Here is a 57671-nt window from a genome sequence, read left to right as displayed (position 1 = left end):
CAGGGCGAGTGTTATATCAACAAGTGACTCAGATATTTGCAAAGCTTGGCTTTTCTGTTGTTGCAGAAGGGATTGAAACAGAAGCTGAGTTAGCGTGGGTTAAAAGTTTAGGGATCGAAACGGCACAAGGGTGGTTATACGCCCCCGCATTACCTAAAAATGAGGCTCAGCATTTTGTGCCAAAGCCGATTGAATAGGGCGTGTTTATTTTTGAAGTAGAATTTCAGCTCTGTGTTTGGTTTTTACTTAAGCAACTTGATTGTAAACTTGACGCAGCGATGCAATCGCTCCTAGATTGAAGCAGTTTTAAGAATTAAAGCTCAAAACGCCCCACCTTCTTTATTTATGCCATAAATAAGACACACTAGTTTCATTTTTTCGTAAGATAAACGCCCCTTTTTTGTCATCAAGCATCGCCATACTGTTCCCGCATACACAATAACAATTGCAAATGGGACAATAATGCGCACTCTTACTAAAAAAACATCTCTTAGCTTGGCACTTGCTTTAGCTTTTTCTTCAATGGGTTATGCAAATGAGGCTGAGATTGAAGAGATCACCGTCGTCGCAAAACCGACCAGTTATGCCAATAATGTAATTGAACCTGCTATGCTAGAGCAGCAAAGCTCAGTATCAAGCGTTTTGTCAGTGATTGATAATTTGCCGGGGATCAGCATTAACGAAGGCGATGCATTCGGTGGTGATGATTGGTCAACCACGATCACAATGCGTGGCTTTAGTATTGACGGCAACCAACAACAATTGGGTATGACGATTGATGGTATTCCAAATGGTGGGTCTAATTATGGTGGTGGTGCAAAAGCGAACCGTTACCTTGATAGCGAAAACTTAGCGACAGTAGAAGTCGGCCAAGGGACGTCAGATATTGCCTCGGCGTCATTAGAAGCGCTAGGCGGTACGTTTAATTTTGTGAGTAAAGATCCAACCCTTGAGCGCAATACGACTTTTTCTTATACGCAAGGAGATCACAATGCGACGCGCTTTTATATAAAGCATGACACAGGGACCTTGTTCGATAATACCCAAGCTTACGCTAGTTATTCACAAACAAATACCAGCCGCTGGATAGGTGATGGCAGCAATGGTGGTAAAGATAACCAGCACGGCGAAATAAAGTTTGTATCAAACTTTTCAGCACTGACAGTGACAGGGCGTTTATCTTACGACGATGTAAGTGAAACAAACTATAACAGTGTGAGTTTAAAGCAATTTGCACAGACACCAGATTGGGATCAATTAACGTGGAATTGGACCGGTGTGCCGCATTTTGATCAAATGTTTGCAGAAGGTTGGGGCACATTACGTGAAAACACTTTAGGGTATGTAAAGTTTGAATATGCCATTTCACCGTCGTCATTACTCACAGTTAGCCCGTATTATCATAAAAACTCGGGACGCGGTGATTGGATCCCGCCTTATTTAACATCCCCTGTTGATACTGATGATAAGCCAACAACACAAGGCGGTAAAAATGCTGGGTCATACGGTTTTGCAGACAGTCAAGGTAACCCACTCACACCTGATGCAAACTGCAAAGAGACGCTAAGCTGGCCATGGGATTCAGGCACGGGTTTAAACCCTGCTTGTTATCCAGATACGGCCACACCTGTCATGTCATATCGACACACTCATTACAATAAAGACCGTTTAGGTCTTACTGCTGATTACAAGTTGACTTTGGGTATGCACGATATTGAAGCCGGTATATGGCTTGAGCAAACTGATCGTGATGAATCGCGTGATTGGCATAAAGTGATTGACGCGCGTATTTATCATCATTTTGATAGCACACCTTATTGGACTCAGTATAAAAATACTTTTGAAACAGATACTTTCAAGTGGTACATCCAAGACGCAATGACGGTGGGTGATTTCACATTTAATATTGGTGCCAAACAATATTTAGTCGAACTGCAGAAGTATGATCATTTTGAAGCAGTACGATCAGATAAAATAAACAGCGATTCAGATGTATTATTTAGTGCCGGCGCATTGTATCAACTAAACAATAGCACAGAGTTATTTGCAAGTTTTAGTGAGAATTTCTCGGCAATTAAAGACGGTGTACTTGAACGTGATGGTTCAACGCTAAATGAAATCAAACCAGAGACGGCCGAGAATATTGATTTTGGTGTGCGTTACAACGCGGATCGCTTAAGTTTAACTGCAACGGCTTATTCAATCGCATTTGATAATCGTATTACTTTTATAGCACCTGGTAGCGGTAGTGATGGCATCGATTACACAGTAGGGACGAATGGCTCATACATTAATGTTGGCGGCATTGACTCACAAGGTGTTGAGTTATCTGCAAGCTATATGCTGACAAATGAGTGGAACATTTATACCTCTTACACTAGTAATAGCTCAGAATACGCATCGCATGATCCAAGTGCTTATGATGCAAACGGGGTGATCCTTAAAGATGAAGATGGTAATGATGTGTCGCCAAGCTTTAAAAAAGGGGACGATGTAATTGATTCGCCAAGTGATATGTTTGTAATCTCTACAGACTACTACAGTGGGGATTTTCGTTTTGGTATATCAGCTAAGTACACGGGTGAACGCTTAGGTGCATTTTTAAATGAGCAAACTCGTGCTCGTAACAACGTTGATGGTTACACAGTACTAGATATCAATGCAGGCTATGCGGCAGACGTTAATGCAGGGCCATTTAAATCGATAGATATTGCTTTTGCTGTGACTAACGTGACTGATAAACAGTATTTATCTGGTGGTACAGGTAATGGCTCTACGTACTTTATTGGCGCACCGCGAACTGCAGCGCTGACATTTACAGCAACATTTTAATACCTAAATTCAAGATAATAAGAAACCCATCAATGATGGGTTTTTCTATAAGGAATAATATGAAACGTATCATATCGCTGTATTTGTTCATTGCATGCGTTGTTGTCAGTAAGGGGATCTACGCCAGTGATAATGTCGTGCTGGTAACGCTTGATGGTGTGCGCTGGCAAGAAGTGTTTAATGGCGCAGATGAAAAGCTCATCAACAATACTGATTTTGTTAAAAACCCAGAGCAATTAAATAAAATGTTTTGGCACAAAGAGCCCCGCATTCGCCAAAAATTGTTAATGCCATTCATTACCCAGCAGGTTGCTAAACAAGGGGTGATCATCGGTGATAGAAATAATGGCTCGAGGATGTCGGTCGCTAACCCATGGTATTTTTCATACCCTGGGTATAACGAAATTCTAACTGGGAGTGTTGACGAAGAGATCAACAGTAACGATAAAGTTGTCAATCCTAATAAAACAATTTTAGAGTTATTACATCACCAACCTAAATATAAAAACAAAACGGCCTTATTTGGTAGCTGGGATGTATTTCCGTTTATTGTCAATGCAAAGCGCAGTGGTGTTTATGTTAATGCTGGGTTTATGCCAATTGACGATGATTTATTTGCTGACGCAGCCCTATTAAATGCGTTACAAAAAGAGATCCCAAGTCCATGGCACAATGTACGATTAGATAGCTTTACGTATCGTTTTGCTAAAGCCTACATGCTGGCTAAAAAACCAAAACTATTGGTGATTAGTTTAGGTGAAACGGATGATTTTGCGCACGATGGTCATTATGATCACTATCTAAAATCTGCAAAGCAAAGTGATGCGTTTATACAGGATTTATGGCAAACCATTCAGTCAACCCCAGGCTATCAAAACAATACAACGCTTATTATTACCACAGATCATGGTCGTGGCAGTAACGCTAATGATTGGCAACATCACAGTTCAAAACAAGCAATGGCGCAATCTGAGCAAGGTAAAAAAGCATTTCCTGAAGGAATTGTTGGTTCAGAACACATTTGGCTTGCAGCCATAGGCCCAGATATTAAACGCCAAGGGTTATTAAAAACCACAACGCAGCTTAAGCAAAAACAAATAGCAGCCACAATTTTAAAAGTGCTTGGCCAAAACCCGTATCGTATAAACCCAACTATGGCAGATGCAATTGATGAGGTATTAAAATGAAGCAACTAGCTAAGGCGGTTGTGTTGCTGAGTGTATTTATGAGTTTTACAGTATTGAGTAATACGGCAAAGCTAGTAATGCAAAACACACCACAAAAAATATTGTTTGGTTCGTGTGGGCATCAAGACAAAGACATTCCTATTTTTGATGCTATTAATAAAGAAGAGGGAGATCTGTTTATTTTTTTAGGTGATAACATTTATGGTGATACTAACGACATGACAGTATTAGCCGATAAATACCAGCGATTAGGCGCAAAATCAGGGTTTAAAACCTTAACAGCTAAAACGCCGATAATAGCCATGTGGGACGATCATGATTACGGGCAAAATGATGCAGGTAAAGAATACCCGCACAAAGAAGCATCTCGTCAAATCATGCTTGATTTTTGGCAAGAGCCAGCAGGTTCAAAACGCCGAACACGCCCTGACGGGATTTATACATCGTATATGTACGGCGCAGGGGATCAAACAATTCAGGTTATAATGCCAGATTTACGTTGGAACCGTGATACGTTAAACCATGTTAGTGAACTTGAATATTACACAAAGCGTAAATTAGCCAATCAAGGACCTTACAGTCCTTCGACAGTTAAAAATGCATCTATGCTTGGCGAAACACAATGGCAATGGCTTGAGAAGGAGCTAATAAAGCCCGCGAAGATAAAAATAATAGCCTCAAGTTTGCAGCTTTTACCTGATTTTACAGGGTGGGAGTCATGGGCTAATTTTCCAAACGACCGCGCGCGTTTATTTACGTTGATTAAAAAGCATAAAGTAAATGGTGTGATCATCATCAGTGGCGACACCCACTGGGGAGAGATATCTCAATATACCGAGCAACTAGATTACCCGTTAACTGAAATGACCAGCTCAGGGTTAACAGAAAAATGGAAAGATGTGAGCCCAAATAAACACCGCGTTGGGGATTATACACACGAAGTAAATTACGGCGATTTAAGTATTGATTGGCTAAAAGCTGATCCCGTTATTTCGCTGAGCTTAAAAGGTATTGAGGGCAAAGTGATAATGCAAAGTCAATTTTCATTGTCGAGTATTAGCCCTTATAAATAAGTAAGTTCGCACAGTGCGACAATGCTCTGTGCGTTTAAATTTAAAGCTAACCACCTGATTTATTAATGCCAATTTGCGACAATGGCTACCCCTGTAATTGAAAATATCTTACACTGTTTTTATCTCAAGCAAGGACAGTGTCGCAATGCTAAATATTATTCAATCTAATCGTATGGAAGCACTCCAAGCGCAGTTTCATCACCTTTTAAGCGTTAACCCATTACAAAGCCCATTCGATAAAGAAGTGGTGTTGGTGCAATCGCCGGGTATGTCGCAGTGGCTTAAAATTGGCTTAAGCGAAAGTTTAGGAGTGGCGGCACAGGTAGACTTTCCGCTGCCGTCGAGTTTTATTTGGCAGTTGTATCAGCAATTATTGCCTAATGTACCAAAAGAGTCGGCTTTTAATAAGCCAAACCTTGCGTGGAAGCTGTTTGCCATTTTACCTAATTGCATAGATGAGCCATTATATTTACCGCTCAAAACCTATTTAGAAGGTGACATGGATGGTCAAAAAACCTTTGCCTTATGCGAAAAAATAGCCGATGTGTATGACCAATACTTAATGTATCGACCGCACTGGATTGCCACATGGGATAGTGGTAAAGATGAGCTTGACGATGTTGATGTCGGTATTGCGCCGTGGCAGCCTGATCTGTGGCGAAAAATTGTTGCGCAAAGCAAAGCGCTTGATCAAAGCCAATTTCATCGTGCGAATATGCAGGGACAGTTACTAGCCGCGCTTGAAAAAATGGACAGCCGTTTATTACCAAAGCGGATTAGCTTATTTGGTATTTCTGCAATTGCCAGTTCACAGCTCGACGTGTTTGATGCATTGAGTAAAAAAACCGAGGTTTTTTTATTCTTCTTTAATCCCAGTGAGCATTACTGGGGCGATATTATTGATGAAAAAACGGCGGCAAAAATTGCAGCTAAATATGCAAAAATGCCCCTGCTCGAAGCACAGCAAAAAAAGCATACCCAACCAGATGAAGATTATTATTTTATCGGCAACCCCTTGCTATCATCGTGGGGAAAGCTGGGTCGCGATTATTTTGAGCAACTCATTCAACGCGATGCCCGTTGGATAGATGGCTTTATAGACGTATTTGACAACACCTTACTTGGGCAAGTACAAAGTGAAATTTACCAGCTCGCATTTAAAGGTGAATCGCTCACTGATAATAAAGCGTGGTTTATAAACAACGAAGGTAAGTTGCCCGTTAGCACCAGCGACACCAGTATAACATTGAGTGATTGTCACACCCCGCTCAGAGAAGTTGAGCGACTGCACGATTATCTGCTTAATTTATTTAGTCAAAACCCTGCGCTGACACCAAAAGATATCATTGTAATGATGCCTGATGTAGGCACTTATAGCCCCTACATTGAAGCTGTATTTGGTGGCGCACAAGGTAGCCGATTTATTCCATATGCGCTTGCCGATTTAGCCATAGAGCAAGAAAAACCCGTACTCAGTTCATTTGCCAGTTTAGCTAATTTACCGTTTTCGCGCTTTGGCGTGTCAGATATTCTAGATTTATTACAAGTAACTCAAATAGCTGAAAAGTTCGCTGTCGAGCCGCATGAGTATGAGCAAATTCAATATTGGCTTGAGCGAGTAGGAGTGAAATGGGGGATTGATGCGCAGCACAAACACAGCTTTGACTTGCCAGCTATTGATTTAAATACCTGGCAACATGGCCTAAATCGCTTATTACTGGGTATTGCACAGCGAGATGAACAGTGCCCATTTAATGGAATATACAGTGCTGATGAAGTCGAAGGCATGGCGCTGGATACACTTAATAAATTAGTGCACTTTATTGATGTACTTCAGCGTTTTAAAGTATTACTTACCCCTGATGATACATTAACCAACAAAGCCCATATTCTTAATGAATTGCTCGCGAGTATTTACGAAAGTGAAAGTGACGACAGCTGGGATTTACTGGTGTTACAAAGTGTTCTTGAGTCATTGCAAAAGCACCATGAAAATGGTGATTACACGAACAATGTTTCGCAGCGGATAGTGAGCTACTTAATTAAGCAAGGCATACAAGAAAAAGGCGTAGGCCAGCGGTTTTTAGTAGGCCAAGTAAACTTTTGTACATTAATGCCGATGCGGGCTGTGCCTTTTAAAGTGGTGTGCATGCTAGGGTTAAATGACGCCGACTACCCGCGGTCAGTGCAACCGATTGGTTTTGATTTAGTACCTTACTCTAAAAAGCAAAAAGGTGACCGATCACGTAAATTGGATGATCGCTACCTGTTTTTAGAAGCGTTACTGAGCGCCCGCGATAATTTATATATGAGCTATATTGGTCGTTCGTGTTTTGATAACCAACCACGTATGCCATCAACCTTGGTCAGCGAGCTGTTAGAGTACATAGGCCGTAGTTTTGAGTTTGACGAACCCTCAGCACACACATTGCCCGAGTGCTTGATCAGCAAACAGCATTTACAGCCATTTAATAGTCAGTATTATCAAGTGAATGCTGTTGGTGATGAAAATGCAGGCAAGAGTGTACTGTCAAATCACAGCTATAATCCTGTATGGCTACCAGCCCAAGCAATTGCGCCACAGCCCGTTACAGCGCTTGATATTAGCCCGCCTGATGTGCTTGAACTGGACGCGTTTATTCGCAGTGTTTGTAACGCCCAAGAGAGTTTTTACCAACAAAGCTTAGGCCTGCGTTTACCGCAATTTAACGAAGTTGCCAAAGACGAAGAACCGTTTAGTTTAGATGCGTTAAGACGGTACTTTTATTTAGATGAAATACTCGAAGCCGCGATCTTTGAACAACCCCTGTGCCGTGAGCAAATATTGCAACGCGGTGAATTACCGCAAGCAAATGTGGGGGAGCTAATTTTTGAAAGCATGCAGCATCGTGTTGACGCACTTGCAGGACAGGTTAAAGAGCACATTAAAGGCGGAAATAACGAACCTATTGAAGTCGCGCTCATTCTAAATAATGGCAATACAGCGACTCAGTTACAAGGGTGGCTCAATCATGTTTATCAGCAAAAACAGGTGTTTTATCGCAGTGCCAGTATTAAAGCCAAAGACTTAATAAAAGGCTTTATTTATCATCTTGTAGCACAGTGTATGGATCAAGGTGTTGAAACCCTTTTATTGGGGCTTGATAAACAAATTAGCTTTGCACCTATAGATAAAGCCGACGCTTACCCATTATTGCAAGAGTGGTTTAGCTTGTATAGCGCACTGCGTAAAGAGCCCGTGGCGTTTTTTCCGGTCAGTGGTTATGAATACGTAAAAACAGGCGGCGATATTAACAAAGCAATCAGTAAGTTTAGCCCACAATACATAGGGCGCGGCGAGGGCGAAAACCCTTACATTCGCTTAACCACGCAGTCACTCACTGATTGCCAAGATGAATTTATACTTTGGAGCGATAAATTACTCGCCCCATTATTTGCACACGTAAAGGAGAGTGATTATGCAAGCGCTTAACCCACTCACAATGCCACTTGCCGGACAAAGCTTGATTGAAGCCAGTGCTGGTACTGGTAAAACCTACACAATCACAGGTTTATATTTACGCTATTTATTAGGAATGCAAATCGCGGATGACCCGCAATCTGCATTAAATACGCCTTTAAGTGTTGAGCAAATATTAGTAGTAACGTTTACTGATGCCGCCACCCAAGAAATAAAAGACCGAGTACGTTCACGTATTATCGCCGCCCGCGATGCATTACTTGGACAACACACCGATGACATGTTGATTAACGGTGTTATAGCCGTAATAGACGATAAACACCGCGCTTTTGATTTACTTGACGCTGCGGCTAAATCAATGGATGAAGCTGCCATATTTACCATCCATGGTTTTTGTCAGCGTATGTTAAAACAACATGCGTTTGAATCGGGGGTTGCTTTTAACCTAGAGTTTATTTTAGATGAACGCGACATATTACTTGAAACTATTAAAGATTTTTGGCGTGCGTTTGTATATCCACTCAATAAAGAAAAAACGGATGCCATTTTAGACATATTTGCCGCACCTGAATCGTTATTTAGTCAAGTAGCAAGTTTGCTTAATAAAGGCAATGCGCAGATCACCCCGCAAATAAAATTGGATGATGTGTGGCAAGCCCGCGAACACTATTTAGCAAAAGTACCTAGCTTTAAAAAAGCATGCCTTGAAAGTGAATTTATAAATGCTGTTAAAAGCTCTGGTTTAAGTGGCTCAAAAACCCCCGCTCGAAAAGGTAGCCTAGCCGCACTTGAAGCATTTTGTATTGGTGATGACGAATTTTTTGAATTTGGTACAAGCAAATACTCATTTGAGGTGTGGAGTACAGATAATTTAAGTGATGTAAGTAATTATAAAAAAAATCAGCCTTTGTTTTCCCACCCGTTATTGATCCAATTTGATCAATTAGCGGCGCTCAATAACACGGTTAACTCAGGACTTGCCATTGCAATTGTTCAACATGCAGCAAGTTGGGTTAAAAAAGCCATTGTTAAACGTAAGCAAGAGCAAAGCGTTATTACCCCTGATGATTTACTAACAAATTTGCATGGCGCTCTAAATACAGAGCAGGGCGACGTACTGGCACAAAAAATTGCCCAGTTGTTCCCTGTAGCAATGATTGATGAGTTTCAAGATACGGATCCAATTCAGTATGGTATTTTTAGCCATATTTATGCGCAGGAAAATACCACATTTGCGATGATTGGCGACCCTAAACAAGCTATTTATGGCTTTAGGGGCGCAGATATTTTTACTTACATAGGCGCAAAACACGCTGTTGATGCACATCAGCAATTTACGTTAGGTACAAATTACCGTTCTAGCCACGATGTGGTCGAAAGTGTTAATCGTTTATTTAGTAAATACGATAATAGCTTTATTTATAATGACGCGATCCCGTTTAACCGTGTTGATGCACAAGGTAAGAAAGCCGAAAAATCATTTTTAATTGATGGACAACCAGCGACAGCATTTGAGTTTAGTGTATTTGTAGACACCGCTGCCGATGAAAAAAATAAACCGACTAACAAAGGGGTTGGGCAACATCACCTAGCGGCGCATTTTGCAAATAAAATAGTGTTGCTACTAACGCAGGCGCAGGAAGGGCGCGCATGCATAGGTAAAACGCCTATTACAGCCGCTGATATTTGTATTTTGGTGCGTGACCGTGTTGAAGCACAAATAATGAAAAAAGCACTAAGTGATGCCAAAATTGCTAGCGTGTACTTATCCCGTGAAAGTGTGTTTAGCCAAGAATTAAGCCATCATTTACTTAACTTTTTATCAGCGTTACATGGCCAGTATGATGAGTCACTTCTGCGAGGCGTGTTAGCAGGACCGCTATTTTGCCTAAGTTATAACGATATTTATGCATTGGCTGATGATGAAGCGCAATGGCAAGAGCACTTAAACTTTTTTGCGCAATTGAGCCTTATTTGGCACAAACAAGGCGCGATGGCGATGCTTGAACGGTTGTTAACGCATAACCAGCTCAGCGCCAAATGGCAAGGCTTAGGGTATAACGTTGAACGCTGGCTTACCGACTTTCGCCACTTAGGCGAAATACTTCAGCAAAAACAAATTGAGCTTGAAGGGACATTGCGTTTATTGCGCTGGTTTGCACAAAAGGTGAGTCAACAAGACGGTGAAGCGGTACAAGTTCGTCTTGAAAGCGATGCTAATTTAGTAAAAATAGTCACTATGCATGCGTCAAAAGGGCTTGAATATCCGCTGGTCTTTATGCCTTTTGCAAGCGGTTACCGCGAAACAAAAGACGCGCTTTATCATAAAGAGGGTCAACTCATTTATGATTTAAGTAAAAATGACGATGCGTTACAAGAAGCTGAAAAAGAGCGCCTAGCGGAAGATTTACGCTTGTTATATGTGGCATTAACACGCGCTGTTCATTATTGTGCAATTGGTATGTACAACTTAGGGCAAGGGCAAAGCAGTCGTTTGGCCATTCAAAGTAGCTCATTAGGGCATGTACTATTTGCCGGGCTTGATATAACGAGCAGTTTAGTGTGGCGGACACATTTAAATGAGTTTTGCGAACAAAATAGCGCGATGCACTATGCGCAATTTACCAGTGAAGAACTACAAACACAGGGCACACTGACGCTTTTATCAAGCGAGCTTGAAGGGCAAACACTTGAAGTAAACCATGTTCGTGCAACCATAGAGCGTGATTGGCGAGCAACCAGCTTTAGTGCATTGAGTTTTAAAAAGCATAGCGACCACATTGCCCCAGGGCGCAGTGATGAAGATCATGAAACAGACGACTTTGCATCGCAGCTACTTGATGCGCAAACTGAGATTCAATCACCGTATAGTTTTCCTAAAGGGGCAAAACCAGGTAGTTGTTTACATGAAATTTTTGAGCAAATTGATTTTACTAGCCCAGAGCAGCACCCGTTAAATGATGAGCAAGATTTAGCGAAAGTAGTCGCGCGTAACCTAGATAAATACCATATTAGCGAGCAGTGGCAACATACCACTGAACAATGGATACTCAATGCGTTAAATTGCCCGCTTAACAACACTGGGTTAAGTTTAAGCACGTTGTCACCAAACCAATGTCTTGTAGAAATGGAGTTTAACTTACCGCTTAGTAGTTTAAGTGCAAAAAGTTTAAACGAGGTCCTCATTAAGCACTTTGGTTTTACCCAAAGCAGGCTTGATTTTTATCATGTAAAAGGGTTACTCAAAGGCTTTGTCGATTTAATTTTTTGCCATAACGAGCAGTATTATATTTTAGATTACAAATCAAATTACCTAGGCAGTGATCCCAGTGATTATGAGCAAGACTCGCTTGAGCAAGCGATGAGCAGCCACCAATACCATTTACAGTACTTAATATACACGGTGGCATTGCATCGACTCCTCAAACAGCGTATTGCCAATTATTCGATTGAAACGCATTTAGGCGGCGTATATTACACCTTCTTGCGAGGCATGAGTGACGGCAAAGGCGTGTATTTTAAAAAGCTTACAACCGAGCAAGTACTTATTCTTGATGGGCTTTTCAGTCAAGGTACGTTACAAGCTAATGTGAATAATCAAGTCGCCAGTGAAGGAGAGCAGCTATGATTCAACTGACTACTGAACGTTCAAGCGCTGAGGTGCAAACAGTCCCCCTACTTGATTACTTATTAGATGAAAACCGTATTCGTATGGTCGATATAAAACTGGCAGATTTACTGTGTGATGCGATACAAGAGCAGGGTAAAACAGATGCGTATTATCTTATTTTGTTATTGTGCTTATCTGGGCAAAGTCAGCACAGCTGCCTAGATCTAACAGGTATTGACTGGCGAAACCCATTTAATTTACGCCAAAGTGACTTTACCAAACTAGCGGGAACAATCCCTGATCGAGTCAGCCCATTTAGTGACGACTTCACTACAGAATCTGCTTTACAGTGCCTGCAAAATCATCAAAGTGTCGGCGATGATAAACCACTGAAATTACTTCAGCAGCGGCTATATTTTTCGCGTTTAGCTGGGTATGAACACACCTTAGCCTCACGTTTGCTAACACTGAGTGAACGTGAAATTGATATTGATAATCAGTCGCTTACTCGGCTACTCAGTGATTACTTTTCTATACAATCAGCACCCAAAGAGGGACTCGATTGGCAAAAAGTGGCCTGTGCAATGGCCGCTACCAAAGGCTTTAGTGTGATCACCGGCGGTCCTGGTACAGGTAAAACCACCACAGTCACCAAGCTACTGGCAATTTTACAATCGCTTTACCAAAGTGCGCCGCTGAGTATTAAGCTGGTGGCGCCCACAGGTAAAGCCGCCGCACGATTGAGCGAATCAATTTTAGGTGCAAAACAGCAGCTTAAAGATGTGATCCCCGCAGCTGTTGAGCCGCTTATCCCTGAAAGCGCGCAAACAATTCACCGTTTGCTCGGCGTAAAACCTTTTACGAATAAATTTAGGCATAATAGGAAAAACCCTTTGCACTTAGATGTGTTGATCATTGATGAAGCGTCGATGGTTGATTTATCGCTAATGGCAAAGTTAATTGAAGCCTTACCAAATCACGCGCGCTTAATTTTACTAGGTGACAAAGATCAGTTAGCCTCCGTTGATACCGGCAGTGTTATGAGCGATTTATGCCAAGGTTTAGTGCTTGGTCAAACACCAAACTACTCACAAGCGCGCTGCGCTGAATTAAATAATGTGTGTTTTGATAACGAACCACAATTAACTGGTGGCAAGAGTGAATTTAAATTGGCCGATTGCATTGCATTTTTACAGCACAGCTATCGTTTTACAGCGCAAAGTGGCATTGGTCAGTTGGCTTTGGCTGTTAATACCAATAACAGCGGTAAGCTTAAGTATGTAGAACAGGAGATTAATAGTGGCCAGTTTAATGATGTGATTTTAGATTATGACATAGTCAGTAAACCTGTTGAAAAGCTAGTACAAAGCGCTGCCAGTAAATACGCTCATTACCTTACGCTGATAAAAGAGCAGGCAAGCCCTGTCGAGATCCATAAAGCATTTGCAAGTTATCAGCTTTTAGCCGCAGTGCGCGAGGGCGATTATGGTGTTAATACATTAAATCAGCGTATTGAAAAGCAACTACATCTCCAAGGGCTGATCAATGTACACCCAAATCAACGGCATTACGTGGGTATGCCCATTATGATTGCGCAAAATGACTACCAACTTAAGCTATTTAACGGCGATATTGGTATTTTACTTTTGGATGAAAGTGAGCAACTCAAAGCGGTATTTATTGATGAGCAAGGAAATCAACGCGCATTTTCACCTGCCAGACTCCCAGCCCACGATAAAGTATATGTAATGACGATTCATAAATCACAAGGATCTGAGTTTGCTTACACCGCCATGGTACTGCCGCCAGAGAACCAAGCCACAGCGGGTATTAACCGTCAACTAGTTTATACAGGCATCACCCGCGCTAAAAACACCTTCGAGCTGGTGGCCGACAAAAAAGTACTGCTCAAAGCCATGGCTAAATCAGTGAGTCGGGCATCAGGGTTGTATGAGCGGTTAAAGTAAAGCGGTAAATTTGGCTCGCGTTGAATTGATAGCTTAAGAACCTGCTTTAGCTGTGATTGTGCGATGTTTAATTTATTGAGTTAAAGGGCTTGCTAGAATGCTTATTATCCGGTGAATTTATCATTTTTAAGTTATTTTTAAAGGAGTATGTGCTTATCAAAATTTTAGGCTGGTTTTCAATAGTTATTGCAATTCTTGCTTTGGCACCAAGTTTTGTACCAGGGGCAATGTCATTATTCGCTTTTTATCTATCTCTGGTGATGTTAGTTACCTCAATAGCAACAATTAAGCGCACTGGTGATTTTTACTTCAAAACGACCGCCATAGTAGTGTGTGTTGGGATGTTAATTATTAATGATTACATTCGTTTATTCGGTTCGTTTTCACACGCTACGTGGGGGGAGAAGCTTGGTATGTATGCTTTTTATATGGTCATTTATATTATTGGTTTTCTTAAAGTTAAAAGATGCTCGAAGCCAATAAAATAGGAACAAATTCAGAATTTGCATTGATGTTAAGTTGACCTTGCAGGTTAAGCTTTAGCTTAAAAGCTTTAGCTTAAAAACTTTCGGGATAAATCCGGACCTATAGCACAGCATAGCCTGTAGATGCTGGCTCGTTATATTTCATAGAGGGTATAAGATGAACTTCCCAGAGTTAGAAACATCTCGTTTAATGCTTACTCAGCTGTCAGGGGATGATAGTCAGGGTTTATTAGATATTTTTTCAGATAAAAGCGTCACTAAGTTCTACGATATAGACACTTATGATTCACTAGAGCAATCCTTAAAATTGATTGAATTCTTCAACAATCGCTTTATTGAAGGTGTGGGTATTCGTTGGGGCATTCGCAGAAAAGATACCGGAAAGTTAATTGGTACTTGCGGCTTTAATTCATGGAACCAAAAGATGAAAAATGCGGGGATAGGCTACGAGTTATCTTCCAAGCATTGGGGTTATGGCTATGCTACGCAAGCCTTGCACAAGATTATTGATTCGGCCTTTTCTGATCAGCTACCATTTGGTGAACTTTATAGAGTTCAAGCCGAGACTATGCTTGGTAATGGTGCGTCAGAATCTGTATTAAAAAAGCTTGGCTTTAAAGAGGAAGGTATCCGTAGGGCAAGTGGCTACTGGAAGAATGAATATCATGACTTAAAATGCTATGGATTATTGAAGCCTGAGTTTAGGGTCAGTTGACCTTTGCGGATTAAAATTCGTTCAACCGCGGGGCGAGGTTTGTAACCTAGTGGGCTAAGTAAAAACCGAGCAACAAAGAGTTGATTGTCCCTAGAAAGAACCCAGAGGGCAGCGCATGTTTGGCATTTATGCTGCGTTATCGCCTATTTATGGGGAATAACCACACGAGATAGGCTTTGCCTTGCCTAAAAACCAAACATACAGCTGCAAAATCAATCACGAAAGGTCAACACGCCCTAGAGCAATCTTTAAAATTAATTGAATTCTTCAACAATCGCTTTATTGAAGGTGTGGGTATTCGTTGGGGCATTCACAGAAAAGATACCGGAAAGTTAATTGGTACTTGCGGCTTTAATTCATGGAACCAAAAGATGAAAAATGCGGGGATAGGCTACGAGTTATCTTCCAAGCATTGGGGTTATGGCTATGCTACGCAAGCCTTGCACAAGATTATTGATTCGGCCTTTTCTGATCAGCTACCATTTGGTGAACTTTATAGAGTTCAAGCCGAGACTATGCTTGGTAATGGTGCGTCAGAATCTGTATTAAAAAAGCTTGGCTTTAAAGAGGAAGGTATCCGTAGGGCAAGTGGCTACTGGAAGAATGAATATCATGACTTAAAATGCTATGGATTATTGAAGCCTGAGTTTAGGGTCAGTTGACCTTTGCGGATTAAAATTCGTTCAACCGCGGGGCGAGGTTTGTAACCTAGTGGGCTAAGTAAAAACCGAGCAACAAAGAGTTGATTGTCCCTAGAAAGAACCCAGAGGGCAGCGCATGTTTGGCATTTATGCTGCGTTATCGCCTATTTATGGGGAATAACCACACGAGATAGGCTTTGCCTTGCCTAAAAACCAAACATACAGCTGCAAAATCAATCACGAAAGGTCAACACGCCCTAGAGCAATCTTTAAAATTAATTGAATTCTTCAACAATCGCTTTATTGAAGGTGTGGGTATTCGTTGGGGCATTCACAGAAAAGATACCGGAAAGTTAATTGGTACTTGCGGCTTTAATTCATGGAATCAAAAGATGAAAAATGCGGGGATAGGCTACGAGTTATCTTCCAAGCATTGGGGTTATGGCTATGCTACGCAAGCCTTGCACAAGATTATTGATTCGGCCTTTTCTGATCAGCTACCATTTGGTGAACTTTATAGGGTTCAAGCCGAGACTATACCCAAACCACCTCAAGATGCGAGTTTCAGTTGGAATTAAAAGCGATTTAGACAAGGCATTGATTGCAAGTAATAGTGGTTCTATTGTTAATATCAATAACGCAGAATAAATCACTTTTAAACTAACCCTTTGGGCGTTTCACAGGGACTTACTCTCTGCGTTGTTACTTCTTAAAAGGGATGGCCATTCTTACAAAATAACGCCTTGATATTAAGCCCCTGTGAAACGCTGAATTCTGTATCTTGAGGTGGTTTGGGTATTTGTTTGGTAATGGTGCGTCAGAATCTGTATTAAAAAAGCTTGGCTTTAAAGAGGAAGGTATCCGTAGGGCAAGTGGCTACTGGAAAAATGAATATCATGACTTAAAATGCTATGAATTATTGAAGCCTGAGTTTAGGGTCTGTTGACCTTTGCGGATTAAAACTCGTTCAACCGCGGGGCGATTTAATCGCAGCGCGAGACAGTATCAAACAGGCTGCTGCAAATTCAACCTTGAAAGGTCAGCATACCCTAATAAAGGTAGCCAAAATAGAGTGAATTTATCATTTAAACATTCATTGGAATAAATCCCGACTTACAGATAGTCCATGCATTTTGATAGTCTTGCAAATTATTTTCTGGGCGTCCTTTTTCTAAATATATTAGGTTGCCAACCCCAATGCAGAGCACCTAGCCTTAAAAACACGGTGATGAATAATGAGCCCACAATACACCATATATAAGATACATTGAGTAAAAAGAATCCGGCGTAGGTCAAACCACCACAAAAACAGGCGGTTGAGTAAAGCTCATCGCGCATAACCAAGGGGACTTCTCGGCAAATAACATCACGCATTAAGCCGCCAAATATGCCAGTGGTCATACCCATAGTAATGGCGACTAACATGGTTGTGCCTTCAAGAAGAGATTTTTCAATACCGACAATGTTGAATATAGCCATGCCGATTGCGTCGACGAGGAGCATATAATAATTCGATACGTCAGGTAAGTGGCGAATAAATATAACAGCAATAAAAATTGCACCATATGTAGCGTATAAATAATCTGGTTGTGTTATCCAAAAAACGGGTTGGTTTAATAGCACATCACGAAGTGTACCACCGCCAAGTGCGGTAACGGAACCAACCACAACCACCCCAAAGCCACCAATGTTTTTTTCATGACCCATTAATGTCCCAGAGATTGCGAAAAAGGCGACCCCAATTAAACTTAAAAAATGAAAGTAGTCTGATGTCACTATGTGTCTCTTTTTCATTTATTAATAGTGCGAGATACTAACACAGTAAAAATTTATTCTTCCTGAATATGCGTAACGTCATGCGTTTTTGCAAAAAAATCCACAACCAAGTTCGTCATTGCATTTACCCCTAATTGCAGGGCTTTTTCGTCGGCATAAAATTGTGGTGAATGGTTACTCGCTGCGCTTTTTGCATTTTTACCTTGTGGCGTTACGCCTAAAAAGAAAAACAATCCAGGGGTCTCTAAGGCGTAATAACTAAAATCTTCGGCTCCTGTAATTAAATCCGTTGTAATAATATTGTCTGCACCAGCTACTTTTTCAAGTGTTGGGGTCATTAGTTGGGTAAGTTGAACATCATTAACTGTAACCGGATAGCCGTGGTGAATATGCACATCAGCTTTAGCGCCTGCTGATTCAGCAACAAGCTCAGCGGTTTTCACTAAACGTTTTTTAATATCGGCTCGCATCGTTTGGTCAAAAGTACGTATAGTACCAATGAGTTCAACACTATCAGGAATGATGTTTGATCGGACGCCACCGTTAATTGCACCAAACGAGATCACCGACGGCGCTTTTGTAACATCCACTTGGCGAGATGAAATAGTTTGGGTGGCCATAATGATTTGTGATGACGTTACAATCGGATCTACCCCATTCCACGGACGAGAACCATGAGTTTGGCGACCTTGTACGTTAATTGTGAATGAATCTTCACTGGCCATAAAGGGGCCTTCACGAAAGCCAATTTTACCTGTGTTAAGTGAACTGGTTACATGCAAGCCAAAGACAGCAGCTGGTTTTAGCTTAAATAAACCTTCTTTCAACATCAGCTCTGCGCCACCTTCTTCACCTTCAGGAGCGCCTTCTTCAGCTGGCTGAAATATAAAAAGTACATCACCGGCTAACGCATCTTGAATTTTAACGAGTGATTCGGCTACGGCCATTAAAATGGCGACATGGTTATCATGACCACAGGCGTGCATTACACCCACTTTATTACCACGGTAAGTTGAGGTTTGAGTAGATGCAAAGGGTAAATCTACCAATTCAGTGACTGGTAGGGCATCCATATCAGCGCGCAATGCGACTAAAGGACCTTTTTTGCCACCTTTTAATTTGGCGACGACACCGGTGTGAGCAACGCCTGTTTGTACTTCAAGACCGAGTGATTTTAAGTGCTTAGTTATGTATTTTGCGGTTTCAAATTCCCGATTACTAAGCTCTGGGTATTGATGTAAATGACGGCGCCAAGTGATGACTTTTTCGCTAACACTGTGGTTGGCTTTTTTTAGTTTTTTGTTTATACCATCATTAAGATCGGCAGCCAAACATGGCGAGGATAAAGCACATAGCAATAAACTGCTGTAAATAATTTTGTGTAACATGACAATCCCTTTTATTATTTGTTGATTAACACCAATGTAGAGCAAAGTACAATGAATGAACAGGATCGTGCGATAATCAATCAAGGGGGCTGGTTTAGTAGTCGATCAAATGAATTGCAACTCGCTTTATTATCGTCAGCAAAAATAATTGAATTAAATGCAGCTGATGCGCTTTTTCACCGAGGTGAGGCTAATAGTGGCTTATATGCGGTACTTGCCGGAGTTATGCGAGTTAGTGGCGTTAATGGTGAAGGTAAGGAGGCGGTGCTTAGTTTTATCGATCCTGCTATTTGGTTTGGTGAAGTTGCTTTATTTGATGGCGGACTACGTACGCATGATGTATATGCACAAACACAGGTTAGATTGCTACATATACCACATCGCGCACTGATCCAATTGTTAGCACTAAACCCGATTTACTGGCATGATTTTGGTATATTGCTATCACAAAAAATGCGGCTATTGTTTAGTTCACTCGAAGATCATGCGCTATTAACTGCACAGCAAAAAGTATGTAAACGTCTTGCTATGATGGCCGTAGCAGTGCCTTTAAGCAGTAATAAAGCAACGATTATGTTATCGCAGCAACAACTAGCAGATATGACCTATCTAACACGTCAAACAATTAATCAAATACTACAAATATTAAGCGAAAAAAAGCTTATTTCGTTGCACTATCAGCGTATTGAAATTCTTAATAAGAAAGAGTTGGCTTTACTCGCGCATTAAACCCTTTAAGTCTGTTGGCGTTAAACTTGCTTCGTAAATGCATACACTCAATGGATTTGAAATAATGATCTCACTTACTTTTAATAATCAGTACCGCACAGAGCCATATAGTGCACCCGTTCAAGTAAAAACTATTGCCCATCCTAAAGCGGCAACGACTTTGCCTGAGGTGGCAAATACTAGCCAACCTGATGCGGCTAGCCGGCTTAAAAATCCATCCTATGAAAAAAAATTTTTAGATGAAGCAAAAGAGACCCTTATTTATCAACGTTTAGGGGTCGATAAAGAAAAAATTGATGAGCTCAAAGCGGCCATTGAAAAATTGGCTGAGCAAATTCAAGAGCAAGGCGGTGATAGCAAAGATTTAGCTAAAAAAATGGAAGCGCTTCAAACGATGCTTGAACAAGAGTACCAAAAGGGCCGTGAGCTACAATCTAAGACACCGGATCACGATAAAGGGAAAATTATAAGCGCATTTGTGTAAAAGGAATTTTAAAATGTCGGGTAGCAGACATTGTTGCGTCATGTAAGGTGCTAAAGTTATGAGTAAGGCATTTTTATAGAGCAGCAGAATGAAAACACTTCAACAGCAATTAAGTAACTACGGCTTGTATCATCGTTCAAGACGAAATGTAATTACACATTTTTTTGGGATCCCATTAATTATTTTTGCGATACTGTGCTTATTAGCGCGTATTCAGCTACCTTTTGCTGAGTATGTTATTAGTGGTGCCGATATTTTTGTATTGGCGAGTGTGATTTATTACTTAACGCTGAGTATGTCATTGGGTTTGATAATGGCGGCTATTCTAATACTAATGACTATTGCAGCAGTGCCCATTGCGAGCCTCAGTTTAAATAGTTGGCTGATTATGAGTATCGGTACTTTTGTATTTGGCTGGGTACTACAGTTTATTGGCCATTATTATGAAGGCAAAAAACCGGCTTTTGTTGATGATTTAATTGGATTGATAATCGGACCGTTATTTGTGTTAGTTGAAGCACTTTTTCTACTTGGATTATACCAAGAGCTAGAGCAGCAGATCAGCGATATAGCGGGTCCTACAAAACCTTAATAATCAAAACCATAATAATTAAAATCATAGGTAGAATATGAACTTTCATAATAAGACTGTGTGGATCACCGGTGCATCATCAGGAATTGGTAAAGAATTAGCAATACAATTTGCAAACTTAGGCGCTAATATAATTTTATCAGCAAGAAGTACCGATAAGCTCAAGCAACTTTGTGATCAATTACCGCCAGGGCAGCATAAAGTGATCCCACTTGATTTATCACAGCCTGAGCAGGTACTTGAATATGTAACAACTAACATGGCTGATATTGGTAAAGTTGACATTTTAATTAATAATGGTGGTGTATCGCAGCGTAGTTTATTTTTAGAAAATGACTTTGCCGTGTATCGCCAACTTATGGAAGTTAATTACTTTGGTTTAATTGCGCTTACAAAAGCGGTGTTACCAAGTATGGTTGTTCAAGGTAGCGGCTCTGTAGTGTCGATAAGTAGTGTGGCGGGTAAAGTGGGCTCTAAATTTAGAACGGGTTACTCAGGCTCTAAATACGCAGTTGTTGGGTTTATGGATTGCCTGCGAGCAGAAGTTGCCGATAAAAATATTCATTGCTTGACGATTTGCCCGGGCTCGATAAAAACCGCGATTGCTCATAACTCACTTAATGAGTATGGAGTTGCACAAAATAAAGCAGAAGAGTCAATTGAAAATGGCATGGCTGTAACCGCTGCGGTAAAGCAGATGATTAGTGCCATAGCCAAACGTAAAGATGAAGTCGTTGTTGGAGAGGGGATCAGTGGCTGGGCTCCAACCATTAAGCGTTTCTTTCCAGGCTTTTTTAACCGTATGACAGCGAAAAAGAACTACCGATAAAAGACGAGTAAACACATTGTTTACTCGTATAACCTATATTCTTATAGGTATAAATTAATTAATTCAGTTGTCCAAAGAGTCTCTTTGCTATTTTTCTTATTAAGACCAGCTTGAGCTTCAGCTAAAAAAGAGCGACTTTGATCTGTATTTAAATCGCCAATTGCTTTTAATGCCATAGCACGGTCAGACCAAGTTTTACTGTTTTCATAGAGGTCTTTTAGTAATTGAAAATGTGCAACTGATTGCATGTTACCTAGTGATGAGATAGCAGCTAAACGTATATATTCACCATCATGTTTAGTTAGTTCAACAAGATAATCAATAGCGGTTGGGTTATTTGAGAAGCCTAATTGATAAACATCAAGGTAAGTAATATCTTTATCTAAGTTAGCTTTAATTTTACTAATAAGAGTTTGTACATCAGCATTCGATAGTTGTTGCTTGTATAGTGCTCGGTTAATTTTAGCCGATAGCTCCTTGACTAAAACATCCATAGGCTGATTTAAAGTAGGCTCAATAATCTCGTCAAAGCTCCACACTGGCACTTTACCGCGTTTTACATACACAGCAACACGCTGGGTATTTTCAGGTGTAATAATATCTGCACTGAGCATAGTAAAAGTAATAAAAGGCGTATACGCATTGGTTCTATGATTGCGCATATTTAATTTATTGATACGGATTTCAGTGTCGCTTGTATCTAATACACTTGCAGGTAACCCACGGGCCTGTAGCTCAAGAAGCACATTTTTTTGTAAAAACTCAACGGGAGCAAGAGGTTGGTTGTCGAGGATTAAATCAGCTTTTAGCACACCGTGATTAAATGGTGTTGTGCTTGTGTCTCTTTTATCTGAGAAATTAAGGTTATGTGTAGTTACATTATCAACTTGATACTGATTGGTTGATGTTACAGGTGCAGTAATTTTATAACTGCTTGGAGCACAGCCTTGAATAGCGGCGAAAGTAGTGGCTAGAAGTGTTGTTTTAATTAGATTTTTCATACATATTCCATTTTATAGTTATGATGTTCCCGCTTGGGGAGCAGTATTATTAATTTAAACGGAATAAAATGCAATCTGTGATTTAGCGAATAGAAATGAGGCTGGAACAGTATTCACTAAAATTTTTAGTAAGAATTCGAATTAATAGCGCGATACGATATTAATTTGACACTAAATAGCAAAGGAAATTGATCGTTTCTACTTGCGCCGATAATTATATAGAATTAAAGTGTCATCAAGTTGTAAAAGAGAATTAAATGTTATGGAACAAAAACAAGTAAAAGACTTAACGCCAGAAGAACAAGCACAGCAAGAGAATATTCAGTGGCAGCGAGCGTGTTTTCAAAATGCACAAAAGCATTTAGCTGAAAAAGGCGTAATGCCAAAAAGTTTGTTTGAGAAAGAAAGCCGCTTTATTGCGCCATTGTGTGCATTGTGGAAATTTAAGGCTCAAGATGGTAAAAATTATTGGGTGATCACGGGTCGCTTACCAACAGATCATGCGTTGGCGTCGGCTGCAGAAAATGCACGCGACGCTTTAAGATATTTTTCGTTTCAATGGCAGTTAAAAGCGGACCAGCTTTTAGAAACAGCAGGAAATGATAAAACGTCCGTCGACTTTGCTAATTTGTTAGTAAACCGTGCGCATGGACTCTATGAAATGTACGAAAAAGAAGAGCTGTGGGTTAACGAGCCAAAATAGTAAAATATAAACCCAATATTCCCTAGAAGCATACGAGTTATTTTAAGCTAGTAGCAATAAAATAACTCGTATTAATGTACTAAAGTAAATGGCTTAGTATCAAATAGATTTATAGGGCACTGCATTCGCTGCCTAGGTATTCCTGCTTCCATAAAAACATGGCCTTGTTGTTCAAAGCCATTACGTTTAAAACGTTCTACTTCATTTAAAATACAATTAATGCTTACTCGTTCGCAGCCTTGCTGCTGTGCGAGATTGACAATATAGGTAAGTAAAGATTTATATACTGAACGATTACGATGCTCTGGTAACACGGCTATACGGCCAATTAAGCCGTCTTTGCATAATCGCCCTGTTGCGACGGGGGTTTGCGCATCATCTGTAACAAGTATGTGATAAGCAGACCGGTCGAGACTATCAAACTCGATGTGTTTGGGTATATGTAATTCACATACAAATACCCGTTCTCTTATATGTTGTAATAAGTCCTTGCCTTTATCCCATTCTACCTTGTTGATATGATAGCTCATAGAAACCTACTCCTAACAAAACCAAATACCCTCATTTAATAGTGTAGTAAAGGTTTGTATAAAAACTAAACTATTTTTTGAACTATTCAGTTGCACTGCTGTCACCATGGTGTGATCAGTGAGTAGTTTAACTGCTGTTAAATCATTTAATGGAAGCGAGTAATTTTCACCGTTGACGCTGAGAAGTATTTCATTATCAAAAACTTGATATAACGCGCGGGTGCCGCCTAAGCGTTCAAAAAACAGTTCATTATCTTCTAATAGTGCAGTTACTTGTTCGCTATTAAATAAATCTTCTGGTGGCATTAAATCCATCTCGTGCTTAGGTTGACTCAGTGTTGTACCTAGCCAAGAAGTAAATAAATCGTCATCATCAAGCATTGCTTGCATTAATAACTTAATGTTATCGGCTTCTGTTGCTTGGATCTCACCTTTAGAATCGCGCAGTTTTATTGCGGGGTCTTGATAACGACTATTTCCAGCTTCTTTATCAATAATATGATCGGCAAAGTTTGATAATAAATCACGCTGATTTGGTGCGCGAAAACCGATTGAATAGTTTAGGGCATTTTCTACTGCGTAACCCTCATGTGGGCACCCTGGTGGAATGTATAAAATGTCGCCGGGCTCGAGAATACAATCAATAATCGCAGGAAATTGTTCAACTTGTAATAAACTTTTATTTTGTGCAAATTGTTTTAGGTTACTATCTGGCATACCCACTCGCCAGTGACGCTTGCCTTCACCTTGAATAATAAATACGTCGTACTGATCTAAATGTGGGCCTACACCACCATTAGGCGTTGAAAAACTGATCATCAAATCATCTATTCGCCAATTTGGAATAAATCGAAACGGTTCGAGTAGTTGTGAAGCTGTTGGGTGCCAGTGGTCAACGGCTTGTACTAATAGGGTCGAGTTTTGCTCTGTAAGTAATTCAAAATCTTCAAATGGACCGTGGTGTGCTTGCCAATCATTATTATGATTTGTGATTATCCGCGATTCAATACTCTCTTCCATAGCAAGGCCAGCAAGTTCGTTGGCATCAAGTGGATCAACAAAGTCTGCAAAACCTTGTTTGATCAAGAGCGGTTTTTTTTGCCAATATTGAGTTAGAAATTGTTGCTCAGTTAAGCCATTTATAGTTAGTTGATACATGCTGCGCCCGTTAAAAATGAAAAAAGCGAAAGGCTAGGGCCTTTCGCTTAGTAGTCTATACCCAAACCACCTCAAGATGCGAATTCTGCATCGAGAGGTTGGGTACATTAAAATTAGCTGTTGCAGAAAGCTTAAACTAGGTTGTCGATAAACTCGACAGCACGGCCAATGTAGTTAGCTGGCGTTAGCTTTTTCATTTCTACTTTAGCTTCATCTGGTAAGTCTAAACCATCGATAAAATCAGCCATGATTTCTTGATTTACACGTTTACCACGGGTTAAATCTTTTAGCTTTTCATATGGTTTTTCAATGCCGTACTTACGCATTACTGTTTGAATTGGTTCTGCTAGCAATTCCCAGTTTTGGTCTAATTCGTCAAGTAAACGTTGTTCGTTTACTTCTAACTTGCTGACACCTTTAAGCGTTGATTGGTATGCAATTAGTGCATAACCCATACCTACGCCTAAATTACGTAGTACTGTAGAGTCAGTAAGATCACGCTGCCAGCGAGAAACAGGTAGCTTTTGTGCAAGGTGTGAGAAAATAGCATTAGCTAAACCTAAGTTACCTTCTGAGTTTTCAAAATCAATTGGGTTAACTTTATGCGGCATGGTTGATGAACCAATTTCACCGGCAATGGTTTTTTGCTTGAAGTGGTTAAGGGCAATGTAGCCCCATGCATCACGATCGAAGTCTAATAAAATTGTGTTAAAGCGTGCAATAGCATCAAACAGCTCAGCAATGTAGTCATGCGGTTCAATTTGCGTAGTAAACGGGTTGAATGTTAAACCAAGGCTCGTTACAAATTGCTCTGCGTGATTGTGCCAATCGTAATCAGGGTAAGCACTTAGGTGAGCGTTGTAGTTACCTACTGCGCCATTGATTTTACCTAGCATTTCAACTTGTGCAATTTGATCACGTTGACGCTTTAAGCGCATATAAACGTTTGCAAACTCTTTACCCATAGTTGAAGGTGTCGCTGGTTGACCGTGAGTACGAGTCATCATTGGTACAGCTTTATACTCAATCGCTTTTTCTTTAATTGCGTTAAGTAACTTATCGCAATAAGGAAGTAATACTTCGTTACGCGCTTCAGTTAGCATTAAACCATGAGATAGGTTATTGATGTCTTCTGATGTACATGCAAAATGAATAAATTCATTAATGGCATGTAGCTCTGCGTTGTCAGCTACTTTTTCTTTTAATAAGTATTCAACTGCTTTAACATCGTGGTTTGTGGTACTTTCGATGTCTTTTACACGCTGTGCGTCTGCTTCACTGAAGTTATCAACAATCGCGTTAAGTAAAGCATTTGCTTCGTCGCTAAATGCCGGTACTTCTTTGATTTCGCTTGCTGCAGCAAGGGCTTGTAACCAACGAACTTCTACTGTTACACGGTACTTGATCAAGCCAAATTCGCTGAAAATACTGCGTAGTTCAGTGGTTTTGCTGCCGTAGCGACCATCCACCGGAGAGATAGCTGTTAACGCTGAAAGCTCCATAATAACTCCTAAATTTTAGTTTTGAACGATAATTAAATATGGTTTTTAGCAATGGCGATAATGCTTTTTTTCGAAAAGAAAAAATGACGGCGTTTTCCGCCCATTTGTCGCCATAATACAGCACTGCGAATACCTGCTAATAATAAGGCACGTATTTTGTGTTGTATTAATTGCTGTTTTAGTAAGTCAGGTTTGCCATAAACCTGTATTCGGTGCCCTAGGGGGCTAAGCACCTTTGAATAAATATCTGCAAGGGCAGCAACAACAGTGTCATCAGTCACTGAAAAATGATCAAGACGGCGCTTGATATCATCTATGCTTTTCCCAAGCTCTGCTAAGCTACTTGGTTTTGCGCTTAAAGCACGCTCTAATTGCATTAAACCGCCAACGTATTTGACGATTTCAACATCTTTTTTTTCACCCGCACTGAGCTGGTCAAGTAAACTTTTATAGCCATCTCTTAAATTTTCAGTGCCTTGGTATACATCACTGGGTGAATCAGGCGACGTTTGCACAATACTTGTAAATAGCTTTTCTAATTCATAATCGTTGCTACTACCGAACTGCGCTATTTTTTGAACTTGTTTAGCAACTTGGCACATGGCTGCTAATGCCATGACTTGGTGTTCATTCATTATTTTATCACCGAGTCTATAATACCGCCGCCTAAACAAATCTCGTTGGCATAAAATACGGCTGATTGACCTGGCGTTACCGCTTTTTGTGGCTCATCAAATAATACGCGAGCTAGGCCATCATCACCAACTAATAGCGTACAGCTTAAGTCTTCTTGGCGGTAGCGAGTTTTTACTGTACAACGAGTCGTGCCTTTTGGCCCAATACGATCAACCCAATGTAGCTGGTTGGCATTTAAACCATTGCTGTATAGACGAGGGTGGTCTTTACCTTGGCCAACAATGAGTACATTACGCTCTAGATCTTTATCAACCACATACCATGGTTCGCCTGAGCCTTCTTTCATTCCGCCAATGAGCAAACCTTTGCGTTGTCCTAATGTGTGATACATCAAGCCTTCGTGTTCACCTACATTGTTACCGTCAGTGTCTTCGATAACACCTGGTTGTGCAGGTAAAAATTTTTGTAAGAAATCTTTAAACTTACGTTCGCCAATAAAGCAAATACCGGTGCTGTCTTTTTTATCGTGGGTAATTAAATCTTGTTCTTCAGCAATACGGCGCACTTCTGGTTTGGCAATATCACCCACAGGGAAAAGCGTTTGCGCAATATGCTCATGACTTAATGTGTATAAGAAATAGCTTTGATCTTTGTTATCATCGAGGCCACGACACATTACATATTTATCATCGCGTAATTCACGACGGACATAATGACCTGTTGCAATAAAGTCAGCACCGAGAGCGGTTGCTGCAAATTCTAAAAAGGCTTTGAATTTGATTTCTTTATTACACATGATATCAGGATTCGGTGTACGGCCTGCTTTATACTCAGCAAGGAAATACTCAAATACGTTATCCCAATACTCTGCAGCAAAATTAACGGTGTGCAATTCAATGCCCAATTTATCACAGACCGCTTGTGCGTCTTTTAAATCGTCTGCGGCGGCGCAATATTCATCATTATCGTCTTCTTCCCAGTTCTTCATAAACAGGCCTTCAACTTTATAGCCTTGTTGTTTTAATAAATAAGCTGATACAGAAGAATCAACACCGCCGGACATGCCAACGATGACTTTAATGTGACTATTTTCGCTCATGGGTAATTTCGCTTATACAGGTTGCTGTCATTTAAACTACTAGCGCATATGTGCATTACAGAGATAAAGAATAGAGGCTCTGATTAACCACACAGACTATGAAAGGCCGCGATTATAGCATGTAAATAGACAGCCAAGCCACCCAAAAAATGAGTTTTGTCTAGCGATTACTGAGGAATAGGGGGTGCTCTGACAATCGCGCAGTACCCATATTTAACTTGTTACAGAAAGAGTTATATAAAGGAAGGTGGTTTGTAATGTACTTTACAAGTTAATAGTAAATAATTAGGCTGGATTACTTTACTGAGTCTAAAGTTGTTATTAGAATAAAGTAATTCGGATGTATTATTTTAATTAGATACTATTTTAATAAAATACTAGACCTTAGTGATAATATCAGGGTAACGTATTTTATACTGTAAAATGCAATAATTGAGTGATTAACTCAAAATCGTTATTTATTTCTTCACGCTGAATGTGTTTTTTTAAAATCATTCACGTGTCATTTTAGTTTTATTTGTTCGTAACGAACGATAAAGTATTGGGCAATACATATGGATTATGTCTTATATACTCATTCATTAATCTCATTGATAGACCGTTTTGCAGTCTTTGCAAACGATGAAATTGATCACATGGTCAAAAATACGAATAGCGATCTCAGAACTGAGGCGTTTACACTATTTGAAGCATTATATAATCAATCAACTCAAGACGGCTCTTTACTTGAAGAGCTACCTGTATTTTTTATTTCATTAGACAATAAATTCACTGCCCAACAAACACGAAATAAAGCTTTGAGTGCGGCACTTGCAAACTGGTGGTTAGAATGGTCTTTTGTTTACTCAATGCAAGCAAAGGTTATTACAAATAGCCCTGTAACGGTACAAAATATCACACATTTAACGCAAGGGAATACCCAACCTATGCGTCAGCATGAGTTAAGTCATTATGCTAATTTATTTACCCAAGTGCCAATACCCTTGTGTAATGTCAGCACTGTCACGGGTGATATTATTAGGTTAAATCAAAGGTTTGTGGACGTATTTGGATATACAATTAAAGACATACCAAATATGGATACTTGGTGGTTAAAGGCCTACCCAGATCCAGCTTACCGATCGTGGGTTTTACAAACATGGAACACTGCAGTTGAGTATGCAGTTGAGCATAAAACAGATATAGAGCCACAACATTATCAGGTTACGTGTAAAGATGGTCGCTTGATTACGATGGAAATTTCGGGTATTTATATTGATAATGAGTTTTTAGCTATTTTTAAAGATGCAACACAACGCATGGAAGCTGAAGATATTTTAAGAGACATGGCATTTTTAGATTCATTGACACAAATAGCGAATAGACGTCGCTTCGATGAAAAATTAATTCAAGAATTCAATTTAAGTATTAAAACAAACAGTCCTTTGTCATTAATTTTAATTGATATTGATAATTTTAAACAATTTAATGATAGTTATGGGCACCTAATTGGTGATGAATGTTTACTTAAAGTAGCCCAATGTATATCTACTGCGGTTAGTCGTCCTGAAGACTTTGTTGCGCGTTTTGGTGGAGAGGAATTTGTAGTTCTTTTGCCACAAACAAGTGCTGCTGGGGCATGTAACGTAGCTCAAAAAATCCAACATGCTATCTCTGAACTAACAATAATATATGATCATTGTTTTACAAATAAAGTGACATTAAGTTTAGGTATTAATACACGGTATAATCAATGTGACCATATTCAACTTTTAGATGGTGCGGATAAAGCATTGTACAAAGCAAAAGAACATGGTCGAGATTGTATTGTAGTAAATCAATAGTGTTAAAAATGAGCTGAAGTAAGCTCGCTTGACTTGCTAGTTTTACAGTAATTTGTAATCACCCGTTCCAATGTTATCGAGGCAGTAATCACCAATACGGTAACGAATCAAACGCAGAGTTGGGTGGCCAATGTGTGCAGTCATACGACGAACCTGACGATTTCTACCTTCGGTTAAGGTGATACTAAGCCAGCTGGTTGGGATGTTTTTACGCTCTCTTACGGCTGGGGTTCTTGGCCATAAATCTGGGGTATCTATTTTCTCAATTTTAGCAGGGAGTGTCATCCCATCTTTTAGTTCGACACCTTGGCACAGTGCGCGTATCGCGTCATTACTTGGTTGGCCTTCGACTTGCACCCAATAAGTCTTACTGGTTTTTTTATTTGGGGCCGTAAGTGTGTTTTGTAGCTTTCCACAATTTGTTAGTAGTAATAAGCCTTCGCTGTCTCTATCGAGTCTCCCTGCAGCGTAAACATCTTTAATAGGAATAAAGCTTGCTAAGGTTTGTCTATTATCGTCATCTGTAAATTGGCAAAGTACATCAAAAGGTTTATTAAATAAAACAACTTTACGCTCGCTTGGATCAATTGCTGGTTTGATTTCACGCTTTGTGGCACTACTACCTTTTTTAGAGATAAGGGTACTGCGGCTATAGCTACGTCCACTGCTGCGTCGGCTTGTTTGTGGTTTATTGTTTTGACTCATAATTATATGCACCTTGCAGGTTTAGGCAACCCAGCTATTTTTGTCGCTTGTTTGGCAGGTCCTTTTGGGAATAATGTGTATAAGTAAATACTATTTCCTTTGTCTTCTCCGAGCGCTTTAGCCATTGCTTTTACCAGCATTCTGATCGCTGGACTCGTATTGTATTCAAGATAAAAATCACGGACAAAATTTATTACTTCCCAATGTTGCGGTGTCAACTCAATATTTTCTTGTTCTGCAAGCGTTGGGGCAAGCTCTGTGCTCCACTGTTCGTGGTTGAGCAAATAGCCCTGTTTATCTGTTTCAATAAGTTGTTTATTAAATTCGAGCATGGATCACCACGTAATTGATTGTGAAGTTGATAAGGTAAGAGCAACAAAATCTGCATAATTAAGGGCATTATCAGATTCATTTATTGTTAAACCACGGGCAAGAGCATCTTCGGCTAAAAATAATAAATCAGATGAAAACTGGCGGTATAAATATGTTGAATAGCATGCGTCACCAACGAGCAATACGCTGTCATGCTCTTGTATTAAATTAGCTAAACGCTCTGTGGCATAGTAACTGATTGGTTTTGAAAATATATGCAATGTACTCATAAATTGACGACCTGGTGTTGAGTGGCTATTAATTTACTTTGCGCTGCAAAGTCTAATACGTTGACGTTAATGAGTAAGTCACTTTTAGCAAGGTTAAAATCGACCAATGATTTTTCACATACGTAAATGTTTTCAACATCGTAAATTTCGAGTGTTTTTATGCTTTTAAAATAATTTTTGAGCCCGAGGGGATCAGTGTGTTGACCTTTTTTCAATGCAAGTACAGCGGGGCCTGTAAACAGCCAACTAATATTTTGCTCTATAGCTGCAAAAATTAAGGTCATATCAAGGGCATCGCGAATATGCATATCATCAAAAGGACTATGCTGGCTTAGTACAAGTACATTGATCATTTAAATTGCACCCATTTGTCAGCATCACTTGCGAGCATTGCAAACTCGGCTAACCCAGCGATTGAAAATATACCTTTTTTTGTAATATCAAGACCCCGTTTTTCGGCCGCAGTGACACATAACATTAAGTTTATTTTCTTTTCATACAGTGTTTGCCAAAGGGCACTAATAGCTAACTCATCTGATGCAAGGTTTAAATGTTGACTGGCATGGAATACACCTTGCTGGTACAAAAAAATAGCGTCTATTGTATGACCTTGTGCTAAGCATGCATGAGCAAATTTAACCAAACGTTGTGTTGTATCATGATCTGATGGTGCGCAGTGAATAGAAAGTACAAATCGTGCCAAAACTAATCCAATAAAAAAGCCCCTAAAGAGGGGCTATTTTAACAGAACTATTTAATTAGTCATTATTTACGCCAAGTAGCGCAAGTAGCGATGTAAATAAGTTATATACGCTTAAGTAAAGAGAGACTGTTGCGCGGATATAATTTGTTTCACCACCATTGATGATACGGCTGGTATCAAACAAAATAAAACCTGACATGATTAGCACAACTGCAGCATTTACTACCATAAACATCAAAGAACTTCCGATGAAGATGTTAACAATGCTCGCAACGATAACCACGATTAGGCCTACTGTTAAAAAACCGCCCATAAACGAAAAATCTTTTTTAGTGTTAAGTGCATACGCAGATAAACCAAAAAATATCAGGGCAGTTGAACCTAACGCTTGCATAATTAGCATAGGGCCATTTGGCATGGCTGCGTAATGGTTCAATAAAGGACCGAGGCCTGCGCCCATCAAGCCTGTAAAAGCAAACACCCATGCAACACCAGATGCACTGTCAGCTTTTTTGTTTACAACAAATAATAAACCAAATGAAATAAGTGTAAAAACGATTCCCATAAAGTAGGGAAGTTGTAATGCCATTGAAATACCAGCCGTCACAGCACTAAATGCTAATGTCATTGCCAGTAGAAAGTAAGTGTTTTTAAGCACTGTGTTTGTTTCAATGGTCGACATAACCGGTTTAGCGGTATTGTACGAGTGATTAAATGCCATTGTAGAGCTCCTTTGTGTGAAACCAGTATAGATACGATAATTAACTAAAGTTAGATTACCAAGTCTTCTATATTTGGGCAAACCTTTGTAGTTCAATAGACCAATTAAATAATATAAAAGTTCCTGTTTGCACGGTTTTTGTTCTGCCTTGATTTATTTATGCACAAATCAATTGTTTTTTAGGCACTTAAACGTTTTTTTGAAAAAAAAGCTTCACAAAGGCGATGGGCTTCTCTATTATTCAGGCCGTGCGGAGAGATGGCAGAGTGGTCGAATGCACCGGTCTTGAAAACCGGCAGGGGTTTATAGCCCCTCTAGGGTTCAAATCCCTATCTCTCCACCACCTAATTAAAATAATTACGAGTACACTTTTACTTGTAATTTATAAAGAGTTTGGAGAGATGGCAGAGTGGCCGAATGCACCGGTCTTGAAAACCGGCAGGGGTTTATAGCCCCTCTAGGGTTCAAATCCCTATCTCTCCACCATATAACAAAAAAGCCCGCTAAATAAGCGGGCTTTTTTGTGTCTAAAATTTGTTGGTTGGGCCGAAAAGTTAAGATAATTGGCTTCAATAAATTGAAGTTAGGCTGTTAGTTTCTTGTGGAATTATGATATTTTCTTATTATTGGTTATTGCTAAAGGTATATAAAATATGATGTTGTGGCTTCAAGATGACTTAGCTTCAAGAAAGTTACTTGTTTATAGAGCAATGCTATTTTCCTTGGTAACCTTATTTGTTCTATTTGTGTTTCAGCCTTTTGGCACAACTAATGATACGACGCCTTACAAGTTACTTCGTTTATCTGGCTATGGTTTAGTGACATTTTGCGCTCTCTTACTGGCAGGCGCTATTGAGATATCGTTAACTCGGCTCACTCTCAACAGCACACTGCTATTGATTATGATCCCCGCTGTATACGTTCTAATTACGGCTGTGTTTAATCATGGATACTTTGTTGTCGCAGTCTTGGGACGTTGGCATTGGCAAAATCAATTACTTTTTATTGGCTATACGTTAGCGATTGGCTTGCTGCCAATTAGTTTTATGCTGTTGGTGAATCGCCATGCAAAACAGACCGTATTAACTACAGATACTACTGAGAAGGCTTCTAGCAATCAGAGCGTTTGTAATGTGTTAGAAGGAAGTGACGTTACACCCCCTCGCTTAATTACACTTATTGGTGACAATAAAAGTGATCGGCTGACTGTTGCACCCGCGGATATAATATTTATTAAGTCGGCTGATAATTATTGTGAACTTGCTATTAAAGAAAACGAGGGTGTTTGCCATACATTGCTGCGCGTCACGTTAACTGGTTTATTAAAGCAACTCCCTGAAAATATATTTATATATCGTTGTCATCGTTCTTATGCCGTGAATTTAGAGTTAGTGATGGCCAGTAAAGGTAATGCGGGTGGCTTACAACTAACTATGCTGTCATCTGATATCGCAGTACCAGTTTCGAGAACTTATGTTGATGCAATTAAACAAGCCTTGTTGTTGGCCCCTAAAGCATGTAAACGTCCCCAAAACATTGCAATTAGTACCAGAGAATGAACTACAGCCCTAATTTATCGACTTTATAATGAGTGATTGACATGCTTGAGTTGAATTTAAAATTTCACTTAAGAAGGTCATATGAAGAATCAAATAAAAGCACTGTTACTAGTAATTACGTTTATATTCTGTCATTACGGGATGAAATATTTTTGGGGTAAAAGTTGGATACCTATTTTATCAGAGCTAGATCAACACACAGATCTTTTATTATTTCCAGCTAAATACTTGTTTATCTATGGACCATTCTTACTGATAGCAACAGTGTTATTTAAGCCGATTCACTGGTATGAATTATTAGGTCTAAATATAAAAGACTCTCAACGCTATTTATTAGCAGCACTGGCTTGCTGTACACCTATGGTAATAGGCTATGCTTTTTTAAGTAGTGAGCTAAATATTTCTATATCAGGGGTTGTTACAGGTTCAATATATGCTGGCTTTTTTGAAGAAGTAATTTTTAGGGCTGCATTGTTCGGTATATTATTTCGTTTTTGTCGTTGGGGATTTATCCCAGCAGCACTCATTAGTTCCATAATCTTTGGTTTGGGCCATATTTATCAAGGGCATGATGTTATTTCAGCTCTTATGGCTGTTACTATTACAACAATTGCAGGCACATGGTTTGCGTGGCTATATTGCGAATGCGGTTATCGTATTTGGTTCCCGCTATGGATGCATATTTTGATGAATGCGGCTTACGGCATATTTAGTATGTCTGGTGGGGCAGCCGGTGATTTAAAAGGTAATTTATTTAAAGCGACCGCCATTATTTTGAGTATCGTATACATCAACGTACTTATTAAAGGTGGTAAAAAGCGAGAAGTAACACTTTCTTCATTATTTAAAAACCAACCAAATAGTTCGTCTTTGTCTATTAAAACGCCCACTTATGGACTTAATGATGCTTGAATTATTTTTAGTTACTATGGTCTTTAGTTCCCCTCTAATCTTGCTAGTAATTATTAAGCATTATTTTGCTTATAAAACAACAGTTCAAAAAGAGTTGGTTTTATTACAGCAAGCAAATAGAGCAGAAGCTGTCTTAACAATGCAAAATAAATTAGCGGTTCTAATTGAAAGAATCATTGTACTTGAAAAAATAGTAACAAATAGTAATGTTGATTTATCAAGAGAGATCGAGCAGCTATAACTTTTCAGGCCAGTTATCTTTCGAGATTTAAAATGCTCTGCCTGAAGGGGAACTGCCTAGGGCGATTAGTTCATTCCCCTCCCTACACAGATGTAGACAAGGGGGGGATGAGTTGTGCGCGGAAACTTTCCTCTATTATTGTTATCATCACAAATTACGACCATTGTCTCTATTTCGAAGTGGTACAACATGATGCATCCTTAGTATTTATCAAGGTCTGACTTTAAGGACGTTTTATGAAACATCAACTTGCAAAAAGTGTTGGCTTATCACTACTATCGCCTGTGATTATTGGTAGCATTTTAGGCGTTTATTATGGCTTAACATTAAACGCGGATCCTATCACCACATTTATTCAGTTATTAATGAGCGCGATAGCCAATGCTCATATCGTTGGTTTAACGATGGCTGCATTTGTTGTTCCGGGATATTTACTGATGTTTAAGTATGCCAAAGTTAACTACTCGGGTGTTTTGACATTAGGTTTGTTGGGGGGGGCAATTTTTAGCTTCTTACTCAGTGCCACCGGTGGCATGGTGTTCTTAGTTAATACAGCAATGTCAGCATTGGCGGCAGGTTTATTTTTATACGGGCTACGACAAGGCGCTGCAAAACAACAATCCACGCAATAGCAGAAATATTAACCAAGCGTGCTGAAAATTAGGGCAAATTACTTTTTTTTGCCCTGAAAAGGTTTCAATTATTGGCCACAAAGAGTACCTTTAACTACTGTATGTTTGATAAGAAGTAGTTTGGTATGCAAAAGCAAGAATTTTACCAGTCATTAGTTAAACAAACTGAATCACTAATTGCTGGAGAGTCTAATGTTATTGCCAATATGGCAAATATTAGCGCGTTGTTATTTACTTCATTAAATGATGTGAATTGGGCGGGCTTTTATCTAATGGATTCTCCGTCGGAGTTGGTACTTGGCCCGTTTCAAGGTAACCCTGCATGTATCCGTATTCCCGTTGGGAAAGGTGTGTGTGGAACTGCCGCTGCAACTGCACAAACACAACTTGTTGAAGATGTACATGCATTTTCAGGCCATATAGCCTGCGATGCAGCGTCTAATTCTGAAATAGTAATACCGATCCATAAAAATGGTGAATTATTTGCTGTATTAGATATCGACAGTCCAAGTATTGCCCGGTTTGATGCTGATGATAAACAAGGCTTAGAAGCATTAGTTGCGTGTTTTGAGGCAACGATTGCATGAAAGACTTAGTAAATGTACAGGATTATCTGTTTGCCATTGCCGATGTTGGTGATTGGGAAGGGGATGAAGAGCATGTAGCTGAAACGCTAAATGATTTAATTCACATTGCATGGGAACGACTTCCTGATGAGACCGATAGTGAATTAATCGATGAAATAATTAATGGTATTTGGGAACACCTTCGAGGTGATATGGCTGTAATTGAAGCCGACTTTGAAGAGCTGGTCGACTGGGTAACACACTACGTCGATTCGTCCCTTGATGAAAAGATGTGAAAAATAGGTTCTAAAATGGAAACCACAAACAAGCTAAAAGATATTAATGAAGTGTTGGAATTTTTATATCAAGAATTCCCACAATGTTTTAAACAAAAGGACGGTATCAAACCGCTTAAAGTCGGTATCTTTAAAGATATTGCTGAGCGTATTGAAGGGTCAGAGAAGGTTAGTAAAACTCAGGTGCGTCAAGCACTTAGAAAGTACACTTCAAACTGGCGCTATTTAGAAGCCGTTACTAAGTCTGAGTTCCGCATTGACCTTGATGGTAATCAAGGTGAAAAAGTTGAACAAGAACATATCGATCATGCGCAAAAATCGCTTGAAGAAAGTCGAGCGAAAATGGCTAAACGTAAGAAGTCACAACGCCCTCGAAATGATTCAGACACAAAATCTTACAAAAAGAAACCGGGTCAATTCGCCAAAACAGGTGATAAAAACGCTAAGGTTAATAGTACCCCAGCGAAAGCTGCGCCGGCTAAACGTTCTGGTAAAATTGAACCTTTGCCAGCGAGTGAGGTCAAGGTTAATAACAAAGTTAAAGTTAAACTTGGCCAAGCCCTTGTTAATGCAATTATCACTGAAGTGAACAAAGAAGACGTTCATGTTGAGTTGGTAACAGGTATGCAAGTTAAAACCAAAGCAGACAGCCTGTACATTATTTAAGCTGTATATAAATTAAGGAGTTGTGTATGAGTCAGAAGTTTACGCTCATTCCGTTAGTCGCGGCCCTATATTCGGGTTCATTATTTGCCTCAGCTGATATAGCGGATGTTTTATCAGTCAAAGACTTACCGATACTTAAGCAGGAAAGTCAGCATAGTACGGCTAGCAAACGGGTGACAAACTTATTTACTCGTGCACATTACAAGCCAATTCGGTTTGATGACGCACTTTCTAGCAAAGTGTTTGATCGTTATATTGAATCCCTTGATTTTAATAAAAGCGTCTTTTTGGCTGCGGATATTGCATCTTTTGAGCAATACCGCAACCAATTTGATAGCGCATTGCCAACAGGTAAACTCGATTTCACGTTTGATATTTTTAACTTAAGTATGAAGCGTCGTTTTGAGCGTTATGACTACTCGTTAAGTTTGCTTGAAAAAGAAATGACCTTCGATAAAGAAGATGAATATTTCTTTGACCGTGAAGAAAGCGAGTGGGCCAAAACTCAAGCTGAGCTTGATGAGCTTTGGCGTGAACGTGTGAAGTATGACGCTCTACGTTTAAAAATGACGGGTAAAGATTGGACCGGAATTAAAGAGGTATTGACAAAACGTTACCACAATGCACAAAAACGATTAGTTCAAACTAACAGTGAAGATGCATTTCAGATTGTTATGAACTCGTTTGCACGCAGCATAGAAGCGCATACATCTTATTTATCTCCACGCAGAGCCGAACAGTTTAAGATGGATATGGACCTTGAACTTGAGGGCATAGGTGCGGTGCTGAGTTATGACGAAGACTATACCGTTATTCGCAGTTTAGTCCCAGGTGGGCCTGCAGATAAATCTGAACAAATTAAAGCTGATGACCGTGTAATTGGTGTTGCCCAAGATGGCGAAGAATTTGTTGATATAATTGGCTGGCGTTTAGATGACGTAGTTGATTTGATAAAAGGTCCAAAAGGGACAAAAGTAAGACTACAGTACTTAAAAGGCGCGGACGCACATGGCACGCCTAAAGTGGTTGAAATCATCCGAGACAAAATTCGTTTGGAAGACCGAGCGGCTAAATCAGAGGTATTCGAAGCAAAATACTCAGACTTAACAAGTAAAATAGGCGTTATTGAAATCCCGGGATTTTATAATAACCTCTCTAAAGACGTAAAAGTTGAGCTCGCTAAATTAAAAGAAGCAAAAGTTGATGGCATAATTATTGACTTACGCCAAAATGGCGGTGGTTCTTTGTATGAGGCCACACAATTATCTGGTTTGTTTTTTGATCAAGGCCCTGTAGTCCAGATCCATACATTAAATAATAGAATAGAAGAACAAAAAGATCGTGACGGTGTTACGTTTTATAATGGCCCGTTAACGGTATTGGTTGATCGCTATAGTGCTTCTGCCTCTGAGATTTTTGCTGCCGCAATGCAAGATTATGGTCGTGCAGTGGTCATCGGTGAACAAACGTTTGGCAAAGGGACTGTACAACAGCATAAAGGCTTAGGCAGAGCCTATGATTTATATGAAAATCCACTTGGTAGTGTGCAGTATACAATTGCTAAGTTTTATCGCATAAATGGTGGAAGTACACAGCATAAAGGTGTCATTCCTGATATATCATTTCCATCAGCTATAGATCCTGCTGAGTGGGGGGAGAGCCAAGAAGATAATGCACTCCCGTGGGATAGCATCATTAGAGCGAGATATAATTCGGTTGATAATTTGCAACCGGCGATAACTTACTTAAGTAAGGCTCATGCTGATCGTATAAAAACGGAACCTGAATTTAACTACGTTTACCAAGATATTACACGCTACAAAGAAGAGAAAGATCGTAAAACAATTTCGCTTGTTGAAGCAAAGCGTATTAAAGAAAAAGATGAAGGTGAAGCGCGGGCATTAGCACGTACTAATGAACGTCTTGTTCGCCTAGGTGTAAAACCTGTTGAGAACTTAGATGATATACCAGACGTTTTAGACGATTTAGACCCTTTCTTGGAAGAAGCAGCATTAATTACACAAGATTATATTAAATTTGGCCGCTTAGCTAAAAAGTAAATGGTTTTATTAACTAATAAAAAAGGCGCTTTAGCGCCTTTTTTGCTACCTAAAGCGTCTGATATTGCTATAATTGATGATTAAACGCTGATAAACCTAAGCGTCCTAGTTTCGCTAGATAATCTGTCCGCGCTAAAAATAATAATTAAACACGTACTTAAATACGTGTAGGAGTCTCTATTTTGAAGTCACAAGAAGAAAAACCTATTGCTCAGGCTAGCTTTTTTGATGCCTTAATCCCAATTTCAGTATTGATATGTTTATTAGGTGCTGCAGTGTATTTATTTGGCGATAGCTCGTCATCAGGCCCTAATCAAATTGCTCTGCTATTTGCTACTTTTACAGCTGCACTTATAGGCCTTAAAAATGGCTACACGTGGAAAAAACTAGAGCAGGCGATGATTGAAGGGATCACACTCTCCCTCGGCGCTATTTTAATTTTATTAATGGTAGGTGCGTTAATCGGTACGTGGTTGTTGTCAGGCACTGTTCCAACGTTAATCTATTATGGTTTGCAAGTAATCAACCCGAGTTGGTTTTATGCTGCGAGTTGCTTGATTTGTGGCATTGTTGCGATGAGCATTGGTAGCTCGTGGACAACAGCTGCGACCATAGGTGTTGCATTATTAGGTGTTGCTACTGGTTTAGGGCTTGAACAAACAGTTACAGCAGGCGCTGTTATTTCTGGTGCTTATTTTGGTGATAAATTAAGTCCGCTTTCAGAAACGACCAATTTAGCCCCAGCGGTTGTTGGTGCTGATTTATTTGAACATATTCACCATATGTTATGGACCACAGTCCCTAGCTTTATAATTGCGTTAGTTATTTTTATTTTTATGGGCTTTAATGCAACAGCCTCAAGTGAAGCAGGGCGTATTGATGAAATAACGCGAATACTTGAACAAAATTTTAATATTGGCTTAGAAATGCTTGTGCCTTTGATTGTTTTACTCGTTTTAGCAATTAGGAAAATGCCTGCATTTCCTGCTATCTCTATTGGTGCTGTAATTGGTGCTGTATGGGCGATGATTTTTCAATCTGACTTAATCGCAAACCAAATTGATGGCTCACAAGGTCAGTTAGTAGGTTACTTCAAATTAGTTTGGACTACTTTTTTTGATGGTTTTAGTATTTTAACCGGCGATGAAAAGATGGATTCATTACTAAGTGGCGGGGGGATGTCAGGCATGCTAACAACTACTTGGTTAATTATGACTGCGCTCATGTTTGGTGCCATCATGGAAAAAACAGGACTACTTGATATATTTGTTAAAAGTATTCTAAAAATAGCAAAAAGCACAGGCTCACTTATTACAGCAACGATTGCGACGTGTATCGGTACAAATGTTATTGCTGCAGATCAGTATATTGCTATTGTTGTACCAGGACGTATGTTTAAAGAAGAGTACGAAAAACGTGGATTAAAGCCTGTTAATTTATCTCGTACATTAGAAGATGGTGGAACAATTACAAGCCCGCTTATTCCTTGGAATACCTGTGGGGCATATATGCAAAGTGTGTTATTGATCAATCCGTTTGATTATGCGCTTTATGCATTCTTTAATCTTATTAATCCATTTTTAGCTGTTGTGTATGCCTATTTAGGCATCAAAATATTACGTATTAAACCAAAACAACAGGCATAAATTCTATGCTCCTCTGATAAAGAGGAGCCTTTTTGGAGGTTCATTATGACCGCGTCAAAAAAACCACAAGCACACTATCTTAAAGATTACCAAGCCCCTGTTTTTAGCGTTGAACATATAGATTTAACGTTTGATCTAGCGCCTTTAAAAACTCAAGTTAGCTCACTGCTGACCCTTAAAAGATTAACAGCAGAAAACGACGATTTAGTTTTAGATGGTATAGACCTAACACTACTTTCAGTAACTGTTGATGGGCACGCTTATACTGATTTTCGCGAAGCGGATGAGCAGCTAATCATTAGCAACTTACCGTCGCAATGCCGTTTAGGTATAGTGAACGAGATATCGCCGCAGACAAACACATCTTTAGAAGGTTTATATCTTTCAGGTGGTGCCTATTGTACGCAATGTGAAGCACAAGGTTTTAGAAAAATAACTTACTACCTTGATCGCCCTGATGTACTTGCTAGTTTTGATGTGACGATTATTGCAGACACTCAGTTCACTCATTTATTATCTAATGGTAATAAATTAGATGAAGGTAAACTAGATAATGGTCGCCACTTTGCTAAATGGCAAGACCCATTTAAAAAACCAAGCTATTTATTTGCACTCGTTGCAGGTGATTTTGATGTTTTAGAAGATACCTTTGTAACGCATAGCGGTCGCAGTATTGATTTAGCATTATTTGTTGATAAGGGTAATTTACCAAAAACGCCACATGCAATGACATCACTTAAAAAATCAATGCAGTGGGATGAAGAGCGTTTTAATCTTGAATATGATTTAGATATTTATATGATTGTTGCCGTTGATTTTTTCAATATGGGGGCAATGGAGAATAAAGGCTTAAACATCTTTAATTCTAAATGCGTTTTAGCAAACCAAGAAACCGCCACGGATAAAGATTATCACACGATAGAGTCAATTGTTGGCCACGAATATTTTCATAACTGGACAGGGAATCGCGTGACCTGTCGTGATTGGTTTCAATTGTCTTTAAAAGAAGGCTTAACAGTATTTCGTGATCAAGAATTTAGCAGTGACTTAGGTTCTCGTGCACTTAATCGTATTGATGCTGTGAAAGTAATGCGTACACACCAGTTTAGTGAAGATGCAGGCCCTATGGCTCACCCAATTCGTCCAGAACAAGTGATTGAAATGAATAATTTCTACACGGTAACGGTATACGATAAAGGAGCTGAAGTGATCCGTATGATGCATACATTACTGGGAGAAGAAAAATTCCAACAAGGGATGACTCTTTATTTTGAGCGCCACGATGGACAAGCGGTGACCTGTGATGACTTTGTTGCAGCGATGAGCGATGCTTCAAATATTGATTTAAAACAGTTTAAGCGCTGGTATAGCCAAGCAGGCACACCGCGTTTGGTTGTTAAGCAAGATTATAATGAAGAACTAGGTGTTTTTACATTAAATATTGAACAACTCGCACCTCTAAATCAACCCAATAATACAGAACTGCATATTCCATTTGCAATAGAATTACTTGATCCGCAGGGGGAGTCAATTACTTTAGGTTTCCAAGGGAAACCAGTCAGCCATGTATTAAATGTCACAAGCAAACAGCAATGCTTTAGTTTTGATGGTTTAACTGCAAAGCCAGTTGCAGTCTTGCTGGAAGATTTTTCAGCACCTTGTATTGTTGAAAAGTACAATACAGAAACAGAACTACTGCATATTATGCAGTTCGCACGCAGTGATTTTTCGCGTTGGGATGCGCAGCAGCAACTGTTTATATCGGCCGTTAAAGAAGCTATTTCAAACCCAGCAGATAACACGCTCAGTGTACCTATTATAACGGCATTACAGAACCTATTAGGCAAGCGTGATGGTGATCTTGCATTGACTGCTGAATTACTTAAGCTCCCTAGCTTTGATACCCTAGCGGCAGAGTTTGATGTGATCCCTGTAGATACAATTATCAGTATCACAGAGCAATTTGAACGACAAATAGCAGAGCATCTATGTAATGAGTTTCTTGATTGTTATGCAAGCTTAATAGACGACGGTACCGTGAGTGCTTCAGCTGTTGCGACACGCGCATTAAAAAGTATATGCTTGCATTACTTGGCTAAAATTACTGATCCAGCCATCGCAAATCTGCTTAATAACGCAGCGGCTTCATCGAACATGACAAATGTATTAGCAGCTCTAAGCGCTGTTGTAAAAGCAGATAATCCATTATCAGTAGAGTTACTAGAGCAATTTGACAGCCATTGGCGCCATGATGTGCTAGTGATGGATAAGTGGTTTGCTTTGCAAGCAATGCAATGTGGCGATGATGCGATTGATAAAATAAAAAACCTTTATGAACACCCATGTTTTGATTTTTCAAATCCGAATCGTGTGCGGGCATTAGTTGGTAGCTTTAGTCACTTCAATACCGCACAATTTCATAGAAAAGATGGTTTAGGTTATCAATTACTAGGCGATTTATTGGTTAAACTCAATGCTATTAATCCGCAAAATGCCTCTCGTATGTTGACGCCATTTATGTCTTGGCGTCGTTATGATGAACAGCGTTCAAGTGCAATGAAAGCACAGTTACAACGTTTGGCTTTACTTGATGATTTAAGTGATGATTTATTTGAAAAAGTAGATAAAGCACTGCAATAAATTATGATCGAATATTACTTTTTATTAAACCTTACCTATATACAATGTATGGATTATTACGAAGGTAAGTATACCTCGGTGCAAGTACAAGAAGATGGCGGTAAAAAAGTACGTTTTGCTGCCCATCATTTACGCCCGTTTATTTCTTCTTTAGGAGTGAGAGGGCGGTTTAGACTTTTATTAACAGTTGAACATAAATTTATACGTTTAGAGCGCATTGGCTAAGATGGATAAAAAAAAATTATTTGGTTTATATTATATTTTTGTTAAATCAATTTGTCCTATTGTTAATTTACGTGTATAAATTATCTGGTAGGACGTCTTACCATTGCGTAAACGCCAACTAAACTGAAAAATTATGACCGATTGAACGCGTTCTATTTGTAATTTCTTTATTTCGCTTCTATCGTTACGACTACACTAAAAACAATAACTTGATCACAAAATGACCCGCGAAAGGGGGAACACACAATGATAAGAAGATCGCTATTTGTTAAAAATAAAATCGTTATGGGCCTAGCTGCTGCAACTTTAGGTTTATCAACGGGCGTAGCACACGCTGCCAACTTTGAAGTTGGCGGTTTTGATGTAACGTTTGATTCAAACTTTTCTTATGGCCAAAGTATTCGCGTAGAAGACCGCGATTTTTCTTTGATCGGTAAAAGTAATAATCCAGCTTTCGATTGGACGGGTTATAACCCTTCAGTTGGGAACACTGTTTATTCTGGGCAAGATGTCTGGGCTCAGCCAGGCGCATATTCGAACAATGGTGATGCGGGGGACTTAAATTTCGATAGCGGTGATTCGTTTTCTAAATTGCTCAAGGGTACGCATGACCTTTCTATAAATAAAGATAACTTTGGCTTGTTTACACGCTTTATGTATTTTTATGATTTTGAACTTATGGATGGTGAGCGAGCTTATAAGAACCCAACTTCGGGTAAAGCAGCTGATCCATGCGATGACGCAGATACTAAAAAGCAAGTGTGTGCTGATATACGCTTACTTGATGCTTTTGTTTGGGCAGATTTCGACTTGAATGACGGCAATAACCCATTGTCTATTCGTTTAGGTCAACAAGTAGTTAACTGGGGTGAAAGTACATTAATCTCCCATGGTATCAATGTTAACCCTGTCGATATCGATCGCTTGAAAGCACCCGGTGCGGAGCTAAAAGAAGCGTTTATTCCGGTAGGAATGTTATGGGCTTCACTGGGGATCACTGATAATATTAATCTTGAAGCCTTTTACCAATATGACTGGCATGAAACACGTTTACCTGCTGCAGGTAGTTATTTTTCAACAAATGATTTTGCATCAGAAAATGGCTATCAGCAGAATGTCCAGTTAGGATTCACTGCGAATCCTGATATTGACTTGGCATTTTTGACTCAAAGTTTAAATAATCTAGACGATATTGTAAGCTCTCAAGGTGTTGACCCAACGAGTGCACAAGGTCAGGCTATGATGAGCCAAATGTATATGGCTTACCCTACAAAAGTTGCACTTAAAGGAAAAGGCAGTGCGGGTAAAATTGAACCAGATAACGGTGGGCAATATGGTCTTCGTTTAGGGATGTTTTTACCTGAACTGAATGATACCGAGGTTGCGCTTTATCATATAAATTACCACAGCCGCCGCCCTTTAATTTCTGGTAAAGTATCTAACTTCTCAGCGCCAGCAATCGGCCAAGATATTGCGATGATATTGTCATCAGAGATCACGGAAGATAACATCACTCAACTTAATGCATTTACTCAAGGTATTTTAGAATACCCTGAAGATATTAAACTATATGGTTTAAGCTTTAATACGTCGCTTGGTGAAACCGCATTTGCTGGTGAATTTGCATTTCGTCAAGACGAACCATTGCAAATTGATGATGTAGAGCTGCTTTATGCCGGTATGCCTGAACAGTTAGCTGCAGCAGGTTTAAGACCTGATTTAGAACGTATATCTCAGGTGCCAGGCAATGCAAAAACAACACTTGCTGATGGAACTATTGTTAGTAGTGCGGTTGCACCAGGTCAAGTCGCTGCAGGCTATATTTTACGTAATACAGCGCAACTTCAATTTACAGCAACACATTTATTTGGTCCTTCTTTAGGCGCTGATAGTTGGGCTGTTGTAGGTGAAATAGGTGGCGTGCGTATAAACGATTTACCTGATTATAATGAATTACGTTTAAATGTTTCGGGTACTGGTCGAAGTGGTGTTATTTCTGGTCCTAATGCTGATGATTATTCGACTTTACACTTGGGATTATCAAATGGACCCGAAACTAACTCATTTCCGACCGCATCTGCTTGGGGTTATCGTTTAATTGCAAAGGGTGATTACTATAACTTCTTCAAAGGCGTTAACTTTTCACCGCGCATTGTGTTTTCTCACGATGTAAATGGTATTACACCAGATCCTATGTTCTTGTTTATTGAAGACCGTAAGTCATTAGGTGTTACTGCCAACTTTAACTACCAAAATGCGTGGTCGTTTGATTTCAGCTACAACTCCTTCTGGGGTGGTGGTCAAACAAATACTTTCTCTGATCGCGATTTTGTTTCTTTCAATATTAAATATTCAATTTAAGGGTATCATGATGATAAAAAAACCTACCCTCATTGCGTTTGCACTATGTAGTTTATTTTCAACTACTGCTGCAGTCGCTAAAATGACAAATGAAGAAGTCGCGCGTTTAGGTGCAGATCTAACACCATTGGGCGCTGAAAAAGCTGGCAATGCTGATGGTTCAATCCCAGCTTGGACGGGTGGTATTACCAAAGCACCTGCAGGTTATACGCCTGGTATGCACCATCCAGACCCTTTTGCTGATGATAAAGTACTTTTCACGATTGATAAATCGAACATCGCGAAATACAAAGAAAACCTAAGTCCTGGCCAAGTTGCACTTTTTGAAGCGTATCCAGATACGTTTAAAATGAACATTTACAAAACTCATCGCAGTGCGTCGAACCCGCAATTTGTTTATGATGCAACGAAACAGTACGCGCCTGTTGCTGAGTTAATTGAAGATGGGAATGGGATTAAAAATACTGCGATTGGTATTCCTTTTCCAATTCCAAAAACAGGCTTAGAAGCCATTTGGAATCATCTTTTACGTTATCGCGGTATGTCGGTAGAACGCTTTGGTGGTCAAGCAGCACCAACAGCCTCAGGCTCTTACAACATGGTTGGCTTTGACGAACAGCTATTAGTTAAGTATTCAGATCCAAAAGCGACGCCGGCAGAGCTGCAAGAGTCAAATATTTTGTTTAAGTTTAAGCAAAAGGTTACTCAGCCAGCCCGTTTAGCGGGGACTGCGTTACTAGTACATGAAACGATGGACCAAATATTAACGCCACGTCAAGCATGGACTTATAATACAGGCCAACGTCGTGTTCGTCGTGCGCCAAATGTAGCCTATGATGCACCAGGAACCGCAGCTGATAGCTTACGCACAACTGATGATTTTGATATGTTTAACGGTTCACCAAATCGTTACACATGGACATTGAAAGGTAAGCAAGAGCTATATATTCCCTATAATAGCTATAAGCTTCACAGTGATAAGTTAGAATATGATGATATTTTGATGGCTGGTCATATTAATCCTGAACATGTTCGTTATGAAAAACACAGAGTATGGGTTGTTGAAGCAAATTTGAAAGCTGATACACGCCACACTTATAAAAAGCGTGTGTTTTATATTGATGAAGATAGCTGGCAAGTACATGTAACTGATATTTACGATAATCGTGATCAAATGTATCGTGTAGCAATGGCGCATGGTATCAATTACTATGATGCACTTACAAATTGGAGTACGCTTGACGTATACCATGATTTAAATTCACGTCGTTATTTAGCGATTGGTTTAGACAACCAAGAGAAAATGTATGATTTCTCACAATCGTTTAATGACAACGAATTTACATCAAACGCTTTACGCCGCGAAGGCCGTTAATAAAACAGGCACCTAATATCGGTTAGGTGCCTTTTCTATCAAATCGCGTTTGTCTTCGTGACACGTACTAGAACACCCAATTGCTAGTTTTATTAGACAAACACAGTCTCCTCAAGGCGATTTAAATTTATGAAGTATTTGCTTTTTGCAGGTTTTAGTTCCCTCGCTTGTTTTACTGCCCATTCATTAGCGGCTGATCCGCTTTACGCTATTAGTGCAATTAAAGCTGATAAAACGCTCCTTACAGATATTGAGTTCAATGGTGATCAATTAGTCGCTGTTGGTAAACACGGAACAGTCATAACGAGTCCAGACGCCAAAAATTGGGAGCAGGCTAACGTACCAACACAAGTCTTACTCACTGCGGTCAATTTTGTCGATACTCAAAATGGTTGGGCTTGTGGGCATGATGCGACCATTATAAATACAGATAATGGGGGTAATGATTGGCAGCTTCAATATAGTAATGCGACATTAGATAAACCATGCCTCGATATATTGTTTAAAGATGCGCAGCATGGTTTTGCTGTAGGCGCCTATGGCATGTTTTATGAAACACATGATGGCGGAAAGCAATGGCAGAAACGCTTTTTAGATACATTATTATTTGAAGATGATCGTGATTACTTGAATGATCTAAAAGAATCGGATCCACAGGCTTATGAAGCTGAAACAGCTTCAATTTTACCGCATTTTAATCGTATTGTTGCCACTAATGAAAAGCTTGTTTTAGTAGGGGAGATGGGTTTACTTGCTCATAGCCTTGATAATGGTCAAACTTGGCAACGCGATGATGAAATTTATCCAGGGTCTTTCTTTGCTTATGGCATTAATGAACAAAACGAAGAGTTAGTTGCAGGATTGCGTGGCAATATATTTAGCCGTCATGGGGATGTAATGTGGCAGCCTATCGAAAATATTAAAACGGCTACAGTTAATAGTATTATCCATGATGATAAGGGTAACTGGTTGCTATTGGCTAATAGTGGTGTCATTTTTCATTATAAAGACAGCCAGTTACAAGTAGAACAATTACCGGATGGTAAAGCCATTTTAGATGCCGTGATTTTTGAGCAACAATTAGTTATGGCCTCAGAAAATGGTATTAAAGTGAAGAGGATAACTCCGTAATGCACAGTATTTTAGATTTTTTAGAGAAGGCCGTTTTTCGTCACCGTTTGGTTATGCTTATCAGCTTTATTTTGATAACGTGCTTTTTAGCTTTCAAAGCGACTAACATCCAATTAGATGCCTCATTTAATAAAAATATACCGCTTAATCACGACTATATGAAAGTGTATACCAAACATGAAAAACAGTTTGGTGGAGCAAATAGTATTTTAATTTCTGTATGTGATGATAGCGGTAATATATTTAACCCTGAATTTTTTACGCAGTTAAAAGCAGTGCATGATCAGCTTTATTTTATACCGGGAATTAATCGACCTCTAGTAAACTCAATTTTTTCACCGAGTGCACGTTTTGTTGAAGTTGTTGAAGATGGTTTTGCAGGGGGGCCAATTATCCCTGCAAATTTCAAAGCAGATGAGCGTGGGCTGGCAGTTGTAAAAGAAAATATTGAGAAGGCTAAAGTTGTAGGTCGTATGATCGCATCCGATTACTCATGTGCAATGGTGAGTGCTCAACTATTGGAAACTGATCCGCAAACTCAAGAAAAATTGGATACCCTGGCATTCGCTCAAAAATTAGAAACTGAAATTCGTCAACCGCTAAGCACTGAAACTGTCAGCATTCATATAATTGGCTTTGCTAAAATGGCTGGCGATATTGCTGAAGGTGCGAAAGGTGTTGTTTTATTCTTTGCAATCGCAATCGCCTTTACTTTCATCATGGTTTGGTTATTTTGTGGTAGCTTAAAGCTCACAATACTTCCGATTGCATGTTCAATTATTGCGGTGATTTGGCAATTAGGGATTTTATCTAGCCTTGGTTTTGGTCTTGATCCAATGTCTATTTTAGTACCATTTTTGGTTTTCGCTATTGGTGTTAGTCATGGCGTGCAAATGATTAATGCGATTGGTAAAAAGGTACTCGAAGGTGCGAGCACACGTTTATGTTGTCAATCAAGTTTTCGCTCCTTGTTAGTTCCTGGTGGGATTGCACTGCTTTCAGATACTGTTGGCTTTTTAACGCTTCTCACTATTGATATTGGTATTATCCGCGAGTTAGCTATAACAGCAAGTTTAGGTGTTGCAGTCATTATTTTCACTAATTTAATCTTACTGCCTGTTTGGGCATCCTATATGCATTTTGAAAACTCAGTTAAAATTCAAAAAGGTAATACAAATAAACCAAACATACTTGACTCAATTCGTGAGGTTTTAGTAAAAGCGACAGATCCAAAGTGGGCTAAGCTTATTATTGTATTTACCTTGGTATTATTTGCATTGGGTTACTGGCAAGCAGATAAAATGCGTATTGGCGATTTACATGCAGGTGCACCTTCGCTTCATCAAGATGCACGTTACAACCAAGACACCTTCTTAATATCGGATAAATACACTATTTCGTCTGACATATTAAAAGTGTTAGTTGAGGCCTATCCAGCAGCGTGTACAGAGCATGATGTGATGGAGCGTATTAGTCGCTTTCAGTATAAAGTTGAAAATCTGGCAGGTGTCCAGTCAGCTGTAAGCTTGAGTTCAGTCGCTCAATCAGTTAATGCAGGTTACAACGAAGGTAATCTTAAATGGCAAACATTGCCTCGCAATACGGCTAGCTTAGTCCAGTCTACGGCTCGTGTTGAAACCAGTACAGGGTTATTAAACGGGGATTGCTCTGTCATGCCTGTAATCATCTTTTTAGATGACCATAAAGCAGAGACTATTGATAATGTAATTGCAAGTGTGAAGCAGTTTGCCATTGAGGAGCAAACAGATACCTTACAATTCAAATTGGCATCTGGGCCAGTTGGTGTAATGGCGGCAACGAATGAGTCGGTTTCAGCTGCTCAATTGCCTATGATGCTTTATGTTTATGGCGCAGTTATCATTTTATGCTTGATAAGTTTTAAAAGTGTTAAAGCTACTATTGCTGTTGTACTTCCGTTATATATTGTATCAACCCTTGCACAAGCCCTAATGGTGCAATTAGAAATAGGGTTGACCGTTTCAACATTGCCTGTGATCGCGTTAGGAGTGGGTATAGGTGTTGATTACGGAATTTATATTTTGTCCTCGATGATGGGCCAATTAAAGCAGGGGGTTGCGTTACCTATTGCGTATCGAAATGCACTAGTTGAACGTGGCAGCGCTGTTTTATTTACAGGTATTACACTTGCAATTGGTGTGAGCACATGGATTTTCTCTGATTTGAAGTTTCAGGTGGATATGGGAATTTTGTTAACCTTTATGTTTTTGGTCAATATGCTAGGTGCAGTACTGCTTTTACCTGCAATAGGTAGTTTACTCTGGACTGACCAGAAAAAATAATGTGAATAATTGTGCTTCTAAATGGTCAGTAATGGCCATTTATATCTATAATTTGTGAATAGATGACCAAATAGCTGAAATGCTTAAAATGTTTTCATCGAAAGGGCTGTTTATTAATTTTAAAAGGGTTAGAATTTGCCTGACTCCACACAATTAAATTGCTGTACAAATTTCCCATCTAATTTAGATGGTATAGATTTAAGGAACATGTAATGACACGAAATGAAGGGCAAGCCTCGGTTATCTTAGATAATGTCTGTAAGCTGATCCAGAAAAAAGTTCACGCTGATAATGTGTTACTCGTTGAGAAATTCGCCAAATCCTTGTACAGCAATATGTCTAAAGAAGATTTGGCACATCGCAATGATAGTGACTTATATGGCGCTGCACTTAGCCTATGGAACTCGCTGGAAAAAAATACCTCTGATGATGCGGTTATTCGCGTCTTCAATCCTGAAGTAGCAAAAGATGGCTGGCAGTCATCGCATACAATCGTCGAAATTATCGCTAAAGATATGCCATTTTTAGTTGATTCCGTACGTATGGCGATGACCCGCGAAAACATCGCATCTCACTTGCTACTACATAGCCCACTTAAAATTCAACGCGATAAAAACACTAAAATATCAGCTTTGTCTAATTTAAAAGCAGAGCAAGAATCGAGTTCAACAAAAACAGTGTTTTTTATTGAAATTGATCGCCAAACAGATTCGACAGTGATTGACTCGTTTAAAAAAGAGCTTGAGTCTGTATTAACGGATGTATCGACAGCGGTAGAAGATTGGCAGCCGATCCGTGAAAAACTAATTGCAGTCAGTAAAGATTTACCAAAACGTCACCATAATAAAAATGCAAATGAAGTAGCAGAGACAGTCGAGTTTTTAGACTGGTTGGTAAAAGATAACTTCACGTTAATGGGTTATCGTCAGTATGATTTATCTCCTGTTCAAGGTGATTATCAATTAAAAGGAATAATGGAAAGTAGTCTTGGTTTGATGAAAAATTCAACCGAAGAGCATTCACGTTTACTTTCAGAGTTACCAGAAGTTGCTCGCCAAGAAGCGCGTAGCACTAACTTACTTATTTTAACTAAAACGAACTCCGTGTCGCGTGTTCATCGTCCGGCTTATATCGATTATGTTGGTATTAAGCGTTTTGATGAGCAAGGAAATGTGATAGGTGAAGATCGTTTTATTGGTTTGTTCTCATCAAGCTTTTATAACAACAGTGCTACTGATGTTCCAGTCCTTAAAAGTAAAATAACGCGTATTATGGATATGTGTGATTTTGCAAAAGGTACGCATGCTTATAAAGCAGTTTTGAATATTCTTGAAACGTATCCACGCGATGAACTTGTTCAAGCCCGAGAAGGCGAGTTACTTGAAGTTGCAATGGGTGTTTTACAAGTGCAAGAACGTGATATGTGTCGCTTATTTGTTCGTAAAGATGCTTATGGTCGCTTTTTCTCTTGTATGGTTTATGTTCCTCGAGAGCGTTATAACACAGCGTTACGTCGCGAAACTCAAGGTATTTTAGGTAATGCATTTAATTCTGACGATAAAGTCGAATTTACTACTTTCTTCTCTGAGTCAACACTGGCGCGTACTCATTATACCGTACGTGTGACTGACAACAATATAGAATATAACGTGAAAGACATTGAAAATAATTTAATAGAAGCAGCTCGTACTTGGGAAGATAAATTACAATCAGCGCTATTAGAATCGGCTGGTGAAGCGCGTGGTAACGATTTAAATCGTAAATATGCTAATGCATTCGCGCGTTCATATAAAGATGAAGTATTACCAAGTGCTGCAGTTGTTGATATTGAGAAACTTGAATTATTGAACGATGATAATAAGCTGGAAATGCAGTTTTATCGTCCACAAGAAGAAGCAAATAGCAATATCGTACGTTTGAGCTTATTCCATAAAGATGAGCCAATCCATTTGTCAGATGTAATGCCAATGCTTGAAAATTTTGGCTTGCGCGTAATTGGTGAAACACCTTATTCAGTTAAAACCAGCGATGGTCGTATCAACTGGATCATGGACTTTTCAATGCTACTTGATAGCAAAGGGATTGCTGATTTCGATAAAATATCGGCACGTTTTCGCGCTGCATTAACAAGTGTTTGGAATAATCGTTTAGAAAATGATGGCTTTAACAGGCTTGTATTAATGGGTGGGTTAACAGGGCGTGAAGCATCAATATTACGTGCGTATGCAAAATATATGCGTCAAGTCGGTGTTACTTTCTCACAAAGCTATATCGAAAGTACGCTTGCGAACTACCCACATATTGCTACGCAAATAGTTAATCTATTCGCTAAAAAGTTTTCTGTAAAAAGCCCTGCGAGTGTTAAAACACTTGATAAATTAATTGCTCAAGTATATTTAGAACTTGAAAACGTCGCTAATTTAGATGATGACCGTATTATTCGTTTATATGTTGATATGATCATTGCAACACTGCGTACTAACTACTTCCAAAAAGATGAGACTGGTCAATTTAAATCGTATGTATCGTTTAAAGTTAAACCAAGTTTGATCCCAGATATGCCATTACCATTACCGGCATTTGAAATATTCGTTTACTCACCTCGTGTTGAAGGTGTTCACTTACGTGGCGGTAAAGTTGCTCGTGGAGGATTACGTTGGTCTGACCGTCGCGAAGATTTCAGAACAGAAGTCCTTGGTTTAGTAAAAGCGCAACAAGTAAAGAATACAGTAATCGTCCCTGTAGGCTCTAAAGGTGGCTTTGTGTGTAAGCAATTGCCAGCTGAGCGTGATGCATTCTTTAAAGAAGGCCAAGAATGTTACAAAATCTTTATTCGTGGTTTATTAGACATTACCGATAACATTGTTCAGGGTGAGATTGTCCCACCGCAAAATGTTGTTCGCCATGATGAAGATGATGCTTACTTAGTAGTTGCAGCCGATAAAGGTACTGCGACGTTCTCTGATATTGCTAATGGAATTGCAAACGAATATAACTTCTGGCTGGGCGATGCATTTGCTTCAGGTGGTTCAGTAGGTTATGACCATAAGAAGATGGGTATTACAGCAAAAGGTGCGTGGGAATCAGTTAAACGTCATTTCCGTGAAATGGATATTGACTGCCAGACAACTGATTTCACTGTAGTGGCAATAGGGGATATGGCGGGAGATGTATTCGGTAACGGTATGCTGTTATCTAAACATATTCGTTTACAAGTAGCATTTAACCACTTGCATATCTTTATTGATCCAACGCCAGATTCAGCAACATCATACCCTGAACGTGAGCGTTTATTTAATTTACCACGCTCTTCATGGGAAGATTACAATAAAGAATTAATCTCAGCCGGTGGTGGTGTTTTCTCTCGCGCAGCGAAATCAATCACACTAAGCCCAGAGATGAAAAAAATGTTGGGTACTAAAAAAGCCAGCATGACACCAAATGAATTGATCAAAGCAGTCTTGATGATGGAATTTGATCTACTGTGGAATGGTGGCATCGGTACTTACATTAAGAGCAGTAAAGAAAGTGATGCAGATGTAGGCGATCGTGCTAACGATGCATTGCGCATTAATGGTGCAATGCTTGGTGCGAAAGTACTTGGCGAAGGTGGTAACTTAGGTGCTACGCAGTTAGGCCGTATTGAATTCGGGGCTAAAGGCGGTCGCGTTAATACTGACTTTATCGATAATGTGGGTGGGGTTGCATGTTCAGATAATGAAGTGAACATTAAAATCCTTCTTAATGGGTTGGTAACGTCAGGTGATTTAACACGTAAACAACGTGATGAACTGCTGTACTCAATGACTGATGAAGTTTCTGAATTGGTGTTGAAAGATTGTTATCGTCAAACGCATACGCTGTCAATTACTCAATCTAAGGGTTCATCAACGCTTAAAGAAAAAATACGCTTTATTCATGCGCTTGAAAAAGATGGTAAGCTAAATCGTGCCATTGAATTTATTCCAAGTGATGAAGAATTGGCTGAACGTGCTGCCGCGGGTAAAGATTTGACTCGTCCAGAGTTATCTGTGTTGGTATCGTACGCAAAAATGGTTCTTAAAGAGTCATTAGTTACTGATGACATTACAGAGAATCCGTATTATCGTCAGTTATTGGTGAAGTCATTCCCATTACCATTACGTGAAAAATTTAACGGTGCGATGGATAATCACCCACTGCGTAAAGAAATTATTGCGACCAAACTAGCTAATAATATCGTAAATGATATGGGTCTTAATTTCATGGTCCGTATGCATGAAGAGACTGGAGCAACTGAATCTGAAATTGCGTTGTGCTATTCAATCGCAACGGAAGTTTTCCAGATGCGTGATACATGGTCATCGATAGTGGAACTTGATAACAAAGTACCGGCTGCTGTTCAAACGGAAATGCTATATCAATTACGCCGAACAGTTCGTCGCACAACACGTTGGTTCTTACGTCATCGCAATAAAGCCCAAACGATTGAGCAAGCAATTGAATTCTTCACACCAACATTTGCAGATTTAAGTACTAACTTAAATACCTACATGGTTGATAAAGAAGCTGAACGTTTAGCCAAATCAGCAGAAAAGCTGGTTGATAATGGTGTGCCAGTTGCACTTGCTGATCGTATTGTCGCGCTTTCAAGCTTATTCTCAATTATGGATTTAGCTGAAGTGGCAAATAACTCAGGGCGAAGCATTGATATGGTGTCTAACACGTACTTTAAGCTTGGTGCGCGTATGGGCTTACATTGGTTCCTTGATCAAATTACAAATCAACCAGTTGCAAATCATTGGCAAGCACTTGCTCGTGCATCATATCGAGAAGAGCTTGATTGGCAACAACGTACACTTGCTGAAGTTGTGTTAAATGGCTTTGAAGGTGACAATAAGGATGTTGATGGTCAAATAGATCAGTGGATGGACACGCAAGAGCAATTACTGCAACGTTGGAAGCAAATGCTTGCAGAATTTAAAACATCACAAAGTCACGACTTTGCTAAGTTTTCTGTTGCACTTCGCGAACTTATGTTACTTAGTCATAATTGCGATACATCAGGAAAATAAACAATTAGCTTAACTTATATTTTTCTTACGTGAAAATAATGAGTTAATAGTTAAATTTGTTATACAATACCTCAGCCTAGTCTGGGGTATTTTTTTATATAGAGGATTCTTTTATGTTTTACGATCTAGCTCGCCGTTTTATGTTCACCCGTGATGCGGAATGGGCCCATGAATTCGCACTTCATAATTTACGTCGCTTTAGCAATACCCCATTTAGTGCTGCATGGTCGCAATCGGTGACAGATCATCCTGTTGAGTTTCTAGGCTTACAATTTAAAAACCCTGTTGGGCTTGCTGCTGGGCTAGATAAAGATGCGCAGTGTATTGATGCATTTGCGCAAATGGGCTTTGGTTTTTTGGAAGTTGGTACGGTTACCCCACGCCCACAAGTCGGGAATGACAAACCACGTATTTTCCGTTTGCCACAATCTAATGCAATTATTAACCGCATGGGCTTTAACAATAAAGGTGTTGATAATCTCGTTGCTAATGTTAAAGCTGCAAAATACGACGGTATTTTAGGCATCAACATTGGTAAAAATAAAGACACACCAAATGAGCAGGGTAAAGATGACTACATACATTGCATGCGTAAGGTATTTGAGCATGCCTCATACATTACCGTTAATATATCGTCGCCAAATACGCCGGGACTTCGTGATTTACAGTATGGTGCAGCACTTGATGATTTATTGCAAAGCCTAAAGAATGAACAGCTCGATTTAATCGCAAAGCACGGTAAACAAGTTCCTATGTTGGTTAAAATTGCCCCTGACCTTGATGAGGTTCAAATTAGGCAAGTAAGTGAGTCTTTACTGAATAATAAAATAGATGGTGTAATAGCGACGAACACTACATTAGAGCGAGCTTCTGTCCATGGACAGCAATATGCTGATGAAGCGGGTGGATTATCAGGCCAACCAGTGCGGGCACGTTCAACTCATGTCGTGAAGGAACTAAAGCGACTAACAGGTGGAGCGTTACCAATTATAGGTGTTGGTGGTATTGATGATGCGCCAAGCGCGAAAGAAAAGT

48 protein-coding genes and 2 tRNA genes (2 of these 50 cut by a window edge) are annotated in these 57671 nt (G+C 39.6%); 36 read left to right on the top strand and 14 right to left on the bottom strand.

What is annotated here, in order from left to right; translation table 11 throughout:
* From ACJJVX_RS14195 to ACJJVX_RS14145, 11 genes are all read left to right on the top strand, one after another.
* Positions 1-197, top strand: the 3' end of a protein-coding gene (locus ACJJVX_RS14195) for an EAL domain-containing protein (RefSeq protein WP_054453107.1). Its footprint begins 1831 nt before the window's first position; the window shows 197 of its 2028 coding nt (coding positions 1832-2028); its start codon lies beyond the left edge, outside the window; the stop codon is at positions 195-197.
* A gap of 265 nt (positions 198-462) precedes the next feature.
* Positions 463-2832: a TonB-dependent receptor domain-containing protein gene (locus tag ACJJVX_RS14190; protein ID WP_405631998.1), complete on the top strand. Its 2370-nt coding sequence runs from the start codon at positions 463-465 to the stop codon at positions 2830-2832.
* Between the two features lie 59 nt (positions 2833-2891).
* Positions 2892-4019, top strand: a complete 1128-nt coding sequence (locus tag ACJJVX_RS14185) for an alkaline phosphatase family protein (RefSeq protein WP_099458963.1) — start codon at positions 2892-2894, stop codon at positions 4017-4019.
* A gap of 38 nt (positions 4020-4057) precedes the next feature.
* Positions 4058-5092 (top strand): alkaline phosphatase D family protein, encoded by a 1035-nt coding sequence (locus ACJJVX_RS14180; RefSeq protein WP_405632065.1) that lies wholly within the window; start codon positions 4058-4060, stop codon positions 5090-5092.
* Between the two features lie 145 nt (positions 5093-5237).
* Positions 5238-8564 carry an exodeoxyribonuclease V subunit gamma gene (recC, locus tag ACJJVX_RS14175; protein ID WP_405631995.1) on the top strand — a complete coding sequence of 1109 codons (3327 nt, stop codon included), beginning with the start codon at positions 5238-5240 and terminating at the stop codon, positions 8562-8564.
* Positions 8551-12180, top strand: coding sequence for an exodeoxyribonuclease V subunit beta (recB, locus tag ACJJVX_RS14170; RefSeq protein WP_405631993.1), 3630 nt, complete (start codon positions 8551-8553; stop codon positions 12178-12180). Before recC ends, recB begins: the two co-directional genes overlap by 14 nt.
* Entirely contained in the window at positions 12177-14129 is a 1953-nt protein-coding gene (gene recD, locus ACJJVX_RS14165; RefSeq protein ID WP_405631991.1) for an exodeoxyribonuclease V subunit alpha, read from the top strand. Before recB ends, recD begins: the two co-directional genes overlap by 4 nt.
* Before the next feature lie 149 nt (positions 14130-14278).
* Positions 14279-14617 carry a hypothetical protein gene (locus tag ACJJVX_RS14160; protein WP_054204769.1) on the top strand — a complete coding sequence of 113 codons (339 nt, stop codon included), beginning with the start codon at positions 14279-14281 and terminating at the stop codon, positions 14615-14617.
* A 154-nt stretch (positions 14618-14771) separates the two neighbouring features.
* The gene (locus ACJJVX_RS14155) at positions 14772-15329 is read left to right on the top strand and encodes a GNAT family N-acetyltransferase (protein WP_405631988.1); all 558 of its coding nucleotides are present in this window, start codon (positions 14772-14774) and stop codon (positions 15327-15329) included.
* 176 nt (positions 15330-15505) lie between these two features.
* Positions 15506-15991 (top strand): GNAT family N-acetyltransferase, encoded by a 486-nt coding sequence (locus ACJJVX_RS14150; RefSeq protein ID WP_405631987.1) that lies wholly within the window; start codon positions 15506-15508, stop codon positions 15989-15991.
* Positions 15992-16167: 176 nt separating this feature from the next.
* A complete protein-coding gene (locus tag ACJJVX_RS14145) occupies positions 16168-16548 on the top strand; it encodes a GNAT family N-acetyltransferase (RefSeq protein ID WP_405631985.1) in 381 nt (126 codons plus the stop codon).
* A 571-nt stretch (positions 16549-17119) separates the two neighbouring features.
* Here ACJJVX_RS14145 and ACJJVX_RS14140 read toward each other — a convergent pair.
* Both ACJJVX_RS14140 and ACJJVX_RS14135 read right to left on the bottom strand, forming a co-directional pair.
* Positions 17120-17746, bottom strand: coding sequence for a trimeric intracellular cation channel family protein (locus tag ACJJVX_RS14140; RefSeq protein WP_054204766.1), 627 nt, complete (start codon positions 17744-17746; stop codon positions 17120-17122).
* 53 nt (positions 17747-17799) lie between these two features.
* On the bottom strand, positions 17800-19134 hold the full coding sequence (locus ACJJVX_RS14135) for an amidohydrolase (RefSeq protein WP_405631982.1): 1335 nt from the start codon (positions 19132-19134) through the stop codon (positions 17800-17802).
* A gap of 51 nt (positions 19135-19185) precedes the next feature.
* On the opposite strand from ACJJVX_RS14135, the gene ACJJVX_RS14130 reads away from it, so the two are divergent.
* The 4 genes from ACJJVX_RS14130 to ACJJVX_RS14115 all read left to right on the top strand — a co-directional run bounded on the left by ACJJVX_RS14130 (position 19186) and on the right by ACJJVX_RS14115 (position 21768).
* Entirely contained in the window at positions 19186-19863 is a 678-nt protein-coding gene (locus ACJJVX_RS14130) for a Crp/Fnr family transcriptional regulator (protein ID WP_405631980.1), read from the top strand.
* Positions 19864-19927: 64 nt separating this feature from the next.
* Positions 19928-20347, top strand: coding sequence for a hypothetical protein (locus ACJJVX_RS14125; protein WP_405631978.1), 420 nt, complete (start codon positions 19928-19930; stop codon positions 20345-20347).
* A gap of 88 nt (positions 20348-20435) precedes the next feature.
* Positions 20436-20939 (top strand): DUF962 domain-containing protein, encoded by a 504-nt coding sequence (locus ACJJVX_RS14120; protein ID WP_405631976.1) that lies wholly within the window; start codon positions 20436-20438, stop codon positions 20937-20939.
* 37 nt (positions 20940-20976) lie between these two features.
* Complete coding sequence (locus tag ACJJVX_RS14115) at positions 20977-21768, top strand: SDR family oxidoreductase (protein ID WP_405631974.1); 792 nt, start codon at positions 20977-20979, stop codon at positions 21766-21768.
* 41 nt (positions 21769-21809) lie between these two features.
* Here ACJJVX_RS14115 and ACJJVX_RS14110 read toward each other — a convergent pair whose 3' ends face one another.
* Positions 21810-22769 carry a HEAT repeat domain-containing protein gene (locus ACJJVX_RS14110; protein WP_054453082.1) on the bottom strand — a complete coding sequence of 320 codons (960 nt, stop codon included), beginning with the start codon at positions 22767-22769 and terminating at the stop codon, positions 21810-21812.
* 262 nt (positions 22770-23031) lie between these two features.
* On the opposite strand from ACJJVX_RS14110, the gene ACJJVX_RS14105 reads away from it, so the two are divergent.
* On the top strand, positions 23032-23472 hold the full coding sequence (locus ACJJVX_RS14105) for a DUF4826 family protein (protein ID WP_405631972.1): 441 nt from the start codon (positions 23032-23034) through the stop codon (positions 23470-23472).
* A 71-nt stretch (positions 23473-23543) separates the two neighbouring features.
* Here the strand turns inward: ACJJVX_RS14105 and ACJJVX_RS14100 are convergent, their stop codons facing one another.
* The 5 genes from ACJJVX_RS14100 to mnmA all read right to left on the bottom strand — a co-directional run bounded on the left by ACJJVX_RS14100 (position 23544) and on the right by mnmA (position 28397).
* The gene (locus tag ACJJVX_RS14100; RefSeq protein WP_054204758.1) at positions 23544-24002 is read right to left on the bottom strand and encodes a GNAT family N-acetyltransferase; all 459 of its coding nucleotides are present in this window, start codon (positions 24000-24002) and stop codon (positions 23544-23546) included.
* Between the two features lie 12 nt (positions 24003-24014).
* A complete protein-coding gene (locus ACJJVX_RS14095) occupies positions 24015-25160 on the bottom strand; it encodes a cupin domain-containing protein (RefSeq protein ID WP_054204757.1) in 1146 nt (381 codons plus the stop codon).
* A gap of 131 nt (positions 25161-25291) precedes the next feature.
* Positions 25292-26662, bottom strand: a complete 1371-nt coding sequence (gene purB / locus ACJJVX_RS14090) for an adenylosuccinate lyase (RefSeq protein WP_054204756.1) — start codon at positions 26660-26662, stop codon at positions 25292-25294.
* Between the two features lie 32 nt (positions 26663-26694).
* Positions 26695-27297 carry a high frequency lysogenization protein HflD gene (gene hflD / locus ACJJVX_RS14085; protein WP_054204755.1) on the bottom strand — a complete coding sequence of 201 codons (603 nt, stop codon included), beginning with the start codon at positions 27295-27297 and terminating at the stop codon, positions 26695-26697.
* Complete coding sequence (mnmA, locus tag ACJJVX_RS14080; RefSeq protein ID WP_054204754.1) at positions 27297-28397, bottom strand: tRNA 2-thiouridine(34) synthase MnmA; 1101 nt, start codon at positions 28395-28397, stop codon at positions 27297-27299. Before mnmA ends, hflD begins: the two co-directional genes overlap by 1 nt.
* A 554-nt stretch (positions 28398-28951) precedes the next feature.
* Here mnmA and ACJJVX_RS14075 point away from each other — a divergent pair.
* The gene (locus ACJJVX_RS14075; RefSeq protein ID WP_054204753.1) at positions 28952-30220 is read left to right on the top strand and encodes a sensor domain-containing diguanylate cyclase; all 1269 of its coding nucleotides are present in this window, start codon (positions 28952-28954) and stop codon (positions 30218-30220) included.
* A gap of 42 nt (positions 30221-30262) precedes the next feature.
* On the opposite strand, the gene ACJJVX_RS14070 is transcribed toward ACJJVX_RS14075, so the two are convergent.
* The 6 genes from ACJJVX_RS14070 to ACJJVX_RS14045 are packed head-to-tail and all read right to left on the bottom strand — an operon-like array spanning position 30263 to position 32951.
* On the bottom strand, positions 30263-30925 hold the full coding sequence (locus ACJJVX_RS14070) for a pseudouridine synthase (RefSeq protein WP_054204752.1): 663 nt from the start codon (positions 30923-30925) through the stop codon (positions 30263-30265).
* Positions 30926-30927: 2 nt separating this feature from the next.
* Positions 30928-31257, bottom strand: a complete 330-nt coding sequence (locus tag ACJJVX_RS14065; RefSeq protein WP_054204751.1) for a TusE/DsrC/DsvC family sulfur relay protein — start codon at positions 31255-31257, stop codon at positions 30928-30930.
* Between the two features lie 3 nt (positions 31258-31260).
* Positions 31261-31527 carry a DsrH/TusB family sulfur relay protein gene (locus tag ACJJVX_RS14060; RefSeq protein ID WP_054204750.1) on the bottom strand — a complete coding sequence of 89 codons (267 nt, stop codon included), beginning with the start codon at positions 31525-31527 and terminating at the stop codon, positions 31261-31263.
* A complete protein-coding gene (gene tusC, locus ACJJVX_RS14055; protein WP_054204749.1) occupies positions 31524-31880 on the bottom strand; it encodes a sulfurtransferase complex subunit TusC in 357 nt (118 codons plus the stop codon). The genes ACJJVX_RS14060 and tusC overlap by 4 nt, the downstream gene beginning before the upstream one ends.
* Entirely contained in the window at positions 31877-32230 is a 354-nt protein-coding gene (gene tusD, locus ACJJVX_RS14050; protein ID WP_054204748.1) for a sulfurtransferase complex subunit TusD, read from the bottom strand. Before tusD ends, tusC begins: the two co-directional genes overlap by 4 nt.
* Before the next feature lie 55 nt (positions 32231-32285).
* Positions 32286-32951, bottom strand: a complete 666-nt coding sequence (locus ACJJVX_RS14045) for a Bax inhibitor-1/YccA family protein (protein ID WP_405631965.1) — start codon at positions 32949-32951, stop codon at positions 32286-32288.
* Between the two features lie 252 nt (positions 32952-33203).
* Between ACJJVX_RS14045 and ACJJVX_RS14040 the strand changes: the two genes are divergently transcribed.
* The 19 genes from ACJJVX_RS14040 to pyrD form a co-directional block, all read left to right on the top strand.
* Positions 33204-33294, top strand: a tRNA-Ser gene (locus ACJJVX_RS14040).
* A 52-nt stretch (positions 33295-33346) separates the two neighbouring features.
* Positions 33347-33437 (top strand) — tRNA-Ser (locus ACJJVX_RS14035).
* Between the two features lie 167 nt (positions 33438-33604).
* Positions 33605-34510, top strand: a complete 906-nt coding sequence (locus ACJJVX_RS14030) for a LytTR family DNA-binding domain-containing protein (RefSeq protein WP_054453078.1) — start codon at positions 33605-33607, stop codon at positions 34508-34510.
* 81 nt (positions 34511-34591) lie between these two features.
* Positions 34592-35422: a CPBP family intramembrane glutamic endopeptidase gene (locus ACJJVX_RS14025; protein ID WP_405631963.1), complete on the top strand. Its 831-nt coding sequence runs from the start codon at positions 34592-34594 to the stop codon at positions 35420-35422.
* Positions 35412-35663, top strand: a complete 252-nt coding sequence (locus tag ACJJVX_RS14020; RefSeq protein WP_231659007.1) for a hypothetical protein — start codon at positions 35412-35414, stop codon at positions 35661-35663. The genes ACJJVX_RS14025 and ACJJVX_RS14020 overlap by 11 nt, the downstream gene beginning before the upstream one ends.
* A 236-nt stretch (positions 35664-35899) precedes the next feature.
* Positions 35900-36295 carry a hypothetical protein gene (locus ACJJVX_RS14015; protein WP_054204743.1) on the top strand — a complete coding sequence of 132 codons (396 nt, stop codon included), beginning with the start codon at positions 35900-35902 and terminating at the stop codon, positions 36293-36295.
* Between the two features lie 125 nt (positions 36296-36420).
* On the top strand, positions 36421-36882 hold the full coding sequence (locus ACJJVX_RS14010) for a GAF domain-containing protein (protein WP_054204742.1): 462 nt from the start codon (positions 36421-36423) through the stop codon (positions 36880-36882).
* Positions 36879-37157 carry a hypothetical protein gene (locus ACJJVX_RS14005; RefSeq protein WP_054204741.1) on the top strand — a complete coding sequence of 93 codons (279 nt, stop codon included), beginning with the start codon at positions 36879-36881 and terminating at the stop codon, positions 37155-37157. Before ACJJVX_RS14010 ends, ACJJVX_RS14005 begins: the two co-directional genes overlap by 4 nt.
* Positions 37158-37172: 15 nt before the next feature.
* On the top strand, positions 37173-37823 hold the full coding sequence (gene proQ / locus ACJJVX_RS14000; protein WP_054204740.1) for an RNA chaperone ProQ: 651 nt from the start codon (positions 37173-37175) through the stop codon (positions 37821-37823).
* Between the two features lie 26 nt (positions 37824-37849).
* On the top strand, positions 37850-39883 hold the full coding sequence (gene prc, locus ACJJVX_RS13995; protein ID WP_054204739.1) for a carboxy terminal-processing peptidase: 2034 nt from the start codon (positions 37850-37852) through the stop codon (positions 39881-39883).
* Positions 39884-40065: 182 nt separating this feature from the next.
* Entirely contained in the window at positions 40066-41529 is a 1464-nt protein-coding gene (nhaC, locus tag ACJJVX_RS13990) for a Na+/H+ antiporter NhaC (RefSeq protein ID WP_170173938.1), read from the top strand.
* Between the two features lie 45 nt (positions 41530-41574).
* Positions 41575-44169, top strand: a complete 2595-nt coding sequence (gene pepN, locus ACJJVX_RS13985) for an aminopeptidase N (RefSeq protein ID WP_405631957.1) — start codon at positions 41575-41577, stop codon at positions 44167-44169.
* A gap of 3 nt (positions 44170-44172) precedes the next feature.
* Positions 44173-44394: a DUF2835 family protein gene (locus ACJJVX_RS13980; protein WP_054204736.1), complete on the top strand. Its 222-nt coding sequence runs from the start codon at positions 44173-44175 to the stop codon at positions 44392-44394.
* A 246-nt stretch (positions 44395-44640) separates the two neighbouring features.
* Entirely contained in the window at positions 44641-46755 is a 2115-nt protein-coding gene (locus ACJJVX_RS13975) for a DUF1302 domain-containing protein (protein WP_054204735.1), read from the top strand.
* A 10-nt stretch (positions 46756-46765) separates the two neighbouring features.
* Positions 46766-48130 carry a DUF1329 domain-containing protein gene (locus tag ACJJVX_RS13970; RefSeq protein ID WP_054204734.1) on the top strand — a complete coding sequence of 455 codons (1365 nt, stop codon included), beginning with the start codon at positions 46766-46768 and terminating at the stop codon, positions 48128-48130.
* Between the two features lie 129 nt (positions 48131-48259).
* A complete protein-coding gene (locus tag ACJJVX_RS13965; RefSeq protein ID WP_054204733.1) occupies positions 48260-49261 on the top strand; it encodes a YCF48-related protein in 1002 nt (333 codons plus the stop codon).
* Positions 49261-51582, top strand: coding sequence for an RND family transporter (locus tag ACJJVX_RS13960; RefSeq protein WP_054204732.1), 2322 nt, complete (start codon positions 49261-49263; stop codon positions 51580-51582). Before ACJJVX_RS13965 ends, ACJJVX_RS13960 begins: the two co-directional genes overlap by 1 nt.
* 212 nt (positions 51583-51794) lie before the next feature.
* Complete coding sequence (locus tag ACJJVX_RS13955; protein WP_054204731.1) at positions 51795-56636, top strand: NAD-glutamate dehydrogenase; 4842 nt, start codon at positions 51795-51797, stop codon at positions 56634-56636.
* Between the two features lie 113 nt (positions 56637-56749).
* On the top strand, positions 56750-57671 hold the 5' portion of the coding sequence (gene pyrD / locus ACJJVX_RS13950; RefSeq protein WP_169327402.1) for a quinone-dependent dihydroorotate dehydrogenase. The gene runs 89 nt beyond the window's last position; the window shows 922 of its 1011 coding nt (coding positions 1-922); the start codon lies at positions 56750-56752; its stop codon lies beyond the right edge, outside the window.

It is taken from the genome of Pseudoalteromonas sp. Ld20 (genome assembly GCF_045064175.1).
In the GTDB taxonomy this organism is placed as follows: Bacteria; Pseudomonadota; Gammaproteobacteria; order Enterobacterales; family Alteromonadaceae; genus Pseudoalteromonas; species Pseudoalteromonas neustonica.
Note: the sequence above shows the minus strand (reverse complement) of the source record. Positions and strands in the feature narration are given on the sequence as shown.

Coding starts and splice junctions, on each gene's coding strand:
- ACJJVX_RS14190 (WP_405631998.1), top strand. CDS start 463: ATGCGCACTCTTACTAAAAAAACATCTCTTAGCTTGGCACTTGCTTTA.
- ACJJVX_RS14185 (WP_099458963.1), top strand. CDS start 2,892: ATGAAACGTATCATATCGCTGTATTTGTTCATTGCATGCGTTGTTGTC.
- ACJJVX_RS14180 (WP_405632065.1), top strand. CDS start 4,058: ATGAGTTTTACAGTATTGAGTAATACGGCAAAGCTAGTAATGCAAAAC.
- recC (WP_405631995.1), top strand. CDS start 5,238: ATGCTAAATATTATTCAATCTAATCGTATGGAAGCACTCCAAGCGCAG.
- recB (WP_405631993.1), top strand. CDS start 8,551: ATGCAAGCGCTTAACCCACTCACAATGCCACTTGCCGGACAAAGCTTG.
- recD (WP_405631991.1), top strand. CDS start 12,177: ATGATTCAACTGACTACTGAACGTTCAAGCGCTGAGGTGCAAACAGTC.
- ACJJVX_RS14155 (WP_405631988.1), top strand. CDS start 14,772: ATGAACTTCCCAGAGTTAGAAACATCTCGTTTAATGCTTACTCAGCTG.
- ACJJVX_RS14135 (WP_405631982.1), bottom strand. CDS start 19,134: ATGTTACACAAAATTATTTACAGCAGTTTATTGCTATGTGCTTTATCC.
- ACJJVX_RS14130 (WP_405631980.1), top strand. CDS start 19,186: ATGAATGAACAGGATCGTGCGATAATCAATCAAGGGGGCTGGTTTAGT.
- ACJJVX_RS14125 (WP_405631978.1), top strand. CDS start 19,928: ATGATCTCACTTACTTTTAATAATCAGTACCGCACAGAGCCATATAGT.
- ACJJVX_RS14120 (WP_405631976.1), top strand. CDS start 20,436: ATGAAAACACTTCAACAGCAATTAAGTAACTACGGCTTGTATCATCGT.
- ACJJVX_RS14115 (WP_405631974.1), top strand. CDS start 20,977: ATGAACTTTCATAATAAGACTGTGTGGATCACCGGTGCATCATCAGGA.
- ACJJVX_RS14110 (WP_054453082.1), bottom strand. CDS start 22,769: ATGAAAAATCTAATTAAAACAACACTTCTAGCCACTACTTTCGCCGCT.
- ACJJVX_RS14105 (WP_405631972.1), top strand. CDS start 23,032: ATGGAACAAAAACAAGTAAAAGACTTAACGCCAGAAGAACAAGCACAG.
- ACJJVX_RS14100 (WP_054204758.1), bottom strand. CDS start 24,002: ATGAGCTATCATATCAACAAGGTAGAATGGGATAAAGGCAAGGACTTA.
- ACJJVX_RS14095 (WP_054204757.1), bottom strand. CDS start 25,160: ATGTATCAACTAACTATAAATGGCTTAACTGAGCAACAATTTCTAACT.
- purB (WP_054204756.1), bottom strand. CDS start 26,662: ATGGAGCTTTCAGCGTTAACAGCTATCTCTCCGGTGGATGGTCGCTAC.
- hflD (WP_054204755.1), bottom strand. CDS start 27,297: ATGAATGAACACCAAGTCATGGCATTAGCAGCCATGTGCCAAGTTGCT.
- mnmA (WP_054204754.1), bottom strand. CDS start 28,397: ATGAGCGAAAATAGTCACATTAAAGTCATCGTTGGCATGTCCGGCGGT.
- ACJJVX_RS14075 (WP_054204753.1), top strand. CDS start 28,952: ATGGATTATGTCTTATATACTCATTCATTAATCTCATTGATAGACCGT.
- ACJJVX_RS14070 (WP_054204752.1), bottom strand. CDS start 30,925: ATGAGTCAAAACAATAAACCACAAACAAGCCGACGCAGCAGTGGACGT.
- ACJJVX_RS14065 (WP_054204751.1), bottom strand. CDS start 31,257: ATGCTCGAATTTAATAAACAACTTATTGAAACAGATAAACAGGGCTAT.
- ACJJVX_RS14060 (WP_054204750.1), bottom strand. CDS start 31,527: ATGAGTACATTGCATATATTTTCAAAACCAATCAGTTACTATGCCACA.
- tusC (WP_054204749.1), bottom strand. CDS start 31,880: ATGATCAATGTACTTGTACTAAGCCAGCATAGTCCTTTTGATGATATG.
- ACJJVX_RS14045 (WP_405631965.1), bottom strand. CDS start 32,951: ATGGCATTTAATCACTCGTACAATACCGCTAAACCGGTTATGTCGACC.
- ACJJVX_RS14030 (WP_054453078.1), top strand. CDS start 33,605: ATGATGTTGTGGCTTCAAGATGACTTAGCTTCAAGAAAGTTACTTGTT.
- ACJJVX_RS14025 (WP_405631963.1), top strand. CDS start 34,592: ATGAAGAATCAAATAAAAGCACTGTTACTAGTAATTACGTTTATATTC.
- ACJJVX_RS14020 (WP_231659007.1), top strand. CDS start 35,412: ATGATGCTTGAATTATTTTTAGTTACTATGGTCTTTAGTTCCCCTCTA.
- ACJJVX_RS14015 (WP_054204743.1), top strand. CDS start 35,900: ATGAAACATCAACTTGCAAAAAGTGTTGGCTTATCACTACTATCGCCT.
- ACJJVX_RS14010 (WP_054204742.1), top strand. CDS start 36,421: ATGCAAAAGCAAGAATTTTACCAGTCATTAGTTAAACAAACTGAATCA.
- ACJJVX_RS14005 (WP_054204741.1), top strand. CDS start 36,879: ATGAAAGACTTAGTAAATGTACAGGATTATCTGTTTGCCATTGCCGAT.
- proQ (WP_054204740.1), top strand. CDS start 37,173: ATGGAAACCACAAACAAGCTAAAAGATATTAATGAAGTGTTGGAATTT.
- prc (WP_054204739.1), top strand. CDS start 37,850: ATGAGTCAGAAGTTTACGCTCATTCCGTTAGTCGCGGCCCTATATTCG.
- pepN (WP_405631957.1), top strand. CDS start 41,575: ATGACCGCGTCAAAAAAACCACAAGCACACTATCTTAAAGATTACCAA.
- ACJJVX_RS13980 (WP_054204736.1), top strand. CDS start 44,173: ATGATCGAATATTACTTTTTATTAAACCTTACCTATATACAATGTATG.
- ACJJVX_RS13975 (WP_054204735.1), top strand. CDS start 44,641: ATGATAAGAAGATCGCTATTTGTTAAAAATAAAATCGTTATGGGCCTA.
- ACJJVX_RS13970 (WP_054204734.1), top strand. CDS start 46,766: ATGATAAAAAAACCTACCCTCATTGCGTTTGCACTATGTAGTTTATTT.
- ACJJVX_RS13965 (WP_054204733.1), top strand. CDS start 48,260: ATGAAGTATTTGCTTTTTGCAGGTTTTAGTTCCCTCGCTTGTTTTACT.
- ACJJVX_RS13960 (WP_054204732.1), top strand. CDS start 49,261: ATGCACAGTATTTTAGATTTTTTAGAGAAGGCCGTTTTTCGTCACCGT.
- ACJJVX_RS13955 (WP_054204731.1), top strand. CDS start 51,795: ATGACACGAAATGAAGGGCAAGCCTCGGTTATCTTAGATAATGTCTGT.